General features: G+C 60.2%; 52 protein-coding genes (2 of these 52 cut by a window edge). 31 read left to right on the top strand and 21 right to left on the bottom strand.

The genetic code is table 11. From position 1 onward, the window contains the following. On the top strand, positions 1-1,042 hold the 3' portion of the coding sequence (locus Q1A59_RS00510) for a hypothetical protein (RefSeq protein ID WP_298402157.1). Its footprint begins 944 nt before the window's first position; only the last 1,042 of its 1,986 coding nucleotides appear in the window; its start codon lies beyond the left edge, outside the window; the stop codon is at positions 1,040-1,042. 299 nt (positions 1,043-1,341) lie between these two features. Here Q1A59_RS00510 and Q1A59_RS00505 read toward each other — a convergent pair whose 3' ends face one another. Beyond that, positions 1,342-1,743, bottom strand: coding sequence for a cyclic nucleotide-binding/CBS domain-containing protein (locus tag Q1A59_RS00505; protein ID WP_298402158.1), 402 nt, complete (start codon positions 1,741-1,743; stop codon positions 1,342-1,344). A 212-nt stretch (positions 1,744-1,955) separates the two neighbouring features. Here Q1A59_RS00505 and Q1A59_RS00500 point away from each other — a divergent pair, with 212 nt between their 5' ends. The 6 genes from Q1A59_RS00500 (at position 1,956) to Q1A59_RS00475 (ending at position 8,019) form a co-directional block, all read left to right on the top strand. Then, positions 1,956-2,624: a phosphatidylserine decarboxylase gene (locus tag Q1A59_RS00500; RefSeq protein ID WP_298402159.1), complete on the top strand. Its 669-nt coding sequence runs from the start codon at positions 1,956-1,958 to the stop codon at positions 2,622-2,624. 10 nt (positions 2,625-2,634) lie between these two features. Beyond that, on the top strand, positions 2,635-3,483 hold the full coding sequence (locus tag Q1A59_RS00495) for a RibD family protein (protein WP_299643344.1): 849 nt from the start codon (positions 2,635-2,637) through the stop codon (positions 3,481-3,483). A gap of 35 nt (positions 3,484-3,518) precedes the next feature. Next, the gene (locus tag Q1A59_RS00490; RefSeq protein ID WP_298402163.1) at positions 3,519-4,130 is read left to right on the top strand and encodes a sigma-70 family RNA polymerase sigma factor; all 612 of its coding nucleotides are present in this window, start codon (positions 3,519-3,521) and stop codon (positions 4,128-4,130) included. Between the two features lie 29 nt (positions 4,131-4,159). Beyond that, positions 4,160-4,912 carry an anti-sigma factor gene (locus tag Q1A59_RS00485; protein ID WP_298402165.1) on the top strand — a complete coding sequence of 251 codons (753 nt, stop codon included), beginning with the start codon at positions 4,160-4,162 and terminating at the stop codon, positions 4,910-4,912. Between the two features lie 279 nt (positions 4,913-5,191). Next, positions 5,192-6,721, top strand: coding sequence for a PAS domain S-box protein (locus tag Q1A59_RS00480; RefSeq protein WP_298402166.1), 1,530 nt, complete (start codon positions 5,192-5,194; stop codon positions 6,719-6,721). Between the two features lie 107 nt (positions 6,722-6,828). Further along, positions 6,829-8,019 (top strand): M20 family metallopeptidase, encoded by a 1,191-nt coding sequence (locus Q1A59_RS00475; RefSeq protein ID WP_298402167.1) that lies wholly within the window; start codon positions 6,829-6,831, stop codon positions 8,017-8,019. A 104-nt stretch (positions 8,020-8,123) separates the two neighbouring features. On the opposite strand, the gene Q1A59_RS00470 is transcribed toward Q1A59_RS00475, so the two are convergent. Both Q1A59_RS00470 and Q1A59_RS00465 read right to left on the bottom strand, forming a co-directional pair. Beyond that, positions 8,124-9,041 carry an MBL fold metallo-hydrolase gene (locus Q1A59_RS00470; RefSeq protein ID WP_298402169.1) on the bottom strand — a complete coding sequence of 306 codons (918 nt, stop codon included), beginning with the start codon at positions 9,039-9,041 and terminating at the stop codon, positions 8,124-8,126. Positions 9,042-9,442: 401 nt separating this feature from the next. Next, entirely contained in the window at positions 9,443-10,912 is a 1,470-nt protein-coding gene (locus Q1A59_RS00465; protein WP_298402171.1) for an aldehyde dehydrogenase, read from the bottom strand. Positions 10,913-11,156: 244 nt separating this feature from the next. Between Q1A59_RS00465 and Q1A59_RS00460 the strand changes: the two genes are divergently transcribed. Beyond that, positions 11,157-11,357 carry a hypothetical protein gene (locus tag Q1A59_RS00460; RefSeq protein ID WP_298402173.1) on the top strand — a complete coding sequence of 67 codons (201 nt, stop codon included), beginning with the start codon at positions 11,157-11,159 and terminating at the stop codon, positions 11,355-11,357. Here Q1A59_RS00460 and Q1A59_RS00455 read toward each other — a convergent pair. The 7 genes from Q1A59_RS00455 to Q1A59_RS00425 all read right to left on the bottom strand — a co-directional run bounded on the left by Q1A59_RS00455 (position 11,354) and on the right by Q1A59_RS00425 (position 15,999). Continuing rightward, positions 11,354-11,809 carry a SufE family protein gene (locus Q1A59_RS00455; protein WP_298402175.1) on the bottom strand — a complete coding sequence of 152 codons (456 nt, stop codon included), beginning with the start codon at positions 11,807-11,809 and terminating at the stop codon, positions 11,354-11,356. The two genes, Q1A59_RS00460 and Q1A59_RS00455, sit on opposite strands and share 4 nt — an antisense overlap. Positions 11,810-11,962: 153 nt before the next feature. Beyond that, entirely contained in the window at positions 11,963-12,187 is a 225-nt protein-coding gene (locus Q1A59_RS00450) for a hypothetical protein (RefSeq protein WP_298402177.1), read from the bottom strand. 83 nt (positions 12,188-12,270) lie between these two features. After that, positions 12,271-13,077, bottom strand: coding sequence for a hypothetical protein (locus tag Q1A59_RS00445; protein WP_298402179.1), 807 nt, complete (start codon positions 13,075-13,077; stop codon positions 12,271-12,273). A 16-nt stretch (positions 13,078-13,093) separates the two neighbouring features. After that, positions 13,094-14,083: a hypothetical protein gene (locus Q1A59_RS00440; RefSeq protein ID WP_299643336.1), complete on the bottom strand. Its 990-nt coding sequence runs from the start codon at positions 14,081-14,083 to the stop codon at positions 13,094-13,096. A gap of 84 nt (positions 14,084-14,167) precedes the next feature. After that, positions 14,168-14,500, bottom strand: coding sequence for a hypothetical protein (locus Q1A59_RS00435; RefSeq protein ID WP_299643333.1), 333 nt, complete (start codon positions 14,498-14,500; stop codon positions 14,168-14,170). After that, complete coding sequence (locus Q1A59_RS00430) at positions 14,473-15,027, bottom strand: hypothetical protein (protein ID WP_298482630.1); 555 nt, start codon at positions 15,025-15,027, stop codon at positions 14,473-14,475. The genes Q1A59_RS00435 and Q1A59_RS00430 overlap by 28 nt, the downstream gene beginning before the upstream one ends. A 144-nt stretch (positions 15,028-15,171) precedes the next feature. Beyond that, positions 15,172-15,999 (bottom strand): response regulator transcription factor, encoded by an 828-nt coding sequence (locus Q1A59_RS00425; RefSeq protein ID WP_298402187.1) that lies wholly within the window; start codon positions 15,997-15,999, stop codon positions 15,172-15,174. 123 nt (positions 16,000-16,122) lie between these two features. Between Q1A59_RS00425 and Q1A59_RS00420 the strand changes: the two genes are divergently transcribed. The 5 genes from Q1A59_RS00420 (at position 16,123) to Q1A59_RS00400 (ending at position 21,899) form a co-directional block, all read left to right on the top strand. Further along, positions 16,123-17,538 carry a sensor histidine kinase gene (locus tag Q1A59_RS00420; protein ID WP_298402189.1) on the top strand — a complete coding sequence of 472 codons (1,416 nt, stop codon included), beginning with the start codon at positions 16,123-16,125 and terminating at the stop codon, positions 17,536-17,538. A 288-nt stretch (positions 17,539-17,826) separates the two neighbouring features. Continuing rightward, positions 17,827-18,204: a response regulator gene (locus tag Q1A59_RS00415; RefSeq protein ID WP_066783877.1), complete on the top strand. Its 378-nt coding sequence runs from the start codon at positions 17,827-17,829 to the stop codon at positions 18,202-18,204. 75 nt (positions 18,205-18,279) lie between these two features. After that, complete coding sequence (locus tag Q1A59_RS00410) at positions 18,280-18,627, top strand: hypothetical protein (protein ID WP_298402192.1); 348 nt, start codon at positions 18,280-18,282, stop codon at positions 18,625-18,627. Positions 18,628-18,661: 34 nt separating this feature from the next. Beyond that, complete coding sequence (locus tag Q1A59_RS00405) at positions 18,662-20,428, top strand: dynamin family protein (RefSeq protein WP_298402194.1); 1,767 nt, start codon at positions 18,662-18,664, stop codon at positions 20,426-20,428. Between the two features lie 178 nt (positions 20,429-20,606). Beyond that, positions 20,607-21,899, top strand: a complete 1,293-nt coding sequence (locus Q1A59_RS00400) for a glycosyltransferase family 4 protein (RefSeq protein WP_298402196.1) — start codon at positions 20,607-20,609, stop codon at positions 21,897-21,899. A gap of 156 nt (positions 21,900-22,055) precedes the next feature. Here the strand turns inward: Q1A59_RS00400 and Q1A59_RS00395 are convergent, their stop codons facing one another. Further along, complete coding sequence (locus tag Q1A59_RS00395; protein WP_298402198.1) at positions 22,056-22,571, bottom strand: CvpA family protein; 516 nt, start codon at positions 22,569-22,571, stop codon at positions 22,056-22,058. A gap of 301 nt (positions 22,572-22,872) precedes the next feature. Here Q1A59_RS00395 and Q1A59_RS00390 point away from each other — a divergent pair, with 301 nt between their 5' ends. The 8 genes from Q1A59_RS00390 (at position 22,873) to Q1A59_RS00355 (ending at position 32,798) form a co-directional block, all read left to right on the top strand. After that, positions 22,873-24,957: a serine protein kinase gene (locus Q1A59_RS00390; protein WP_366144843.1), complete on the top strand. Its 2,085-nt coding sequence runs from the start codon at positions 22,873-22,875 to the stop codon at positions 24,955-24,957. Between the two features lie 115 nt (positions 24,958-25,072). Further along, entirely contained in the window at positions 25,073-26,182 is a 1,110-nt protein-coding gene (locus Q1A59_RS00385) for a DUF444 family protein (protein WP_366144846.1), read from the top strand. Between the two features lie 24 nt (positions 26,183-26,206). Beyond that, the gene (locus Q1A59_RS00380) at positions 26,207-28,540 is read left to right on the top strand and encodes a SpoVR family protein (protein WP_298402202.1); all 2,334 of its coding nucleotides are present in this window, start codon (positions 26,207-26,209) and stop codon (positions 28,538-28,540) included. After that, on the top strand, positions 28,537-29,400 hold the full coding sequence (prmC, locus tag Q1A59_RS00375; protein WP_299643325.1) for a peptide chain release factor N(5)-glutamine methyltransferase: 864 nt from the start codon (positions 28,537-28,539) through the stop codon (positions 29,398-29,400). Before Q1A59_RS00380 ends, prmC begins: the two co-directional genes overlap by 4 nt. A gap of 57 nt (positions 29,401-29,457) precedes the next feature. Continuing rightward, on the top strand, positions 29,458-30,105 hold the full coding sequence (locus Q1A59_RS00370) for a hypothetical protein (RefSeq protein WP_298402206.1): 648 nt from the start codon (positions 29,458-29,460) through the stop codon (positions 30,103-30,105). Further along, positions 30,102-31,058 carry an alpha/beta fold hydrolase gene (locus Q1A59_RS00365; protein ID WP_299643322.1) on the top strand — a complete coding sequence of 319 codons (957 nt, stop codon included), beginning with the start codon at positions 30,102-30,104 and terminating at the stop codon, positions 31,056-31,058. The genes Q1A59_RS00370 and Q1A59_RS00365 overlap by 4 nt, the downstream gene beginning before the upstream one ends. A gap of 342 nt (positions 31,059-31,400) precedes the next feature. After that, positions 31,401-32,048 (top strand): ABC transporter ATP-binding protein, encoded by a 648-nt coding sequence (locus tag Q1A59_RS00360; protein ID WP_298402210.1) that lies wholly within the window; start codon positions 31,401-31,403, stop codon positions 32,046-32,048. A gap of 9 nt (positions 32,049-32,057) precedes the next feature. Then, positions 32,058-32,798 (top strand): heme exporter protein CcmB, encoded by a 741-nt coding sequence (locus tag Q1A59_RS00355; RefSeq protein ID WP_298402212.1) that lies wholly within the window; start codon positions 32,058-32,060, stop codon positions 32,796-32,798. A 72-nt stretch (positions 32,799-32,870) separates the two neighbouring features. Here the strand turns inward: Q1A59_RS00355 and Q1A59_RS00350 are convergent, their stop codons facing one another. Both Q1A59_RS00350 and Q1A59_RS00345 read right to left on the bottom strand, forming a co-directional pair. After that, complete coding sequence (locus Q1A59_RS00350; protein WP_298402214.1) at positions 32,871-34,565, bottom strand: methylmalonyl-CoA mutase family protein; 1,695 nt, start codon at positions 34,563-34,565, stop codon at positions 32,871-32,873. Between the two features lie 126 nt (positions 34,566-34,691). Continuing rightward, the gene (locus Q1A59_RS00345; RefSeq protein WP_298402216.1) at positions 34,692-35,327 is read right to left on the bottom strand and encodes a ComF family protein; all 636 of its coding nucleotides are present in this window, start codon (positions 35,325-35,327) and stop codon (positions 34,692-34,694) included. Between the two features lie 138 nt (positions 35,328-35,465). Between Q1A59_RS00345 and Q1A59_RS00340 the strand changes: the two genes are divergently transcribed. From Q1A59_RS00340 to Q1A59_RS00325, 4 genes are all read left to right on the top strand, one after another. Further along, positions 35,466-35,663, top strand: coding sequence for a DUF2256 domain-containing protein (locus Q1A59_RS00340; RefSeq protein ID WP_298402218.1), 198 nt, complete (start codon positions 35,466-35,468; stop codon positions 35,661-35,663). Positions 35,664-35,821: 158 nt separating this feature from the next. Further along, the gene (locus Q1A59_RS00335) at positions 35,822-36,682 is read left to right on the top strand and encodes a deoxyribonuclease IV (protein WP_298402220.1); all 861 of its coding nucleotides are present in this window, start codon (positions 35,822-35,824) and stop codon (positions 36,680-36,682) included. Positions 36,683-36,807: 125 nt separating this feature from the next. Beyond that, positions 36,808-37,590: a ComEA family DNA-binding protein gene (locus Q1A59_RS00330; RefSeq protein ID WP_298402222.1), complete on the top strand. Its 783-nt coding sequence runs from the start codon at positions 36,808-36,810 to the stop codon at positions 37,588-37,590. Beyond that, positions 37,583-38,410 carry a carboxylesterase gene (locus Q1A59_RS00325; RefSeq protein ID WP_298402223.1) on the top strand — a complete coding sequence of 276 codons (828 nt, stop codon included), beginning with the start codon at positions 37,583-37,585 and terminating at the stop codon, positions 38,408-38,410. Before Q1A59_RS00330 ends, Q1A59_RS00325 begins: the two co-directional genes overlap by 8 nt. Here the strand turns inward: Q1A59_RS00325 and Q1A59_RS00320 are convergent. The 3 genes from Q1A59_RS00320 to Q1A59_RS00310 are packed head-to-tail and all read right to left on the bottom strand — an operon-like array spanning position 38,394 to position 42,531. Beyond that, positions 38,394-41,384: a SpoIIE family protein phosphatase gene (locus Q1A59_RS00320; protein WP_298402225.1), complete on the bottom strand. Its 2,991-nt coding sequence runs from the start codon at positions 41,382-41,384 to the stop codon at positions 38,394-38,396. The two genes, Q1A59_RS00325 and Q1A59_RS00320, sit on opposite strands and share 17 nt — an antisense overlap. Further along, the gene (locus tag Q1A59_RS00315; protein WP_298402227.1) at positions 41,385-42,215 is read right to left on the bottom strand and encodes an anti-sigma factor antagonist; all 831 of its coding nucleotides are present in this window, start codon (positions 42,213-42,215) and stop codon (positions 41,385-41,387) included. Then, the gene (locus Q1A59_RS00310) at positions 42,181-42,531 is read right to left on the bottom strand and encodes an STAS domain-containing protein (protein WP_298402228.1); all 351 of its coding nucleotides are present in this window, start codon (positions 42,529-42,531) and stop codon (positions 42,181-42,183) included. The genes Q1A59_RS00315 and Q1A59_RS00310 overlap by 35 nt, the downstream gene beginning before the upstream one ends. A gap of 136 nt (positions 42,532-42,667) precedes the next feature. On the opposite strand from Q1A59_RS00310, the gene Q1A59_RS00305 reads away from it, so the two are divergent. Together Q1A59_RS00305 and murA are read left to right on the top strand one after the other, a co-directional pair. Next, positions 42,668-43,729, top strand: coding sequence for a hypothetical protein (locus Q1A59_RS00305; protein ID WP_298402230.1), 1,062 nt, complete (start codon positions 42,668-42,670; stop codon positions 43,727-43,729). A gap of 118 nt (positions 43,730-43,847) precedes the next feature. Beyond that, on the top strand, positions 43,848-45,140 hold the full coding sequence (gene murA / locus Q1A59_RS00300; protein WP_298402232.1) for a UDP-N-acetylglucosamine 1-carboxyvinyltransferase: 1,293 nt from the start codon (positions 43,848-43,850) through the stop codon (positions 45,138-45,140). 224 nt (positions 45,141-45,364) lie between these two features. Here murA and Q1A59_RS00295 read toward each other — a convergent pair whose 3' ends face one another. The 3 genes from Q1A59_RS00295 to Q1A59_RS00285 all read right to left on the bottom strand — a co-directional run bounded on the left by Q1A59_RS00295 (position 45,365) and on the right by Q1A59_RS00285 (position 47,581). Continuing rightward, complete coding sequence (locus tag Q1A59_RS00295) at positions 45,365-46,027, bottom strand: SOS response-associated peptidase (RefSeq protein WP_366144845.1); 663 nt, start codon at positions 46,025-46,027, stop codon at positions 45,365-45,367. A gap of 334 nt (positions 46,028-46,361) precedes the next feature. Next, positions 46,362-46,775: a hypothetical protein gene (locus Q1A59_RS00290; protein ID WP_298402235.1), complete on the bottom strand. Its 414-nt coding sequence runs from the start codon at positions 46,773-46,775 to the stop codon at positions 46,362-46,364. Positions 46,776-46,864: 89 nt separating this feature from the next. Continuing rightward, on the bottom strand, positions 46,865-47,581 hold the full coding sequence (locus Q1A59_RS00285) for a hypothetical protein (protein ID WP_298482624.1): 717 nt from the start codon (positions 47,579-47,581) through the stop codon (positions 46,865-46,867). Positions 47,582-48,229: 648 nt separating this feature from the next. On the opposite strand from Q1A59_RS00285, the gene Q1A59_RS00280 reads away from it, so the two are divergent. Then, complete coding sequence (locus Q1A59_RS00280) at positions 48,230-51,379, top strand: S8 family serine peptidase (protein ID WP_299643312.1); 3,150 nt, start codon at positions 48,230-48,232, stop codon at positions 51,377-51,379. Positions 51,380-51,477: 98 nt separating this feature from the next. Here the strand turns inward: Q1A59_RS00280 and Q1A59_RS00275 are convergent, their stop codons facing one another. Further along, positions 51,478-53,898, bottom strand: a complete 2,421-nt coding sequence (locus Q1A59_RS00275) for a hypothetical protein (protein ID WP_298482620.1) — start codon at positions 53,896-53,898, stop codon at positions 51,478-51,480. Positions 53,899-53,958: 60 nt separating this feature from the next. Here Q1A59_RS00275 and Q1A59_RS00270 point away from each other — a divergent pair, with 60 nt between their 5' ends. From Q1A59_RS00270 to Q1A59_RS00260, 3 genes are read left to right on the top strand one after another with little or no spacing between them, the layout of a single operon-like run. Beyond that, positions 53,959-55,119 carry an aminotransferase class I/II-fold pyridoxal phosphate-dependent enzyme gene (locus Q1A59_RS00270; RefSeq protein ID WP_298407775.1) on the top strand — a complete coding sequence of 387 codons (1,161 nt, stop codon included), beginning with the start codon at positions 53,959-53,961 and terminating at the stop codon, positions 55,117-55,119. Positions 55,120-55,175: 56 nt separating this feature from the next. Then, a complete protein-coding gene (locus Q1A59_RS00265; protein ID WP_298407772.1) occupies positions 55,176-55,493 on the top strand; it encodes a hypothetical protein in 318 nt (105 codons plus the stop codon). After that, positions 55,490-57,565: a hypothetical protein gene (locus tag Q1A59_RS00260; RefSeq protein WP_298407769.1), complete on the top strand. Its 2,076-nt coding sequence runs from the start codon at positions 55,490-55,492 to the stop codon at positions 57,563-57,565. The genes Q1A59_RS00265 and Q1A59_RS00260 overlap by 4 nt, the downstream gene beginning before the upstream one ends. A 46-nt stretch (positions 57,566-57,611) precedes the next feature. Here Q1A59_RS00260 and Q1A59_RS00255 read toward each other — a convergent pair whose 3' ends face one another. Then, positions 57,612-57,671: the 3' portion of a hypothetical protein gene (locus Q1A59_RS00255; protein WP_298407767.1), read on the bottom strand. 840 nt of this gene lie beyond the right edge of the window; the window shows 60 of its 900 coding nt (coding positions 841-900); its start codon lies off the right edge, out of view; its stop codon occupies positions 57,612-57,614.

The following is a 57,671-nucleotide window of genomic DNA, read 5'->3' as shown; positions in this document are numbered from 1 at the left end:
GCGGTTCGGTCTCGGTCACGTCTTTCTCACGGCCGGCCTGCCCGCCGAAGCCGGCGGGGGCTTAGCGCCGTATCCAGCCGGTTTTTACCTCATAGCCCTCCCCTTCCAGATCCTGTTTGGCGACGATTTTGCCACTCGCCGGCTATTAGTGACGATCGTGGCCGCTGCCCTTGATAGTCTCTTTTGTGTAGCAATCTGGTGGTGGGTACGGCAAGCCGAATTCGGGCAGCGGGCCGCACTCTTGAGCGCCGCTTGCTACCTGTTTGCCACCCAAGCGCTCGAAGCATTGGCGATTGGCGAGCTGGCCAACGTGGGCGGGCAAGCCCTGATCGTGCCGGCGTTGCTCGGGCTTAGTCTTGGCACAGCAGCGAACAGAAGCCACTGGCTGGCGCTAAGCGGCTTGGCGCTCGCGATTGCCGCCGGTTTAATGGCCCACTCCGGCGTGACGCTCGGCTTTGGCTTCCTGATCGGCTGGGCATGGTTGTTGGCGTGGCGGCAGTCAGCGGCAATCGTCACGCCGGCCCGCCTCTTCATCGCCGCTGCTGGGGGGGTAGCGTTGGCCCTGATCATAATGTACACCACACCAGTATACCTCGAACTGATCAGCGGGCGGAGGGGGCAAGGGGCGATCGGCGGGCAAACGCCGGTGCAGATCACCACCGAAACCCTCCTTGCCCTTACCGGCTTGCAACCGCCGCAACGGCGTGGATTACCGGTGCCGTTGGGGTTGGCGCTGGCCAATCTGATCGGTCTTTGGATTATCTGGCGCACCCAGCAACCAACGACGACCGCACTTCGCTGGCTGCTCGGCGCGTGGTGGGGCGGCGCGCTCAGCGGCCTTGTCCTGCTCCTCTTCGCCGATCAAGGGTTGCGCTGGATGCTCTTCCTCTACCCGGCACTGTGCATCCCGGCTGGCATTGCACTTGACCGGCTGGCTGCGCGCGCCGCATGGGGGCGTGTTGCTGTCGCCGTGTGGCTGATGGCAATTATCGGGCAGGGAGCACTCCTGTGGGTTAGTCAGATCAGGGATTATCTGCATTGAATTGCGGGTTTGGTGCTGCTTACGAGCCGCGACCGGCGATCAAGCCGTCCGTGCTTCCCTATCCCACGGAGCGCGGGCCGCTGGCCCGCGAAGGGACGTTGCTAAAGGCTGCCTGCGCTCCCCTTACTACCCTTGGAACGGGTCACAGGCGGGCGGGCCACCCGCCCTCTTCTCTCGGAGCGCGGGCCGCTGGCCCGCGAAGGGACGTTGCTGAAGGCTGCTAGCACCCCGCGTCTAGCACGTAAGGGCGGGTTTGAAACCCGCCCTTACGCGCGTTGCAGCGATAGAGCAACCCGCTGTTACTCGTTGGCAATATCGCGCACCACATCGGTCACCGACAACACACCAATCGGGCGCATCCCCTTTTCACCGGGTTCGACCACCACCACCCGATGAATCCGGCGTTCCATCATCAGGCGACTGGCATGCTCTAGCGTGTCTTGCGGTGTAACCGAAACTACATCAGTAATCATAATATGGCCGGCTGTCAAACCACGCCAATGCTTCCAATACTGTTCATACAAACGTGCATTGACCAGATCGGTCCGCGAAACCAGACCAACCATGTATCCCTCATCATCAACGACGACCAAGGCACTAATGTCCTGCTCTGACATCTGACGGGCGACATCTTGGATCGGGGTCTCGCGCCGGCAGGTCAACACACCAACATGCATCACCTCGCCAACCGTCCGCTCCATGGGACCTTCCTTTCACGACACAAAGATTCCGCAACCAATCATGATTGCTATAGTTTAATCAATCTGACACACCGCGTCAATATGGAAAGTGGTCAGTGTAATTTGCATCATATCAACCATAGTCACAACTGAAAAGCATTTGCGCAGGCTGCCCCTTCATGCTAGAATCACACCATCGTGAGTTATGCTTTCACAAGTCGTCGGGTAAATGTATGCCAGAGTCAATGACCAATCAGCGCCAACCTTCCCTGCCCGGCCTTGATGCCGAAGCGACGGCCGTGGTCGGCATCGGCTTGGGCTTGACCGGTCTTGCCCTTGGGCTACGACCACGGTTGGTGCCAGCAACCTTGGCGCTCACGGCCTTGGCAGCGGCACTCTTCCGTAATCCGCGCCGCATTCCGCCCGACGAATCGCGCACCGTCTTTGCGATTGCCGATGGCCGCATCCAAGGTGTGCGCGAAGTCTATGAACATCGCTTCGTTCATAGCGATTGTCTCCGCCTTACCACAGTGATCGGCCCGCTAGATGTACCGATCTGCCGTGCTCCGATCGCCGGCAGGGTCGCGTACATCGAGCAGGTCAGGGGTGATTACCGCCCGTTGCGCGATCCGCAAGCTCCTGAACGCAACCAACGCCTCTACATCGGTATCGAGACCGCTTGGGGGCCAGTGTTACTCTCAATTATTGCCGCGCCACTGGGGCGTTGGTTGCGCTGCGAGACAACCCAAGGCGCAACCCTCGCCGCCGGCACCCGCATCGCCAGTGTCCGGTTTGGCGGGCAAGTTGATCTCTACATCCAGCGTGATATGCTCGAACCGCAGGTGACGCCGGGTGATCGGACACTCGCCGGGCGGAGCCGGCTCGGGGCGGTGGTAGCCTGAGCGCATTTGCATGATCAGTCCTTTTACCCTCTTGTTTGAAGAGGAACCCAACCACGGCCCCGGTTTGCCGCCAGAGCTGCGTGCCATCTACAGCGGCGATTGGCGACTGCCCACAATTCCTGCGCACCGTCCCGCCGTATGGACCAACTTCGTCATCTCGCACGATGGCCGGATCGCGTTCAACCAGCCGGGTTGGAATAGCGGCAATGCGATCAGCCGCAATAGCCGTCACGACCACTGGTTGATGGAATTGGTGCGCGCTCGCGCCGATGCGATCCTCGTCGGGGCCGCCACCCTGCGCGCTGCTCGCCGCCATCGTTGGGAAGCGGGGGAATTGGTTGATTGGCCGGCTTTTGCCGCCTTGCGCGCCAGCGAAGAGCGGCCACTGCTACCGGCGCTGGTGATCCTCTCGGCAACCGGTGTGTTGCCGGCGACGGCTGCGCTTGCCTTGCCACGATCACTCTTTCTCATCACCACTTCCCACGGCGCCGAACGCGCGCTCGCCACCCACCCCCAACTCACGTGTCTAGTTGGCGCTGACAACCACATCGATCTGCCCGCTGCATTCGCAACGCTGCGCCAACGCTACGGCATTCGCACCCTCCTCAGCGAAGGCGGCGGGCGCACCTACGGCACCCTGCTCTTCACCCAACTCATTGACGAAGTCTTTCTGACGCTTAGCCCCATCATCGTAGGCAATCCATCCCCACCAGCGCCACCCCGGCCCGGCTTGGTCGAAGGCGTTGGGTTTGCCCCGCAACATCCGCCGCGGCTACGTCTGATCAGTCTCCGGCGCACCGGCGATATGCTCTTCCAACGCGCGCAATTGCACTTTGCAACGGTTACCGAAACGGTATAATAGAGCGCAGGCTGGCACGGGAGACGAGCGATTGCATGGCAAACGAAGAACAACGCCTAATCAGCGCGGCGCAAGCGGGCGACCTCGATGCATTTAACCAGATTGTGCGGCTGTACGAGACGCGCATCTACAACCTCTGCTATCGCATGTTGGGTGATGCCGATGCAGCCGCCGATGCCACCCAAGACGCTTTTATTGCCGCTTTTCGCAATGTGCGCAGCTTTCGCGGCGGCGTGTTCAAAGCATGGCTATTGCGGATTGCCACGAACGCCTGCTACGACGCACTGCGCGCGCGCAAACGGCGACCAGCAGTTTCGCTTGATAGCACAAATAACGAAGATGACAACACCCGCACCGAGGCGCCCGATCCGGGTGAGAGCCTCGATGATATGGTGGTACGGCAAGAATTGAGCGCTGCCATCCAACAAGGGTTAGCCGAACTCCCAGAAGACCAGCGCATTGTCATTATCCTGAGCGATATTCAGGGGTTAGCCTATGAGGAGATTGCGCAGATTACCGGGGTGCAATTGGGCACGGTGAAATCGCGGTTGAGCCGGGCACGAGCCAAACTGCGCGATATCTTGCGCGCAGGGGAACTCTTGCCAGCAAAATTTCGTCTAGATGATGAGTCAAATACACCAAAGTGACACCCGGCTGATAGCCGAATGAGAAATCGATGACAACGTCGCCAGCCCCTCAATCAGAATTGCCAGAGCGCGATCTTGAATTGCTCTCGGCTTATCTAGATAACGAATTAGCCCCCGCCGACCGCACTGCGCTTGAGCAACGTCTGGCGAGTGAGCCGCGGCTACGCCGCGAACTGGCTGAACTACGCGCGACCCGCGATCTCTTGCGTGAACAGCCATGGGTCACGCCACCTCGGTCATTTACGCTCACCCCAGACATGGCCGGCATGCGACCGCGCCGGTTTGCTTGGCCGAGCTGGTTGCAACCGCTCAGCGGGTTGGCCGCGCTGGCGCTGGTCATGCTCATTGGTTGGCAAGTGCTGCGCCTCAACAGTGGCGCCTCCCCTCCCGACCAACCACAGGTGATGATGGCTCCGGAAACGGCACCGGCTGCAATGGATTCCGCAAGGATCGACCAAACCGAAGCGGCGGCAGCGCCCGCAGCGGCTAGCGCTATGAATGAACGCAACGGGCAAGCTACTGAAGAGACGGCTGCCATCCTAGCTAGCGAGCCCACTACCGAAAAAGAATCGACGGTGATGCAACAGTCCTTGCAGGGAGGCGGCGCAGACGGGATTGCGCCGGGAGCGGGAGGTAACGCTGGCCCGCCGCCAGATGCGCAACGCCAAGCACCGCCCCCAACCCAACCGCCCAGCCCACCATCGCTGCCGGTCGTGATGGTCTTGGCTATTCTGATCCTCATTGCCGCCGGAGTCTGGTTCGTGCGCCGCAAGGCTGAGTAACCGCTTGTCTGGCAACAAGACCTTGGGTTCACCGAGTGCGGCAATCTAGCTGTCGCACTCTATCATTATTTACTGCAGCCTGTAACGTAGCATATCCTGCCCTCATCAAGCTCAACAAACTAGGCGGGATCTCTTTGCCATACCCATCATAATTGCCTCGATCTGCCATCAACTCGCAATGTTTCGATCAGTATTTGCTCAATCATCTATATAGCTATCATGTGTTATACTTAGCAAAACTAGCCACCCTTGCCTCTTTGGGTATTAGGAACCGCTGGTATGATTGCTGACCATCTTGCTATAGCCGACGCACTGCGCGCTTGGTGCCCCCACGTGCCTTCGCCTGACCGCCCCCTCCTTGTCGCGTTAGCTGACGCGCTCAGCACGAACGACCCCTCGCATTTGCTCGCCGTGATTAGAAGTGAAGGCTCAATTGCAACCGGTTTTCAGCGGCTCGACGCCACCCGTCGGCAAGCAACTAAACTACTGAGCGATCAACCCGCCGCTGCTAGTCCCATCGCTGATATGATTGCAGCCGCACAGCAAATTTTGATCGCCGAAGAGGAAGCATTACTACGGCGCGAACACATGCTCAACCAGCGCCTTGAGCAGAGCTTTCGTACCTCGCCATTAGCGACGCTCGAAGCCAACGAATATGGCATCATTACCCGCTGGAACCCGGCTGCCGAGCGTATTTTTGGCTGGAGCGCCGCCGAGGCGATTGGCAAGAATGCGATTGAACTACTCGTGCCCAACCTTGCCCGTGAGCATGTTGAAGGAATTGTGAACGCGCTGCTGAGCGGGCAAGCCGCTAATAGCCGGAACGCCAATATCACCAAAGATGGCCGGATTATCATCTGCCAGTGGTACAACGCCGTCCTCTACCATCCTGATGGCCGGGTCGCCGGTTGGTTGTCGCAAACCGAAGACATTACCGATCAGATCCGTGCTGAAGAGGCATTGCGCGAAAGCCAGCGCCGGCTCGATAGCTTGATCCGCAATTTGCCCGGCATTGCCTATCGAGTGAAAAAAGCAGAGCAGCGCTGGATTGCTGAGTTTCTCAGTGAAGGGACAATCAACGTCACCGGCTATCCGGCAAACGATTTCATTGAGACCGATCAGCAACGACCTCGGCGTCGCTTTCCTGACTTGATAGTTGCCGACGATCGCGAGGCAGTTCGTGAAAGTATCCATTCTGCTTTGGCGCAGCAACGGCAGTATGAAGTAACGTACCGTATTCGTGACGCCAATGGGGACATTCGCTGGTTGTGGGAGCGTGGCTCTGGAGTATTCGACGATCAGGGCCGGTTGTTAGCTATAGAGGGGTTTATCAGTGATGTGACTGCTGAGCAGCAGGCCGCCGAAGAGCGGCAAGTGCTGAACGAGCGGATCATTGCCGCCCAACAAGCCGCCCTGCGCGAATTGAGCACGCCGATCGTGCCGATCAGTCAGGGGGTGATTGCGATGCCGCTGATCGGCAGTATCGACAGTATGCGCGCTCAGCAAATCATTGAGACACTCCTTGAAGGGGTAAATACAACCGGTGCCCACATTGTTATTCTCGATGTCACCGGCGTGCCAGTGGTTGATACCCAAGTCGCCAATGTCCTCCTGCGCTCGGCGCAAGCGGTGCGTTTGCTTGGCGCAGAAGTGTTGCTTACCGGGATCCGCCCTGAAGTCGCGCAGACCATCGTCGGTTTGGGGTTAGATCTCAGCCATATCCGCACCATGGCATCCCTGCAAGACGGTATCGTCTACGCACTGAGCCGGCCAGAAAAAGCCCGTCCGCGCACACAGCGCATCGGGTGACCATTGTTTGGACGACCGGCGGGACGCGCGTTGTTACCGCTGTTGCTATGGATTCGGGAGGATGCACGAGGATCGCTCGTGTTGAGTAATAAACTAAGGAGAGAGCTATGATGCTCGAACGCGCTCGCGCGCTGGCCGCTGAAATTGTCCGTATTCGCCGCGACATTCACGCTCACCCCGAACTCGGTTTTCAAGAGCACCGCACTGCGGCGCTCGTTGCTGACACCTTGCACGAGATCGGCGGCATCAAGGTGACAACCGGCGTAGCCAAGACTGGCGTGGTCGGTGAGCTTGGCGATGGCGACGGGCCAGTGATCGCGATCCGGGCCGATATGGATGCGTTGCCCATTCTCGAAGAAAATCAGGTCGAATATGCCTCGACCAACCCCGGCGTCATGCATGCCTGCGGTCACGATGCCCATACCGCGATGCTGCTCGGCGCCGCCCACCTCTTGCGCGAGCGGTTCGCCGCCGAGAACCTGCGCGGGAAGGTGCGTTTCCTCTTCCAGCCTTCCGAAGAGGGGTGGGATGACGAGGCCAAGAGTGGCGGTCTGCGCATGGTCGAAGAGGGTGCGCTCGATGGGGTTGATGCCGTGATCGCCCTCCACGTCGATTCGACCCTGCCGCTGGGGCAGGTCACGATCCGCGGCGGCTGGACATCAGCCGCGGTGGACGATTTCAAGGGCTACATCCGCGGCACCGGCGGCCACGGCGCCTACCCGCATCTTGGCACCGACCCAGTCTTTATGTTGTCGCATGTGCTTAATGCACTCTTCGGCATCCGCGCCCGTCTGATCAATCCGATGGAACCGGCGATCCTGAGTGTAGGCACGGTGCGCGGCGGTCATGCCTCCAACGTCATCCCCAGCGAGATCTTTGTTCAAGGCACGTTGCGCAGCTTCAGCGAGGAGGTACGGGCCAAACTCGCCCGCGAGGTCGAGCGGGCCTTTGCCGTGGCGGAAGCCTTTGGCGGCAGCGCCGAGGTCAAGATTACTCGTGGCTACCCCGCCGGCTGGAATGACGAACGGGTGGCGGAATGGATGAGCGATGTGGCCGGTGAGTTGCTCGGCCCTGACGCCATTGACCGTTCGCGCACCGGTATGGGAGCCGAGGATTTTGCCTATATGACCAAGAAGGCTCCCGGCGCGATGCTGATGCTCGGCGCTGCCATTGATGATGGTATTATGCGCGCCCACCATACGCCTATCTTCGACATTGACGAGCGCGCGCTGCCGGTGGGCACGGCGATCTTGGCTGAAACGGCCCTGCGCTTCTTGCGCGGCAAGGTGACGTTGTAGAGAGTGGTGGAAATAGGACACGGATTAATACCGAATCAGACGGATTCTGACGGTTGTTCGGATCCGTGCAAATTCGTGTCCTATTATTATTCTTATCCCGCCTCTCATCCCCCTAGCTTCTGCCAGTAACGCGCTAGGCCGCGCCAACTCAGGGTGAGCGGGCCGGTCTGCTGCACGATTGCCGCCTGTTCAGCCGGCGAGAGGGTGGCTGCTTCGTTAGCCAGCGCCGCCTCAAGCACCGCAACACCAGTCGCTTCGTCATGCCCGGCCAGCAGGCTCTGCCGCACGATCTCGGCCCACTGCCGCAACCGCAAGCGGGCATCGGCCAAATGAAACGCCACATCGTCATACGCGCCGAAGTGGGTCAGGCACAACCATTGCGGGTGCAGCCGCTCGATCAGATCGTGGGTACGTCCCCACGCTTCTAGATCGACATCGGGCGGCGGCGTTGCCGGACGGGTCATGCGCACGCCGGGCAAGCGCACGCCGGTATTATCACCCACAAACGCTACCCCATTTGACTCATCAAACCAAACCAGATGGTGCTTGGCATGGCCGGGAGCGTCAAAGGCGCGCAAGGTATGACCATTGAGCCGCAACGTCTCGCCGCCGGTATAGACCCGGATGCGTTCCGGCGCAACCGGCCGCACATCGCCCCACAATGCCCCCATCCGATCACCGTACAGTTGGCCCGCGCTATTGAGCAGACGTGACGGATCGATCAGATGCGGCGCGCCACGCTCGTGAACGTGTACGACCAGATGCGGATTTTCAGCCACCAATAGCCCGGTCGCCCCCGCATGGTCGAGGTGAATGTGCGACAACACCACGGCCCGCAAATCGGCTACGGTGAGACCCTGCGCATCAAGACCAGCCTTCAGCGCCGGCAACGTGCTGGCCGGCCCCGGATCGACCAGCGCTGGCTCATCACCGAGCAGTAGGAAGGTACCGATCACGTGTGGACGACCAAGATGGTAGATATCGATCAGAGCAACATCGGGTGGGGTGGGGTAGACATCCATACGGTTTGGACAACACCTTTCTGGTACAAAATTGGATTTTTTGTATTATATGCACAGCAACGGCGAACGCAAAACCATGGTCAGCGCCACACTGATTTGTGGCGTTACCTTCATGCAGCACGGCATGGCCGGAGCCGCACGGCAACACCTACATTATGCGTTGTTATAGCACGGTGGGAGCCGCACGACCGTGCGACTCCCTGCCGAGGCACGGTATGATGCAAGCCCCACGGCACTACCTACATTATGCGTTGTTGTGGCATGGTGGGAACCGCACAGCCGGCCTAAAGACCCTGCCGGCACGGTTTGGTGCGAACCGCCTAGCGGTACGATACATCATGTACTGTGATGACATAGTTGGAGTCGCACAGCCGTGCGACTCTACGAGTATGGTTGGCGATTTACGATGATTGGCGGCCATACGGATACCACCACGGCTTACGCGCCATGGTGAAATCCCAATGGACGTGCTTGGTCTCCAGAAATTCTTCCAACCCCTCTTCACCCAACTCGCGTGCACCGCCGCTAAACTTCATCCCGCCAAACGGCCCGGCATCGTTGTCGGTCAGGGGATCGTTGACCCAGCAGGTGCCGGCCTTGACCTCTTCGTAATACTGCTTGACCTTGCGCGGATCGTTGGTATAGAGATTGGCCCCTAACCCGTAATCGCAATCATTGACCAGCTCAATCGCCTCGTCAAAGGTGCGGTAGGTCATGATGGGAATCGTCGGGCCAAAGGTCTCTTCACGCATAATGCGGAAGCTGTGATCAACGTTGGTGAGCACGGTCGGTTCGTAGAAGAAGCCGCGACTGAATTGCGGCGGCCGTCTTCCGCCGGTCAAGATGGTCGCGCCGCGCGCCCGTGCCTCTTCGACGTGATCCTCAACCTTGGCGCGGTATTTCTCGCCGATCAGCGGGCCGATGTCGGTGTCAGGATCCATCCCCGGTCCCAACCGCAACGAGCGTACAAACTCCACCAGCCGCTCGGTGAAGGGGCGAGCTATCGACTCATGCACATAGACCCGCTCGGTGCTGGTGCAGACTTGGCCGGCATTAAGCAGCGCCGCCCATGCCACCCCGGGCACCGCCACGTCGAGATCGGCGTCTTCGGCGACGATAAACGCATCTTTGCCGCCCAATTCGAGGTGCGTCTTCTTGACCCGCTCGGCGGCCAGCCGGGCGATCTCGCGCCCGGTGGCAAAACTGCCGGTGAACGCGATCATCTGGGTACGCGGGCTGACCACCAGCTCGCGGCCCACATCACCAAAACCGGTCAGAATGTTGAGCACGCCGGGAGGCAGGTGATCACAGCATAATTCGGCGAAGCGCAACGTCGCCAGCGGCGTCATCTCACTTGGCTTGAGCACGACCGTATTGCCGGCAGCCAGCGCTGGCGCCACCTTCCACGACATCAGCAACAATGGATAGTTCCACGGCACAATCGCCGCCACCACCCCATACGGCTCCTTCAACACCATCGCCAGTTGGGTCGGCTCAACCGACGGAATCACCCGCCCGCGCGTGTTGCGCTGCAACTCGGCGTAATAGTCAAAACAGGCTGCGCACCAGCCAATCTCATCGCGGTTTTCGACCAGCGGCTTGCCACCCTCCAGTGTCAACAACGTCGCCAGCTCTTCGGCATGCACCCGCATCTTGTGAGCAATCTCGTGCAGGGCATGGGCCTTGTCATGCGCCGTCGCGCGCCGCCACTCACGAAACGCCCGTTCAGCAGCAATCATCGCCTGTTCGGCATCAGCAACCGTTGCCCGCGGTACGTACTCGATCACCTCTTCGGTGGCCGGGTTATGCACCGGAAAGACTTCGCCTTGTGCTGCTGCCTGCCATTGACCGTTAATGAGCATTGCTGGCATGAAACCTCCTTGTTTCGCTTGAATAAAGGTGGATGTATCCTGCACTCCAGCGGGTGCAACGGAACACAGAGTGGGCTAGTATGAAATGTTTGCATCCGCTGCAACGACAGGAGCGGCTCTTATTAATTGTTCAGCATGATCACAGCTTTTGTAAAGGAAATGCCATCGTTTGTCAGCTTGACGGAACGGAGTACAACCTCTATAGTAGGATTGTGAGCAATAGCACAAATGGTGGAGACCTCAAATGATTATCCGGCTGTTTGGTTCTGAACCGACTACTGCTCCCCCAACCTGCCAAGGGCGCCGGCGGCGCTGCCGGCTCGTGCATGACTCACCGCACGTCTACCGCCGCGCATTGCTCTACCGGCTTGGCATTGCCGATGGTCGCCGGCCGGCGGTGGTCTTCAACACCATTGCCCAAGCCCTGCGCAACGCCCGCGTTTAAGCCGTCCCTGCCGATTCTTGCTCTAGCAGGCGCAAGGCCTGCCGCTTCATATAGACCAGCAGCGCACCAATCCCGTTCAACCGCTGCGGGCTTAACACCTGATGCAATCCCATCTGCTGGATGAAATCGCTCGACACGGCTAACGCCTGCGCGGGGGTTAGGCCGTTCATCCCCTCGCGCAAGATGGCGGCAAAGCCACGGATCGTCGGTGCTTCCGGCGGCACATCGATATGGTAGACGATCCGCTCACCGTCACGCTGCGCGATTACAAACACCGGCGACATGCACTCATGCACCTGTTCCATCCCGCGGTGATCACGCAATTCGGGCGGCAACGGTGGCAGTTGATCAGAAAATTCCAGCAGAAGTTCTAGTTTCTCTTCACGACTGGCTGCACTGAAATCAGCCGCGATCTCAGCTAGCCGCGGCGGGATGAATGTGTGATCGTTCATACTGCTGATTCCGTGTCAATGAACAACAAAATAGCGTCCTGCATCATACCGCAAGGTAAGGCATACCAACATCTAGCGCCACGATGATACGGTGACAGGTATGCGTGGATTCGGCTTCAACTCCCTACGTTCCTATTCCCCATTCCCACCGTTTCAGCGCCGTTGCAACAGGCCGATCAACGCGCCCAACACCCGCGCGCGATATTCAGTTGCAGTGGCGACATTGGCCTGATGAATCTCGAATAGCCTGCTGTCAACCTCTAGGATGCCACCCGGCCCTTCCCGCATCGGCACAGTCGCTTCGCAATCGCCATCGAGCCGGATGATGGTCTTGGCCGCCGGGAGCGGCGTTTCAGCACTGACGAATGGCCCCACCACGACTTACGACGTCGTGACCTCCATTACAGCCGCATCAGCCACGTAAGCAGCCACTTTTGCCGCTGCGCTGCGGATCGAATTTTCTAGTTCGCTGGCATCACAATGCTCCTTATGCGGTGCGGGAGTGGCGAGACGTTGCGGTGCAGCGTCTCTACAGGCATCATACCATCGATTGGCGCACTTCGGCCAATACTTCTTGCACAAATTGCCAGACTGCCGGCAGCGCCATGACTGCGCCAGCCGGTGACGCAACCATGGTTGCGACGATCGCTGCGCCGCGCCCAACCAACCCGAATCAAGCGCAACAGCCCAGCGCGCGAGCGGAGGGCCAACGCCAGCGTTTGATGGTGAAGCGCTGCTTGGGTGGTATCGATATCGGCTATCAGCAGCGAACGTGAATCGCCGTGCCGGTTGATCCGCATGCACCCAATCAATCGCTCGCTCTGCACTGTTTCGACCGTTGCGTACCCGTCGAGCGCCTCACGGGCCTGCACGCTCAGGGCCACAATCTGCTCTTGCGCCGCTTGCCACTGCGCTTGCAGCGCATCGCTCAAGCCAAAACTTACCCCCTCCGACTGCGCTGCCCACAACCCGTTCAGCAAAGCTTGTTCGGCAGGCGGCAGCGCCGTACTAAAACTGATGGCCCCGCTCGCTACTCGCTGCAAGCGTTGCTCGACCGTAGCCAGCGCCACCTCGTGCGCACCAAGCTGGGCTAGCGCCGCGCGCAAGGCCGCCTGCGCCACCGCCGGCTCGTCCGGCAAGCGCGCCTGCCAGATCATATCGGGTTGCTCGCCACGTGAAAAAGAGCTGCCAACAGCCTGCGCTTGCCACGGCCCCGGCGGCGCAATGGCTGCTGGCAACGGCTCGATAACGGTAAAGACCGCATCCATTTGCCTTGCAATGAGCTTAACAGACCTGCCGCTGCCGCCGCAATCGCCCGCCCATCTCGGCCCGGTTGGCTTGTGCCTGTTGCACCATGCTGACGTGAATCGACCACAAGTGCTCATCAACCCCCTCATCGCCGAGCGGCACCGGCACCTGTGTGTCGCCGTCAAGGCTCATGTGAGTGACGGCACGCAGCGTTGCGCCGCGGAAATCTCCTTGCCGGTAGTTGATCGTCTCCGGCACTTCAGCGACGTAGGTCTCAACCTCCAGATGAGCCGCATCGGTAATCACCTGCTGCAAGGGTGCCGCCAACCGCTCGCCGAATTGCTGCAACGACTCAATCAGTTTCTGCATAGCTTCGGCTAATTTGTTGCCGAATAAGCCAAAGCTGGCTGCGGCATCGGGCAGCGCCATCGGAATGACCGGTGTCTCCGGCGGCAGGCTGCCAGCGGGCACCGGCGCTGCTGCCCGTACATCTGGCGGCGGTATGACCGGCGGCTCGGCCCCAACCGGCGTACTCGCCAAACGTGGCGCCTCGACTACCGGCGCAGTCTCCGCCCGCGGGCACAGCCGCGCCGCTGGATCACCAACAATGATATAACTCCGAGCATCGTTATGTTCAGTCCAGCGCGTCGCCAACTCAACCGGATTAGAAGCTTGGCCCCAGCGCGCATTCTCAACCTCTTCGGTCAGCACTGTCGCCAATTCGGCGTACCGGTCGTTAAAAAACTCCAGCGCATAGCCGATCGGCGTCTCGGCAACGAGCAACCGGCGCAAGGCACTGCTAAAGGTCTCGATCTGCTTGCCACCGCGCGCATCGCTGAACGAGAATGGCCACGCTCGTTCGACGTGGCCGATAAAGGCGAGCGCGCCGCCGCGCGGCAACCCGAGCAAACGGCGGGGCAAACTAGCGACAAACGCATGCGGCGCCATGGCTGAGCGAACGCCGCGCAGATGGGGAAAATCGTCGTCGCGTGGGCATCCGGCTCCAAAACAGGCAAACTGAAACACGAACGCGCCTTGCAACGAGGCATCGCTAGCGATGTCGTCACCGGCGAGGTAAAACTGCAGCGGGATCGCGCGGTTGCGCCATGCCTACGGGCCGGGCCAATCGGCGCACAAGATCGCGCCTTGATGAGGTAACTGGCGCGGGTCAACCGCTTCAAACTCGACGCCGTAGCTAGCGGTGAAGAGCAAGGTAGGCGGTTCGGCGTACAACAAGTGGAGCAGCCGGTCTTTGGTGGCTTCGGCACCGGCAATCAACTCAAACAACCAATCGCCGCATGGTGGATGGTTGGCCAATTCGGCGACCAGCGGTTGCACCAAACCATGCAAACTGCGGCTAGTCGCCATATCGTCAGGATACTGCACGCCGGCGAACACCATGCGCCGCGGCAGAGCTACGCCGTCGCGTTCGGCCTGTACCACGCTGCGGGCATAGGCGGCGTATTCCTCGAGCGTATCGAAGTGAATACGCCCGACCGCATACTGCACATCGAGCTAGTACTGAAAACGGAAAGGAATTGCTTCAGGCGAACGACCAACAACAGATAATAGGGAAACCGATCGGGATCGACCGGCCCGCTCGCCCCACCCTGCCAGCGTAAAAACGCAGCTTTGCCCTCGCCGGGCCGATAGCCTTGCGGACCGAAACACTCGCGGTAGCGCGGGCCAGCTTGCACCTGTCGCCACTGCAACGCCTCGCGCAACGGCGCCGCGTCAATCGTAGCCGGAAAGATCACGCCCCAACCGGCTGCGGCCAGATCGGTGGGATCAACCCCTTCCTTCGCACGAAACGTGCCGCTTGCATCGGCAAGATGCCATTCGCGCAACGCGGCGCGCTGTTCAGGGTCGGGGTCGATCTGATCGGGCGATGGCCGTTCACCGAGGATCAGGCGAGCAAACTCGGCGATTGCGAGTGGCTCGTGGGCGTACTCGCCGCGGCTCGCATTCACGCCATTGAACTAGATCCTCCCATTGGCTATGCTGCTGTTCCTAACCGGCAGTGCCGTTGCAATGCACCGGCGCTCACCTTAGCTGTAGCGAAGGGTGCCAGTCGTTGGCTATTGGTGATGCATCTAACTGCAACGGGCTGACACTTAAATCTGCAAAATATACCCCTTGCCACGCACATTCAACAAATACCGCGGCGCACTCGGTTCAGGTTCGATCTTTTGGCGCAGATGGTGAATATGCGGCTTAATCAGCTCACCCGCCTCAAGATCGGTCGTATCGTAACCCTGCGCGCAGCGCACCAACTGGGTATACGACAGCATCTGCCCGGCATGCTCGGCAAGGCAGAGCAACAGGCGAAACTCGGTCGGCGTCAGGTTGAGGGAACGCCCATTGAGCGTCGCCGTCTGATGCCATGTATCGAGCGTCAGCGGGCCAATTGTCAGCGTGCGTCCAGCCGGTTCGGCTTGCGCTGGCAGCGGCGGGGTCGCTGCCGGCTGGGCTGGTGCCGCTGGCGGCGCTGTAACCGCCACCTTGCCGCCAGTCAGCTCTTGCACTGCCGCGCCGATCGTATCAAGCAGATCGCTCTGGCGGCGACGGGCAGCCCGCTCTTCGAGACCAGCAGCCACGCGCGCCAAGATTTGATTAGGATCACTTGTTTTCAACAGATAATCGAAAATTCCGAACCGGATGCCTTCGATAGCCGAATCAAGCGAACCGTGCCCGGTCAAGACGATAATAATCGCATCATGACCGGCTTCGCGCACTTTGGCCACGACTTCCATTCCCTTCATGCCGGGCATCTGCAAATCGACCAGCATGAGATCAAACGACTCCCGCTCAAATAGCGCCACCGCCTCTTCACCGGAGGCCGCCGTGGTCACTGAATAACCGGCCCGGCTGAGCAAGGCATTCAGAGTCAAGCGGATATTTTGCTCATCATCAACTACCAACACCCGGGGCTGGTTCGTCATAAGAATTTGCGCTCCGTCTCGATTACGACTATAGTTGGGATTATTATTGGCTTATCATAGCATGAGCTGGTAGCATGGTCAACGGTATGCAGAAGAGTATTCCTTAGAGGGGAGCGGACAGGTATGATCGAGCGCGATGATGCGGTCGCATACATTGCCAAATTGGAACGAGACTTGCAGGCGGCGCAGAGCCGGATTGCCGCATTGGAACGAGAAGCGGAGTTGCACGCACGCTACACCCGCGACCTTGACCGACGACTAGCAGCCTTGTTATCAGTTTCGGCGGCGCTTTTGATTAGCCACGACATTGAAGCCATCATCAAGCTCGTCGTCCAACAGGCCGTCGAGCTCTTCCCGGGCACTGCGACCGCTCATATCTACTTGATAGACAATGATCAAGACAGCCGCTTACGTTTACGCGCCTCTGCGCCTGAACGTGCGCCAGCGCCAGCATTCTCGGTCTTGGCTGAAATGGCGGCCAAAGCGCCGCGCGCGCTCTTACTGAGCGGGCCAGAGCTTGAATATATCATCCACCAACAGAATACTGCGCATCCGCTATCGATCGAGGATTGCCTCTGGCCGCAAAGCGTCTTGCTGGCGCCATTGCGCATCGAGCAACAGCGGCTCGGCGCCCTTGTCATCTGCGGCGAGCAGCTCTCGCATCTGTATCACCCGCGCGATCTGCCCTTCGTACAGGCATTGGCTGATCTGACCGTGATCGCGATCGACGAGGTGCAACAGCGCCAACGCGCCGCTGCCTTACAGCGCGATCTGGTACATACCCAATCGCTGCGCGCCGAAGCCGAAGCCCGTCTCAACGCCGCCCAAGCGCAACTTTTGCAAAGCGCTAAGCTCGCCGCCGTCGGCGAATTGTCAGCCTCGGTCGCCCACGAGATTAACAACCCGCTCTATGCCGCGCGGAATAGTCTGTATCTGGTGGAACAAGACCTGCCCCCCGACGCACCGCAACGCACCTTTCTCGCCATTGCCCAACAAGAGTTAGGCCGGATTGCGCGCATCATCACCCGCATGCGCGATTTCTATCGCCCATCACGTGGCGAGTTGACCAGTGCTAATATCAATGCCCTGCTGCGCGAGACGCTCGAATTGGTGACGACCCATCTGCGCCATAATCACGTCACTGTGCATACACGCTTGGCCAACGACCTGCCTCCGATTGTGGCCCACGCCGATCAACTGCGCCAAGTCTTTCTGAACGTGATCTTGAACGCTTGCGATGCGATGCCGAGCGGCGGTGAATTGACCGTTAGCAGCGAGCTAATTGCTGCCCGTGCCGGCGCACCCGCCACGCTCGCTATTTCGATTACCGATACCGGCGTGGGTATTGCCCCAGAACATATTCCCCATTTGTTCGAGCCGTTCTATACCACCAAACCGCACGGCACTGGCCTTGGTCTCGCGATCAGCGCCCACATCGTTACCCAACACGGCGGACGGATTACGGTTGACAGCCAGCCCGGCGTGGGCACAACCTTTACCATTCTGCTGCCGTTGGAACCGCCACTCACGGCAAGCTGATCGGATAGGCTCAGTTGGCATGCGGCAGAGCTGCATGCCAACGTACCGAGGCCGGCACCGGTCAATCAACTGCCCCTACTAGCGATGGCCGATCCAATCTCAGAGGCTTATTCTGCTTATCTAGGGTTAATGAAAAATATCACAAAGTGATAACCGCCTTTGTTATCGCTTCACTACTGCACGTTGTTGCCTCAGGTCTCGCCGATCGTGCAGCAACCGAGTAGCATTAAGGTCAGAGCATGGCCTTCTGCTACCACCAATACACTCCATAATCTGGAAGCTGGTACCATGGCGGCTTATCGCATTCAGATATACGACGACGATCCAACCGCAGCACTCGTCACCCAGCGTGGCTTGCAGGCATTGCTTGGCGATGAGGTGATTGTGCAGGCGACAACCAACGCCAACGAAGCATGGCTCGCATGCGCCAACGGCAACGTTGATCTGCTGATTGTCGATCCTAGCCCGTATGGCGCAGCCGCCGCCTTGATCCGGGCAGTGCGTACCTATCGGCCCTACCTGCCAATCCTTGCGCTCACTGCCTATGACACTCCCGGCTTGCGCGCGCGAATGCAGGCGCTCGGTGTTGAGCTGTACGCAGCCAAACCCATTGAGCTGCGCGAGCTAGCGCCGTTAGTTTCACAGGCGCTACATCAGGTCGTGTGATCCTCAGTCACAACGCTCTTCGCGGGTGCGTCTCTACATGTGTTATCATGCGCCATATCGGGAAAGGAGAAGCTTATGCCTGCCCTCCGCTTCGATTGGCGCTGGATCGCATTGTTTGCTATTATCATTGTGCTTGCTAATACCCGCAGCCTGCCGTGGCCGCTTACGGCGCTGGCGTTAGCTTTGCCCGCTGGCTGGCTGCTCTATCAGGCAGCGCGGACGCTTGGCATCTCATTGCCCGGCGGTCGGACACCCACCCGTGTGACCTATTGGCGTGGCCGCCGGATCGAGACTAGCGGCCCACCTCGCCGCAATGCACTCTGGGATCGGGCTAATCTTGCGCCCGGCTTGTTGTACGGCGTCGTCGGGCTTGCCTTGGCGCTAGCGGCGCTGGCAGTTGTGGCCCGCAACCTCGGCGTCTAAGGCGCGCCGGTTAAATACCCTTGTGAGGAGCAACGTGATTACTCTGCCCTTCGGTCTCTTTCGCCGCCGCCGCTTGACGACCGAACAGCAAGATGCGCTGCTGAATGAACTCGATGCGCTCTTGCAACGGATCGAGGAGGCGCTCGACCGGTTCGGCTCTGATGTTGAGACCTCTGACCGTAATGCGCTTGCCGGCAGTCGCGCCAGCTTGCGCGAGCTGTTTCTGATTGTGGTCGCTGGCGAGTTTAATTCCGGTAAATCGACCTTTCTCAACGCGCTGCTCGGTGCGCAGGTGCTGCCCGAAGGCGTTACCCCTACTACCGATGCGATTACGTTACTCAAGTATGGCGATGAACCGTTCGATGAACTGATCGAACCCGGTTTGCGTCTGCACCATTATCCCGCCGAGATGCTGCGCCAATTGACCGTGGTTGACACCCCCGGCACCAATGCCGTCATCCGCCAACACGAGCGGTTGACCCGTGAATATATCCCGCGCGCCGATCTGGTCATTTTTCTGACATCGGCTGATCGCCCGTTTACCGAGAGCGAACGCGCGTTTCTTGAGTTGATCAAAGAGTGGGGGAAGAAGGTGGTCGTGGTGATCAACAAAGCCGACATCCTCACTCCCGCCGAACAAGACCAAGTGGCCCAGTTTGTCCGTGAGCATGTCAACCGGGTGCTCGAACAATCACCCGAGTTGTTTATGGTCTCGGCTCGCCGCGCTTTGCAGGCCCGCCAACAAGCTGGCGAAACCGCGGTCGAGCAGTGGCAAGCCAGCGGGATGGCGGCCATCGAACATTTCGTGGTTGATACGCTCGATGAAGAGACCCGCTTTCGCCTCAAGGTGCTCTCGCCACTCGGCGTAGCCCGTCGGATTACGACCAAGTATCTCGAAGCCACCGAAGCGCGCCTCGTCACCCTGCGTGATGATATTCAGGCAATTGACCAGATCGACCGCCAACTAGCTCTCTTTGGCGATGAATTGAAACAAGACGCCGAGTATCATCTCACCGAGATCGATCGCGTGCTGACCACAATTCAAGAGCGTGGCGATCGTTTCTGCGACGAGACGATCCGGCTCAGCCGCATCCGCGAACTCATCGACGGCAACCGGTTGCGCACCGCGTTCGAGCAAGAAGTGATCGGCGATGCCTACCAACAACTCGACCAGCGCATCCAACAACTGATCGACTGGTTGATGGAAAAGAATCTGCGCTTGCAACAGAGCGTTGATGAGTTTATCCAACAGCGCGCGCAGGCTCATCGCGATCGGATGCTCGGCAGCGTCGGCGGCAGTTTTGCCTACAACCGGCAAGCCCTGCTTGAGAGCATCGGCCAAGCGGCGCAGACGGCGATGGCCGGCTATAACCGGCAGGCCGAAGCGCACCAACTTGCCACTGAAGTGCAGTCTTCGGTCGCGGCGACTGCGATCACCGGTGTAGGTGCGTTGGGGTTGGGCGCAACCCTTGTCGCCCTCTTCCATACCGTCTTGCTCGATATGACCGGCATTCTGGCGGCGCTGACCGTTGCCGGACTGGGGTTGGCGATCTTGCCGGCCAAACGTCGCCAAGCCAAAGAGACGATCCGCAAGAAGATCGACGAGGTGCGCAACCAGTTGCGCACCGAGCTGCGCGAGCAGATCGAGCGCGAGAGCGAGCGCACTATCTTGCAGATTCGCGAGCGCAATGCGCCGTTTATCCGCTTTGTGCGCGCTCAGCAAGAGCAGTTGATCGAGCTGCAACGCGCGTTTTCCGATCTTGCCGTCGCAGTTGAGAAGTTGAGCAAGCAGGCGGGCTAGGTGGAGCCGTGTTGCGCTTGTCCCCCCGATAAGCTTTCCTGTTCGCGACGAGCGATGGACTGCCAGAGAGCGCGGGCCTCTGGCGAACCCCTAGATCGTTGTCATCGGGTGCGGTGCGAAACAACCCCAACGAGTGCGGGAAGCAGTCGCTCACGAATAGATGCTGAAGTGTACTAGAATGCGCATTCTCATGCCATCCGATGTCTTCCCGCCCGACGGGCGCGGCGGCGCGGCGTGGAGCACGCACGCCCTTGCCACCGGATTGCACGCTCGTGGTCATCAAGTGCAGCTCATCGTGCCCTGCCGCCACCCTTGCCGGCGGCCATTGGTCGATTGGGTTGATGGCTTGCCCGTCCGGCGCGTGCCATACTACGCGCCGTCGCTGCCCTTTGTACAAAACTACTTTCGCCACGAACGGTTCTGGCCGCGGCTGGCGCAAGCCATCATCGCCACTGGCCACGAGATCGGTGGGGTTGAGGTCATCCATGCCCAGCACACCCAAGCCGCCGCCGCCGCTGTCCTCGCCCGCACCACGCTCAAGGCGCCGGTGGTGGTAACGGTGCGCGATCATTGGCCGTGGGACTATTTCGCCACCGGATTGCACGGCAACCGCATTCCGCATCCGGGTGGCTCGTGGGCGGCGCTCGCCACCGATCTGGTCGCCCGCCTCGGCCCGCTGCGCGGTACGCTGGCCATGCTCGCCATACCTTATATGCAATCGCATGTCGCGGCGCGCACAGCCCTGCTTGCACAGGCAGATGCAGTGATCGCGCCGAGCCATTACATCGCCCGCCGGCTGGCCAGCATGGTTGACCCAGCCCACATCCACGTGCTGCCCAACATGGTTGACATCACCGCCAGTGATGCAATCGCCGCTCCTGCGCCCCAGATCACGTGGGAGGGGGCGCTGGTGCTGTTTGCCGGCAAGTTGGAAGCCAACAAAGGCGCTGGCTTGCTGATCGAGCTGATTGCGGCGCTGACCGCCCGCCGGGCCGAGTTGCCGCCGCTGACCCTGTTGATCGCCGGGGATGGCGCGCTGCGTCCAGCGATTGATGCGGCGCTGAAAGCCAGCGGCCTGCCCGGACGGGTGCTGGCATGGGTTGAACACGACGAACTGCTCCGGCTCACGGCCCGTTGTGATCTGCTGATCTTCCCCTCGAACTGGGGCGAGCCGTTGGCGCGGGCATTGATCGAAGCGGCGGCGCTGGGCGCGCCGATTGTGGCGATGCCGACCGGTGGCACGCCAGATATCATCACGCATGGCGAAACCGGCATCCTCGCTCCGACCCTGCCGGCAATGGTGGAATGGATCGTCCGCTTGCTCAACGACCCCGTCACCCGCCAGCGGATCGGCGCTGCCGCCCGCGCCGCCGCCCGCGAACGATTCGCTGCCGATCGCCTGCTGCCGCGCTACGAGGCGTTGTACGCTAAGCTCGCGCAAAGACGCAGCGGAGTCGATACAAAGCGATGAAGATGTGAGAATATGTAGACATAGCGTGAGCGGCCTGATAAGAATGACTCATGGCCCGCTGCACTCTACGTACACAACATCTCTTTGCGCCTTTGCGGGGATCTCCTTTGCGTCTTTATCTCCTCTGCGTCTTGACGTTCGTCATGTTGCCCTTCTTTAGGGCAAGATGCCAAACTCGTTGAAGGTACGCACCGCCGCCGCAAACAGCTCCGGCAGCAACAGCGTCAGCGGCTCCCCTAGCCGCAACAGCCAACCTGCTAGCAGTGAACTGCGCAACCACCCGCTCCACGGATCAACCGGAAACACCACCAACACGATTAACACTGCCGTTACCGTGATCACCCCCTGCACCAACCCCAGCACCGCCCCCAACAAATGGTCGAGCCAGCCGAGAAACATCAAACCGGCCATCGAATGCAAGAGCGACGCAATCAGGCTGGCAACGTTGCTGACCAGCAACAACACCGCAATAAAGCCTAACGCCTGCGCCAGATTCGGATCGGTAATGACCGAGCCCAGCCACACCGCCACCTCCGTCCCATATTGGCCGGCCAGCATAAACCCGACCACGACCCCCACCACGGCCAGCACCTGCCGGATCAGACCCCAATACAGACCTAGAATCGTAAATAATCCTAGCGCCACAAAAATCGCAATATCAACATTCGTCATTGATGCGCCTCCTTGAACAAATGATCAACACGACATAAAGTCCTTGACGGACAATAGACACCTTGCTATAATACCTTCACCTGAAAGATTCCTCGTTCCGCTTCCCAGAGCACGCAAAGCTGTCACATACGGCGCGCGAGCTCACTGGCATGCGGCATCACCGCCGCGTTTCTGCCAGTTCGCACCCTGCACGTTGGCATCCCGGTTGTGGCCTTGCATCACCACGCAGATGATGGTTGTCCGCGACCCATCAAACGCTCCGCCGGAACGCCGGCGGGGACATTCCTCAGCAGGAGGACGTATGAACATGACCCTATCCGGTTTCGAGCTGATGAAGATGATTGGCGAGCAGCAGGATCGCCGCCAATTTCAGCAGCTCAACTGGCGCGGTACCTTTGCCGAGTATCTCGACATTGTCGCCCGCAAGCCGCAAGTTGCTCGCAACGCCTTTCAACGGGTCTACGACATGATTATGTCGTATGGCACCGAAGAGTTTATTGACGCCAAGAAGCGGCTCATCCGCTACAAATTCTTCTCTGACGAGTCGTTTGACGGCGATGATGCCGTTTTCGGGCTTGAGATTCCGCTCATGCGGTTGGTTAACTTCTTCAAAGGCGCTGCCCGCGGCTACGGCACCGAAAAGCGCGTCTTGCTCTTGCACGGCCCAGTTGGCTCATCGAAGTCAACCATCGTGCGCCGGCTTAAGCGTGGTCTTGAGCACTATTCACGCACCGAAGATGGCGCATTATACACCTACGACTGGTACCCCGGCGTGATCGAAAACCATGACACGTTCGATTGGCGACAGGTACCCGAATCGGAATGGGAAAAGTGCCCGATGCACGAAGAGCCGCTACACCTGATCCCGCGCGATCTACGCGCCAGCTTTATCGAGCGGCTGAACGAGAATCTCGACCCTGATCGCCAGATCCGGATCGAAGGCGACCTTTGCCCGGTCTGCCGCTTCCACTTCCGCGAGCTGATGCAGCGCTACGACGGCGATTGGCTCAAGGTCATGAACCATGTGCGCGTCCGCCGGCTGGTCTTTAGCGAGCAGGATCGGGTCGGGATCGGCACCTTCCAGCCCAAAGACGAGAAGAACCAAGATAGCACCGAGTTGACCGGCGATATTAATTATCGCAAGATCGCGATTTACGGCTCGGACTCTGACCCGCGCGCCTTTAACTTCGACGGCGAGTTTAATATCGCCAACCGCGGCATCATCGAGTTTGTCGAGATGCTCAAGCTCGATGTCGCCTTCCTCTACGACTTGCTCGGCGCGTCGCAAGAGCATCGTATCAAGTCGAAGAAGTTTGCGCAAACCGACATTGATGAGGTGATCATCGGCCATACTAACGAGCCGGAATACCGCCGCCTCGAGAATAACGAGTTCATGGAGGCGTTGAAAGACCGCACCGTGCGGATCGACATTCCTTACGTCACTCGCTTGCGCGACGAGGTGCGCATCTACGAGCGCGACTTCAATCGCAAGAAGGTGCGCGTCCATATTGCACCGCATACGCTCGAGATGGCGGCGATGTGGGCTGTGCTCACCCGTCTCGAAGAGCCGAAGAAGCCCAATCTGACCCTGTTGCAGAAACTGAAGCTCTACAACGGCAAGACGTTGCCCGGCTTCACCGAGGATAACATCAAGGAGCTGCGTAAAGAGGCGGTGCGCGAGGGGATGGAGGGCATCTCGCCGCGCTACATCCAAGACAAGATCTCGAATGCGCTGGTCAGCAATCAGGAAGAGGGTTATATCAATCCCTTTATGGTGCTGAATGAGCTAGAGAGCGGTCTCAAGAACCATGCACTTATCACCGACGAAGAGCAGCGCAAACGCTACCGCGACCTGCTAGCCGTCGTGCGCGAGGAGTATACCGAGATTGTGAAAAACGAAGTGCAACGCGCAATTTCGGCTGACGAAGAAGCGATTAAGCGCCTGTGCGCCAACTACATCGACAACATCAAAGCCTACACCCAACGCGAGAAGGTGCGTAATCGCTACACCGGCCAGTACGAAGAACCCGATGAGCGCTTGATGCGCAGCATCGAAGAGAAGATCGATATTCCCGAGTCGCGCAAAGATGACTTCCGCCGCGAGATCATGAATTACATCGGCGCGCTGGCAATCGAAGGCAAGACCTTCGATTACCGCACCAACGAGCGGCTGCACAAAGCGCTCGAGCTGAAGCTGTTCGAGGATCAGAAGGACAGCATCAAGCTCACCTCACTCGTCTCGCGGGTGATTGATAAAGATACCCAAGAGAAGATCGATGTGGTCAAGGCGCGCCTGATCCGCGACTTCGGCTACAACGAGCAGTCGGCGACCGATGTGCTCAACTACGTGGCCTCGATCTTCGCCCGCGGCGATACACGCCGGTAAGGGCAAGGCTATACCACGCTGCTAGGGGCAAGGCATGCCTTGTTCCTCGCAGCGACCTATCGTTGCTACGTAGGATGTAGTGCTCTCAACTCATCGCAGGGTGCCGTCTATGTCGATGTCAATGAAACGCGCTGAACGCGACCTGAGCCGCTTTCGCGAGATTGTGCGCGGTCGCATCAAAAAAGACCTGCGCAAGTATATGTCGCAGGGAGAGTTGATCGGGCGGCAGGGCAAACGCTACGTCAGCATTCCCATACCGCAGATCGACATCCCCCAATTCCGCTATGGCGCGAAACAGAGTGGCGGCGTCGGGCAGGGTGATGGCGACGTCGGCGATCCGATCGCGCAAGGTGATGGTCAACAAGGCACGGGGCAGGCCGGCGCTGAACCCGGCCAGCATATCCTCGAAGTTGATATCACCATCGAGGAGCTGGCCCAGATACTCGGCGAAGAGCTGCAACTGCCCAATATTCAGCCTAAAGGCAAGAAGAATCTGATCAGCGAGAAGGATAAATACAGCGGCATTCGCCGCACCGGCCCCAACTCGCTGCGTCACTTTAAACGCACCTATCGCGAGGCGCTCCGCCGCCAAATTGCTGCCGGTGAGTATAACCTCGACGATCCGGTCGTGGTGCCTATTCCCGAGGATATGCGCTATCGCTCGTGGAAAGAGACTTTGATGCCCGAAAGCAACGCCGTCATTATTTATATGATGGACGTGTCGGGGTCGATGGGGGCCGAACAAAAAGAGTTGGTGCGCATGACGGCGTTTTGGATCGAGACGTGGCTGCGCTCGCAGTATAAGTCGATCGAGATTCGCTATATTGTGCATGATGCCGCTGCTAAGGAGGTCGATCAGCAAACCTTCTACCATATTCGTGAAGGCGGCGGCACCAAGATTTCGTCGGCCTATAAGCTCTGTAATCGCTTGATCGACGAGCGATACCCGGCTACTGAATGGAATATCTATCCGTTCCATTTTTCTGATGGCGATAACTGGGGCGGCGGTGATACCCGTGAGTGCGTTGAGCTGCTTAAGCGCGAGCTATTGCCCAAGGTGAATCTGTTCTGCTACGGTCAGGTCCGCTCGCTCTACGGTTCAGGTCGCTTTGCCCACGATCTTGAAGAGTATTTGCGCGGCGACGACCGAGTGGTTATCGCTGAAATTGCCGATCGTGACGATATCTACGACGCGATCCGCGCCTTCCTCGGCAAAGGCCGCTGATCGCTCTATTGCTCTGGTGTGCGTATGAAGAGTACCCGCCTTCCCGCTCATCTCGAACAGGCGCGCCAAGAGATCGAGCAGATTGCCCGTGAATACGGCCTCGATTTCTTCCCCATCATTTACGAAGTGCTCGATTACCGCACGCTCTATGAGACGGCGGCGTTCGGCGGCTTCCCGACCCGCTATCCGCATTGGCGCTTCGGCATGGAGTACGATCAGTTGCTGAAGGGCCATATCTGGGCCGGTAGCACCATTTATGAAATGGTCATTAACAATAATCCTGCGTATGCCTATCTGCTCGAAGGCAACGAAGATGTGACCCAGAAGATGGTGATGGCTCACGTGACCGGCCACGTCGATTTCTTCAAGAACAATATGTGGTTTGCCCACACCAATCGTAAGATGCTTGATACCATGGCAAACCACGCCGCCCGCATCCAGCGTATCATTGACCGGATCGGCTACGATCAGGTGGAAGAGTTTATTGATACCTGCTTATCGCTGGAAAATCTGATCGACTACCATGCGCCCTACATCCGCCGCCCCGAAGCCGTCACGCCGCGCCCGATCGTTAACGACGAAGAGCCGCCGGTGGTCGAGGGCTTGCCGGTCGAGCGCGAGTATATGCGCGATTACATTAACCCGCCAGAGTTTCTGGAACGGCAGCGGCGCAAACTCGAAGAGGAGCGCGCCCGCCAGCGCCGCTTCCCCGAAAATCCGCAGCGCGATGTGCTGCTGTTCTTGATGAATTTTGCTCCGCTCGAGAGCTGGCAGCATACGGTGCTGGAGATTATCCGTGATGAGGCCTATTACTTCGCGCCGCAGGGCATGACCAAGATTCTCAATGAGGGTTGGGCCTGCCTGACCGGCGAGAGTTTGATCATTACTGACCGCGGCCTGATCCCGATACGTGACGTAGTGGAGCAGCGCCACCGCGCCCGCATCAGCGATGGCGAAAGCGCGCAGACGATCTACGACTGGAATGTCTTTACCGCCTACCCAACGGTCACTATCCGCACCCGCGCCGGCTTGACGCTTTCTGGTTCGCACAACCATCGCATTCTGCTCGCCAATGGCGAATGGCGGCGGCTCGATGCGCTGCACATTGGCGATCAGGTGCGGATCGCTGGCGGTACCGAGCTGTGGGCTACCGCGCCGGCCACCCTCCGCCGCCGCTCGCTGCTCAAGCGGGTTGCCGCAATGGCGCGTGTACCGGCAATGGCGCACACCGATGCCTACCCAGCCCGTCGCCACGGCTACCGGTGCGCACCAGCGACCGTGGTTGATGAGCCGTTGGCTGCCCAGCTTGGCGCGCATTGCGCCACTCGCCCCGACCGGCGCGCGCTCGCTGCAATCTGCCGCTCGCCGCGCCCGCAGGTGGTTGCCTTCCTGCGCGCCTTCTGCGCTAACGCCGGCCAATTAGATGGCAAGCAATTGCTGATAACCTGCGCCGATGCTGAACAAGCCGCAACCGGGCAGTTGCTGCTGCTAAACCTTGGCGTGATGGCGCAACGCAACGGCGCGATCCTGCACATTGCGGACGCTGCTGCGCTGGAACAAGCTTTCACCACCCCCGCCGCGCCAACGGCATGGGCCGATGAGGTCGTCGCTATCGAGCACGGCACCGCCGATGTCTACGACATCTCAGTTACCGAAACCCATCGCTACGTTGCCCAAGGGTTCATCAACCACAATAGCTACTGGCACAGCACAATCATGACCCAGCGCGTCGCGTCGGCGGCTGAAATCATCTCGTTCGCCGATCTCCATTCGGGAGTGGTGGCGACCAGCGGTGGGCGACTCAATCCGTACAAATTAGGCTTGGAATTGCTGCGTGATATCGAAGATCGCTGGAATAAGGGCAAGTTTGGGAAAGAGTACGAAGAGTGTGACGATATCCGGCTCAAACGCTCGTGGGATAAGCAGCTCGGCCTTGGCCGCCAAAAGATCTTCGAGGTGCGCCGGCTCTATAACGATGTCACCTTTATCGACGAATTCCTCACGCCGGAATTCGTGATGGAACAGAAGCTCTTCACCTTCCGCTATAATCGAGACACTGACCTCTACGAAATCGCTTCCCGCGAGTTTAAAGAGGTCAAAGAGAAGCTGCTCTTCCGGCTCACCAACTTCGGCCAGCCGGTAATCCTCGTCGAAGACGGCAACTACGGCAATCGCGGCGAACTGTACTTGCGCCACCGCCACGAAGGCGTTGATCTGAAGATAGATTACGCCCGCGAGACGATGCGCAACCTCTTCAAGATTTGGACGCGCCCCGTTCATCTTGAGACGGTCATTGACGAGAAACGTCGCTTGCTGTCGTTCGACGGGCGTGATTTTAGCGAACGGCGATTAGATTGAGCGACACAGTCACGATCCAACACGCGCTACGCACTGCCGCTGAACAGTTGCGGGCCGTCAGCACGACGGCCCGCCTCGATGCTGAGCTGCTCCTTGCTCATACGTTGGGATGGTCGCGAGCGAAAGTGGTCGCCGAGCGCGACTACGCGCTTACCCCTGAACAGCAGGCGACCTTTGCCGCGTTAGTAGCCCGTCGCGCCGTGCACGAACCGGTAGCCTATCTGACCGGCCACCGCGAATTCTTTGGCATTGACCTGCTGGTTGACCGGCGCGTGCTCATTCCCCGTCCTGAAACTGAAGTGTTGGTTGAGATGGTGCTTGCTGAGGCGCGACGGTACGGCAATGCACCGCTGACAATCGCCGATGTTGGCGTCGGCAGCGGCGCGATCGCGATTGCGCTAGCCATGCATCTGCCGCATGCGATCCTCTATGGGGTCGATCTGAGCGCTAGCGCACTAGAGGTCGCTGCCGCCAATATCGCGCGCTACCACCTGCAAGATCGCCTGACGCTGCTCGAAGGTGATCTGCTGGAACCGCTACCCGGCCCGGTTGATCTGATCGTCAGCAATCCCCCCTACACGATTCTCAACGAGATCGAAGAAGGCGTCTACCGCTACGAACCGCACCTCGCCCTCGATGGCGGCCCAGATGGGCTTGACTGCTACCGCCGGTTAATCGCTGCCGCGCCGGCATACCTCAAACCGCAGGGAGCTATACTATTAGAGATCGGCGCATGGCAGTCTGAAGCTGTGGTACGTTTACTTCATCAAGCCATGCCGCAGGCCGAGATCGGCATTCAGCGTGATCTTGCCGGACGAGAGCGAGTGGTATGGGCGCGTAATCGAGATGTCATCCGCTGATCTAGCTCATCATTGCCAGATAACGATATACTACGAGCGGAGATCAGGAGGATTGCTATGACTGCACTCTTTGTCGCGCTCGGTATTGCCATCATCACGCTGCTTTTTATCCTACTCTGGTATGTGCCGCATCTGCTGCAGCAACAGGCGGCGCGGAGCGAACAAGAATCGTCGCAACTGCGCCTCATGCTGCTCGATATGCTCAACGAGCAGGAAGCGGTGATGCAGCGACAATCACAGCTCAGCGCGGCGATGACCAATTTGCAACAACAACTCACCCAACTCACGGCAACCCCGCCACAACGGGCCGGCGGCGAGATAGATATGACGGCGGTGCGCCAGTTGGAAGAGCGGATCACGGCGCTGCAACAGCAAATTCAACGCTGGATTGAAGCGCGTGGCCAGCAGCAACGCCAGCACGAAGTCAATGATAACGAAGCGTGGGCCAACTTGCTCAGCCTCTTGGCTGCCATTCAAGAGCGAATCGCTCACCTTTCAACCGAACGCACGGCGGTTTCCGCCGGCTTGCAAGCACGTGCGTTATTGGAAGAGCTCGAGCAAGAGATGGCGCACCTGCGTAGCATCTCTGAAGATATTGCCACCTTGCAATGGCGGCTGCGCCGGTCGCTGCACGAACGCGAAACGAGCGTCGCCCAGTTGCGCGCCCGCGCAGTGAATTCTTCCTCAACGGCGAGGCCAGCATGAGCATCATCGTCATTGACAATCAGCGGGTGCATTATGAAGTGTTCGGACGCGGGAGGCCAGTCGTCTTCCTCCATGGCTGGCTTGGCAGTTGGCGCTATTGGTACACCTCAATGGAGGTTATTTCGCACCATTTCCGCACCTACTCATTTGACTTTTGGGGTTTCGGCGAGTCGCGCACCAACGAAATGCCGACGATCCAAGGCTATTCCAATCAGGTCATCCGCTTCCTCGATGCAATGGGAATCGAGCGGGCGGCGCTAGTTGGTCACTCCATGGGCGGCATGGTTGCGATGAAGACAGCGATCGAACACCCCGAACGAATCACTCGCGTAGTCACCGTTGGCGCGCCGATCAACGGCGACGCACTCTCGTGGATGCTGAAGCTCGTTGACCGGCCATTCTTCGCCGAGTTCTTCGCCCGCCGACCATGGCTGCGCCGCTCCCTCTTTCGCTTCTTCTTCGGCGACTCGCTCGACCCCGAAGTGGATGAGGTGCTCGAAGACAGCACCAAATCCACTGCCGACACCATCCGCGGCGCGATCCATTCGATGTGGCGAACCGATTTGACCCCGATGCTCGACAAGTTGCGCGTGCCGGCGCTGGTAGTGCATGGCGCGCGCGACGATATTGTCAACCCCAACCAACTCCAACTCTTTACCTATGTGCCAATGGCGCAGGTGGTGCGCATGGAGCAGAGCCGCCACTTCCCGTTTGTAGATGAAGCCGATCGCTTCCATGAGATTTTGTTGAGGTTCTTGCAACAGCCTGATCTGATCACCACCGCGCCCAAACTAGATCCAAAGCAATCAACCAGCGCTACGCTGCCACGGGTCGAACCACCGGCGCCGCCAGTGACTGAACGCAGCAACTCCATCGACGGTAGCGAAGCACCGCCACCACCGCGACCGACGCCACCAGCGCCACATTCTGCCCTGCCACCGGGAAGAATGTAGCAGCGCACAGCTCGCTCTCAGGCCGGCATCTCTCACGCGGGAATGCCGGCTTGTTCGATGTGCTGCGGGGGCCGCGCCGCCCGCTATGTTGTCATCGCGAAGGGGCACAGCCCCCGCAGCCATCACCTCCTGCTGTGGGGGATTATCTCGCAAGAGCAGGAGATGGCTTCGCCGCCTCCAGCAGCTTGCAATGACACACAGTGCTATGCCCCGCACATAGCGCGGCTCGCAATGACAGTGTGGTATGCATCCCCCCCACCTTACACACAGCAACCGGCCAAGAATTGGTATAATCTGCATACGGCGCGGGCCGAGCAGCCACGCAACACGACCGGACACTGTATGCAGCTTCATGTTTCGCAACTCAGCGCAGGGTATGGCGCGCGCACGATTGTGCGCGATATTAGCTTTACCCTTCACCGGGGCGAGGTGTTGGTGGTTAGCGGACCCAACGGCAGCGGCAAAAGCACCGTGTTACGGATATTGGCCGGTTTGCAGGCGCCAACGTCTGGTGTAGCCTACTACGAAGCCGGCGGCACCCGGTTCGATCCGCGTGACGCGCGCCATTTGATCGGGTGGGTCGCACCTGATTTGGCGCTCTACCGTGAATTGAGCGGGATCGAGAATCTGCGCTTTTTTGCCCGCGTGCGCGGATTGGCCATTTCTGACGCTGCGCTGTACGAGCTGCTCACACGGGTTGGCTTGGGCAAACGCGGCGATGACCGGTTGGCGGCGTATTCGTCAGGGATGGCGCAACGCCTACGCTATGCCTTTGCCCTGCTCCACCGCCCGCCGGTGCTCTTGCTTGACGAGCCGACGGTGACGCTCGATGAGCAGGGGGCGGCGGTGGTTGATCAGATCATCGCCGATCAACGTCGGCATGGCCTCACGGTAATCGCGACCAACGACCCGCGCGAGCTGCGCTACGCTGATCTCATCCTACGACTAGGGGGTAGTCAGGGCGAGCGAGGCATACGGCACCCCGATTGAGACATAACCGTGATCGAACAAGAAACCACTCTTACCGACATCCCTGCGCCGCCGCCGAGCGGGATCAGCGCGACGCTCCGCGCCGCGTGGGCGATCTTCCGTAAAGACATCGCCTGCGAACTACGCACGCGCTACGCCATCAACACCCTGCTGCTCTTTGCGGTCAGCGCCGCCACTGCGGTCAGCCTTGGCGTTGGCTTCCTTGGCATGCGACGCACTGAAGAGGCGCTGCTGATTCAATCGGCGCTGCTGTGGATTGCGTTGCTGTTCGCTGCACTCAACGGCCTCTCGCGCAGCTTTGTCTACGAAGAAGAGGCGCGGACGATGGCAGCCTTACGCTTATCGGCTTCACCCACGGCGGTGTTTCTGGGCAAGTTTTGGTTCAACCTGACGCTGGTGATGGTGCTGAGCGCCATCACTACCCTGCTCTTTATCGTCTTGCTACGGGTGAAGGTCGGCAGCCCACTCGCGTTTAGTGTGATGCTGGCCGCCGGCGGGTTGGCCCTCACTTCAGCCACCACGATTATTGCCGCAATCATTGCCCGCGCCAGCTTCAAAGGCGCACTCTTTGCCGTGCTGGCCTTCCCGTTGCTGGTAGCGCCGCTGATTATTGCCATTCAAGGTACGGCGCAGGCGCTTGAAAATGTGGCGGTTGATGTGGTGGTTGGGCCGATCCGCTTTTTACTAGCGTATGTAGTAGTGACGTTCACTGCATCGTTGATGTTGTTTCCGTTTGTCTGGGACTCATAAGGTGAGGAGAAACAGAGCGTGCAACAGTTATCTTGCTGCACGCTCTCCACAGACCGCTCGGCCATCACTGGCTTACACAATCACAGTATCTTGCTGGTAGACGCCGAATACCTCACGCAGCACATCGCACATCTCGCCGAGAGTGCAATATGCTCGCACGCAATTGAGAATGGCTGGCATCATGTTCTCGTTGCCCTGCGCGGCGGCGCGGAGTTCGGCCAACCGACGAGCGACCAACTCTTGATCGCGCTCACGACGGACGCGGTTAAGCCGTTCGAGATGCCGCTTTTCGCCTTCGGGATCCATCTGCAAGATCGGAATCTCCAACGGCTCGTCATCTTGGAAAGCGTTGACGCCAACGATAATCCGCTCGCCGTGGTCGATCTCTTGCTGATACCGGTAGGCGGCATCGGCAATCTCGCGGTGGAAGTAGCCGTTGCGGATGGCGGCAATCACCCCGCCTTGGGCATTGATCGCGTCGAAGATCGCCTGCGCCTCGCGCTCCATACGGTCAGTCAACGCCTCGACGAAATAGCTGCCGCCCAGTGGATCGACGGTGTTGGCTACACCGCTCTCGTAAGCAATAATCTGCTGCGTGCGCAGCGCTATCGTGACCGCCTTTTCCGACGGCAACGCCAGCGCCTCGTCCATTGAATTGGTGTGCAAGCTCTGCGTGCCGCCGAGCACCGCAGCCAGCGCTTGAATCGCGGTGCGGACTATGTTGATTTCGGGTTGCTGCGCAGTGAGCGAACAACCGGCAGTTTGAGTATGGAAGCGCAGCCACCACGAGCGCTCGTTCTTTGCGCCGTACCGTTCGCGCATCGCCCGCGCCCAAATCCGGCGCGCCGCCCGGTATTTGGCAATCTCCTCGAAGAAGTCGTTGTGGGCGTTAAAGAAGAAGCTGATCCGTGGCGCAAACTCATCAATGTCTAGGCCGCGCTCAAGAGCTGCTTCGACGTAAGCAAAGCCATCGGCCAAGGTAAAGGCCAGCTCTTGCACGGCGGTGCTGCCAGCTTCACGGATGTGGTAGCCGCTAACGCTGATCGGGTTCCACTGTGGCACGTGGCGCGAAGCGAACTCAATGGTATCGACCACCAAGCGCATGCTCGGCTCAGGCGGGAAGATATACTCGTTCTGGGCAATATACTCTTTGAGGATGTCGTTCTGGATTGTGCCGCGCAACTGCGTCCACGGAATGCCGCGCTTCTCGGCCACCACCAGATACATCGCCCAAATCATCGCCGCCGGCGAATTGATCGTCATTGAGGTGCTTACCTGATCGAGCGGCAACCCATCGAGCAGAATCTCCATATCGGCCAGCGACGAGACTGCCACGCCACACTTACCGAACTCACCCTCGACCAGCGGGTGATCGGTATCGCGCCCGTACAGGGTGGGCATATCAAACGCGATCGACAACCCAGTCTGGCCTTGTTCGAGCAAAAACTTAAAGCGGGCATTGGTCTCTTCGGCACTGCCAAACCCAGCAAACATGCGCATCGTCCACAATTTGCCGCGGTAGCCGGTGGGATGAATACCGCGGGTGAAGGGATACTGGCCGGGGTAGCTGACGTTGCGCAGAAAATGTTCGGTGGGTGTCATACCATTGCGGGCCAGATCGAGCGGGGTGTAAAGCCGTTCGATCGGCGCGCTGCTGGTGGTCATGAACGGGCCAGTGCGTTCAGGGGCGCGCTTGAGGGCCGGCCAGAGACAGTGCTGTTCCCATTGTTGGTGGGCGGCAGAAAGCTGCTCGATGTCAGACATCATCGTCCCTCCTGACAGACGAATGGTGGATAGCCGCAACTAGATGCACAACAATACCTATTGTACACCTGATCGAGCCGGCCCGGCGAGGCCAGCTCGCGAACGACAGCAGATTATGCGCGGACACCTCTATTGTACACCGGTTTTGGCAATCACCGAGCGGGCGAGGGCAAGCGCCGTCACCGATTGCGCGCCGGCGGCGCGCAAGGCGGCAGCGCCGGCGGCGAGGGTCGCGCCAGTGGTCAGCACATCATCGATTAGGATGAGACGGGGCGGCGGCGGCGCGTGGCCAACCCAGACAAACGCGCCGTTGACATTAGCTGTGCGGTCATGGGCGGCGAGCCGGGCCTGCCGGTTGGTTGCGCGCACCCGAACTAAGCCGTCGATCAGCGGCGGGTTGCCGGGCCGTTGCAAGCGCGCAGCCAGCTCGGCGGCCTGATTAAAGCCGCGTTCGCGCAGCCGATCGGAGTGCAGCGGCACCGCAATCAGGGCATCGGCAGCGAGCGGGCCGGCGACAGCGGCCAGCAGATCACCGAGCACGTGCGCAACCCGCCGGCGACGACCGTACTTGAGCTGGTGAATAGCTGAAACTAAGCCGCCCTCATAGCGAAACGCCACCCACGCCGCGTCAAGGCCGACTGGCGGCGGGAAGGGCGGATAGGGCCGTAACTGCGCCCGGCATACCGCGCAGAAGAGGTCACCGGTCAGCCGCCGGCAACCAGCGCAACGGTCGGGAAAGAGCCAGTTGAGGATTCGTTCAAGCATAGGGTTGACACCGCGATAAATCTGTACGACGATGAACAGAGGCACACATATACACGTGCTCACAGTGCGCAGCGCTGGACGGCCCGCACTATACATGCTCTATATATGAAACCGTTACAGATCGGCAAAGGATTCGCTATGGCCCGCGCCAAACTCACCAACGCGACAGCCAACACTCCCAAACGCAAAGGCCAACTGCCGGCCAAGATCTGCGCCGCGTGCGGGAGACCGTTTGAATGGCGCAAAAAGTGGGCGCGCTGCTGGGAAGAGGTGCGCTACTGCTCGGATCGCTGCCGGCAGAGCGGGCGACGCAACCTTATACACCGCAGAGGGTAAAGTCCCCGCGACCTCCGCAGGCGCTGCGGTATGCCAAATAAACATGCCGAAACCAGTGTCCACAATGGTTCCTACGGTAGGCAAAAACACTGCCGGCAAGCCGTGATATAATTGCAATATCCGGTACTCGCCGGCGGAAATGTATGAGGATGATACCCATGCCGCGATTCGGCGCACACATGTCTATTTCGGGTGGCGTCTCGAAATCATTTGCTCGCGGGGAATCAGTGGGGTTGGAAGCGATGCAAATCTTCGCCAAAAACGAACGGCAGTGGACAGCCAAACCCATCCCAGCGGAAGAAGCGGCAGCATTTCGGGCTGAACAGGAGCGCACCGGCATTCACCCGGTCGTCGTTCATGACTCGTACCTCATCAACCTCGCCGCCCCCGCCGACGAACTGCGCGAAAAGTCGATCGCCGCTTTTGCCGACGAGTTGGAACGCTGCGCGCAGCTCAACATCCCTTACCTCGTCACCCACCCCGGCGCGCATACCGGGATTGGCGAAGAGGCCGGCTTGGCCCGCGTCGCCGATGCGATTAATCGTCTGTTGACGGAAGGGATCGGCGGCACAACGATGATCTTGCTTGAGACGACCGCCGGGCAGGGCACGGCGCTCGGCTATCGCTTCGAGCATTTGGCCCGCCTGTTTGAGTTGATCCCTTACCACGACCGGTTAGGGGTATGCGTTGATACCTGCCACATCTTCGCCGCTGGGTACGACATTCGCGACGAAGCGAGCTATCAAGCCACCTTTGCTGAACTTGACCGGCTGGTTGGGTTGGAACGGGTCAAGTGTTTTCATCTTAACGACTCGCAGAAGGACGTGGGCAGCCGAGTCGATCGCCATGCGCATATCGGCCAAGGCTGCATCGGCGTCGAAGCCTTTCGTATGCTGGTAAACGACCGACGCTTCGCTGGTCTACCGATGATCATTGAGACGCCCAAGGGCGAAGATATGGCCGAAGATCGGATGAATCTCGCCCTGCTGCGGTCGCTCGTACAGATCAGCACAGCATAGTCATAGACACAACTCTAAAGAAAGCTATTTGCGCCCTGTCATAATGAGCACTTCACTAGCTCACACGCAAGCATTGCGACACAGAATGATTGGATCCGCGCATACGAAACGGGGGGCAGACTGCTATGTGGCGTAAGTTGCTGTTGGTCGTTCTCCTTGTCGGGATCGGGTACCTCATTTGGCGACGGATGCAGAGCAGCAGCGAGACGGTAATCACGTTACCGCTTACCCCGCCAGCGAGCCCACCGCCTGCGCCGGTAATGCCCCCATCAGCCGCGTCTCCGGCGCCTAGTGCAGGGCCACGCCCAGTTGCTACCCGTGTGCATCGGGGAGCGCCGCCCAAAACTGCGCCGGCCAGCGCACCTGCGAGCGGCGATACGCCTAGTGCGCCACGCCCGGTTGCTACCCGCGTCCATCGGGGAGCGCCGCCAGAGCGACGCAGTCCCGCAGCCGTTGAACTCACGGCTACTGCACGTAATGGTGCAAGTGAGACGGTCGCACCCCAGCCGGTTGAGGCAGCATCATCCGAACCAGTCGCGGCAACGGACGCCACGCTTGCCATCACTCAAGACGTGACGACTCCGGCGGTGACTGCCCCAGAGCCGGCGCCGGCTACACCCGAAACACCGGTCGCCACCGCGCCAGAGCCGAGCCACGAGGAAGAGTCGGTTGCTGCTGCGCTGGCAACCACCGAGACAACCGGCATCGAGCCGATCGATATCAATCGCGCCGACCGCGAGGCGTTGATCGCGCTGCCCGGCATTGGGTCGGTACTGGCCGACCGGATCATTGCCTACCGCGAAGCGCACGGCCCATTTAAGAGCGTTGATGAACTTATGGCGATCGCCGGCATTGGCGAACGCAATATCAATACCTTCCGCAAACTGGTCTACGTATCGCATGATTGAACCGTACCTGTTGCGGCGCGGCGAGCACGCCTGCCTCCTGATTCACGGCTTCGTCGGCGATCCCGGTGAGATGCGTAGCCTTGCCGAGCATCTCGCCGGCGCCGGTTACACAGTGTTCGGTATGCGCCTGCCCGGCCACACCGGCCAACCCGAAGACCTGATGCCGGTGCGCTGGTCTGACTGGCTGACCGCAGCCAAGTATGCGTTTGATCGCCTGTCAACCAGCTACACCACCGTCTCGGTGATCGGATTTTCACTCGGTGGTGCGCTTGCCGCCCTGCTTGCCGCCGAGCGACCGGTGCATCGGCTGGTGATGTTGGCGACTCCCTACCGGCTGGGGGGTGATTGGCGGGTCAATGTGTTAGGCATTGCCCGCTACGTGACGCCATGGTTCTACTTACTGGCCCAAGCCGATTTCACCAGCCCCGATCTGCGAGCATCGATCTGGCGGCGCCAGCCCGGTCTCGACCTCGATGACCCGGCCATCCAACAAATGTTGCGCCGATCGGTGAAGGTATCGGTCGCTGCTGCTGATGAGCTACGCTTGGCGCTAGCCGCCGCCGGACAAGTATTGCCACGCGTGCGAACGCCGGCGCTGCTGATGCACGGCCAGAGCGACACAACTGCTGATCCGGCGAGCGCAGCGATGATTGCCGCTCGGATCGGCAGTGCCCGTTGCGAACTCGTCTACTGGCCGGCAACCGGCCATCAATTGCTGTTGGAGGGGCCATACCGCGAGGCAATCTTTCGGCGGATTGAGCGATTTTTGGGCCGTCCCGCAGCAACAGAGCGGCGCTCCGTCGCTATGGGGCGCGTTTGATAACGATGAGGGTGATGTCATCGAACGGCGGCTGACCGTGGCTATGGCGGGCAATCGCGGCCAAAATCGCTTGCACGATCGCACCTGCCGGCGCAGCGGCATAGGTCTTGATAACGGCACGCAACCCCTCCACATCAAACGGCACCAGCACCTCGTTTACCGTTTCAGTCACGCCATCGGTATAGCAGACTAACACATCACCCGGCGCGAGCGCGGTTTCAGCTTCGTGCAAGGTCACTTCAGCCAGCACGCCGAGGGCGATTCCGGGAGTGCGCAGCTCTTCGATTGCGCCGGTCGCCGATCGATAAACCAGCGGCGGATTATGGCCAGCGCAGGTATAGCACAGACGACCACTGGCCAGATCAAGCCGGGCATAGAAGAGGGTGACAAACATCCCCGACTCGGAGTCACGGTAGAGCCAGCGATTAGCCCGTTCCATAGCGCGGGCCGGCGGCGATCCATCGAGGGCGGCAGCGCGCACCAACGAACGGGCCATAGTCATAAACATAGCCGCAGGAACACCTTTATCGCTGACATCGGCGATCACAAAGCCCAATTCGCGCGGCGGATCGGCACCAACGGGCAGAGGCCAGAAATCGTAGAAATCGCCGCCGACCAAGCGGGCCGATTGCCACGCCGCGTCGATCTGCCACCCCTGCGCTACCGGTAAACGGGTAGGCAACAACGATTGCTGAATCTCGCGGGCCACGCGCAGCTCTTGTTCGAGCCGGGCTGCTTCGGCAGCTTCGGCGGCGAGCAGCAAGCTTTCCAACGCGCCGGCAATTTGGGCCGCTGCGCCGATGCATAAATTCTGCTGGCGGGCGCTCAGCGAGATAAACGGGTCATTGTAATCGAGTACCAACACCCCTAGTAATGCATTGCGCGCGCTAATCGGTAACCCGACCAACGACCCGCTCTGCGCGACCGCAAGTAAGCCCAGCCACTGATCAAGGTTATCGTGCGCTTGCCAGAGCATTTCAGGGCGCGGTTGATCAGCTTCGGTAGCACGTTCGCGTAAACGCCACAGAAAGGGCGACTGCGCCGGTGTGTCAATGAGCGCCGCGCGGGCAGCCACCGGCAACCCATAGACAGCGCGCACCACAAAATCACCCTGTTCGCGATCCCACAGTGCAACGTAGCAGCGCGGGCAACCCAACAACAACGGCGGCAACCGCACCACCGTCGCCAACAGATCGGGCAGCGTTGTCGCTCGACCAATGTTTTCGGCGATCTGTAACAGTGCATTGAGCGTCCATGCCTCTTCCTGCTGGGCCGTATAGGCATTGGCACTCTCGATCGCAATCGCGATCTGATCCGCCAGCGTGCGCATCACAAACAGATCGTCTTCATCGAAGTCATCCGGCTCATCACTCTGCACATCAAGCACGCCGATCACGGTTGCGCCGACGCGTAACGGCACCGCCAGCTCGGAGCGGGTTTGCAGCGTATCGCGGATCACGCGCCGATCGCTGAGCACATCGCCGGCCAACAGCGGCTCACCGCGCTGCACCGCCTCACCGACCAGCCCCTGCCCAACTCGCAGTGAGAGCGCGCGCAACCGTTCGAGATCGGCGCCATCAGCGGTCGAAGCGCGGAAATAGATCCGGCCATCATCGGGCGAAACGGTAAAGATATGGACTGGATGGTAGCCAAACCGCTCGCGAATAAGCCGCACAATCGAGGGTAACAACAAGTCGAGATTGAGGATCGCGGTAATCTGCTGGCTCACCTCGCGAATCGCCTGCAACTGGTTGGCACGCTGGCGCGCTTCGTGGAAGGCGCGAGCGCGGGCAATCGCCACCGCCGCTTGATCGGCGATCAGGGAAATCAAACGCAAATCGTTGGCATCAAAAGCGGCTGGCTCATAACTCTGCACCGAAATCGAACCGATCACCGTTTCGCCAGCGATCAACGGCACGTAAATCCCAGAGCGAGGCGGACGCTCGCTCTGATAACGGGGGCGGGCCGGCAGTCGATCCATCTCGCGGGTAAAATCCTCGACCAGAATCGCTCTGCCAGTCTCACGGATCCAGCCAATCAGACCACTATTTTCCGACAGATCGACCGTCAAGCGCGGCAACCGCACCCGATCCTGCACTCGCACCATCAGGGTATAGTGATGACCGTTGAACAGGCCGAGATGAAATGACGAGGTATCGACAATCCGGCTCGCCTCGCGGTAGATCAACTCGCAGAGGGCATCAACATCGAGTTCGCTGCGGATAATCGCCCGGCTTACCTCGTTGAGCCGGGCTAATTCGCGCACCGACCGGCGTTGGCGTTGGAGATTGAGTGATGAGCGGCGTAAAATAGCCGCCGATGCGATCAGGGCCAAGCCGGCCAGCGCCAGATGCAGCAAACCGAGATCATGAGCAATCGCCGCGCCAAGCCATGCCAGCGGCAATGGCGCCAGCTCAGCACCGAGAATAGCACGCCACGCCGAACGCCACCACGTCGCCAAGCCACTGCGCCCACCCTGCAACAGTTCGCGCAACACCCGCCCGGACTGCGTCACTACCGGAAACGTGATTAATGTCCAGCCAAATAACGTCTCGGCGGGTAGATTGGTGAACGGTTGGCCGCTGAACAGCGCGGCCAACCAAGCGCCCGCCAGCAAGCCAAGCGCGCGCAGACCACCGCGCAAGACGGGCCGGCCCAGCAACCAAAACAACGTGCGCGGGCGATTGGTCAACAAGAGGATCACCACTCCGGAAAGGACACCCTCGATGGCAGCCAGCCACGCACCAGCCACTGGCCCCAACGCCAAACCGGCGCTGACAATCACCAGTGGGGCAAGGCTATGGACATCGGCGGGAGGAATGCGAAAGGCGAGCAGATCAACTGCAAAGGCGATGATGGCAAACAGCGCAACCAGCGCCGGCGCGACGGGTGCGACCGGAAGCATGAGCAACCAGCCCAACGCCACCACACCGACGAGCAGACCATACCACGTCAGCAGGTGTTCACGCGCCACTCAACGCCTCTGCGAAAACGCTGCCCGAGCTTCCGACACCGACGGATGGATATTAAACACCTGCGTAAAACCAGTGACCGCAAACACCTCTTGCACCTGCGGTTGCAGCGACGCCAGCCGCAACTCGCCGCCGAGAGTCATCAACTCTTTGCGGATAAGGAGAAGCGCGCGCAAGCCACTGCTCGACAAGAACGGGACATTGCTTAGATCAAGCACCATCTGGCGTGCGCCTTTAGCAATCTGCTCGTTGGCCAACTTCACCAAACGTGGCGCAGTGAGCGCATCAATTCGATCAGCAATGGGGATGACCACCACTTCATCAGGCAGATCAGGCTGATCGTGCGGCAAATATTTGACCATTGTTAACAGATTGCCGCCTTGAGGCGAAAACTCAAACCGAACTTCATCCATTAGGCGAGTGATGAGATAGATCCCCAAACCACCGACCTGCCGTTCTTCTAGCGGCGAGGTAATATCGGGCTCCGGCACTGCCGCCGGATCGAACTGACGACCATGATCGCGCACGGTAATGATAAAACGATGATCGCGGCACTGCCAGCTTAAGGTTAAATCGCCGGGTTGGTCAGGGTCGTAGGCATGCTGGATGACGTTGGTCACGGCTTCATCAACGGCAAGTTGCACCTGCCACGTCGCCCGCTCATCGAGACCGCAACGTTCGGCAGCGGCAGTGATAAACGCACTAATCTTGGCAAGCGCATCGAGATCGGCGGTAAGGGTGATACTATCCATGGCGATCGCAGAGCCGGACACTGGCGCGCCCGGCGTGGTGGTGGGGTTAGAATGATCCGACGGCTTCGACGGTATCGCCATAGATCTCGAACAATGAGCTAAAGCCGGTGAGATCGAACACCTCTTTGATCCGGGGCGGCAGATTGGCGATCCGCACATCGCCACCCTCAAGATCGGTTAGCTTCCACTCGCGCGCCTTCTTGCGCGCTTCGATCAACACCCGCAAACCGGGGCTGCTGATATACTCGAGCCGGCTGAGATCCAACACAATGCGATAACGACCGTCGGCAAAGATCGACTCAATCAATTGCTTGAGTTGCGGCGCTGTGGCAGCGTCAACGCGCCCGACGACCTCAATGAGATCAACCCGGTTGAGCCGGCGGTGATTCAGTTCCATCCCGTCCCTCCTCTTACAGGCGCTGGTGGCGCGTTACGCATGACTGCACGGTATTATAACACACTGTTGCCGGTTGAACAGAATGTGCTGCCGCCCATGCTATAATGACGTTGCGAGCGCCCATCGAGGAGCGGATATGGCACAATGGAACGATCTCAGCGTTGCCTTCAATACCTTGCGCGAAATTGATGTCGCCGCCATCCGCGCCGAAGCCGAACGCCCGCTGGCGATCGTTTGCGTAGGATCGCCGCGGGTCTGCCAAACGATCGCTACCCGGCTCGAAAGCGGCCCGCAGCGGTATGGCGTGACCGGGCCGTCACCGATTCAGCTCGCTAGCCTGACGACAATTATTCCCGACGAACTGCGCGGCGTCGATCTAATTGTGCTTGGGCTTGACCGAAACACGCGCCTCTCGGCACGTGAATTAGCAACCATCGACCGGTTGGCGGCGCTGGCTTTGCCCACCGTGGTGGTGGTGTGGGGGACGGCCTTGCCCGCCGATGCCGGACCGCTCCACCCGCGGGTGGCCCATGCCCGACTGTTGGTCGTGCCCGATCCTGATGCGCCTGATGTCAATGCACAATTGGCTGAAGCGGTGCTTGACCGGCTGCCCGGCGAGTTGCATCTGGCGGCGGCGCGCCGATTGCCCGGTCTGCGCGCTGCGGTGGCTCGCCAACTGATCAACAGCGTCTCATTTACCAATGCGACGTATGTGTTAGCCACTGCACTGCCGTCGCAAATCCCGATCTTTAATGTCCCCTTTGCCGCCGCTGATATTCTGGTGCTGACTAAAAATCAAGCGATTCTGGTTTATCGCCTCAGCCTCGCTTACGGCGCGCCACCTGACATCCGCGAACGCTTGCGCGAAGTGTTGCCGGTCATTGGCGGTGCGTTTATCTGGCGGCAACTGGCCCGTGCACTGGTAGGATTGATCCCGATCTGGGGGGTGGCGCCCAAGGTGGCGATTGCCTATGCCGGCACGTATACCACCGGTATGGCGGCATGGCGTTGGTTTGCCGAAGGCGAGATCGTTGATCAAGCGCGCCTGCAGGAGCTAGGACGCGAAGCGTTAGCCTTAGGCCGCGCGCGAGCCGCCGAGCTGATCGCAGCCGCGCAGGCTAGGAGTGCCCAACAGATGAGCCGTTGGCAACGGTTTTGGCAAGGTGTGCAAGCGAAATTCCGGCGCACTCGCCCATAGTTCCCTCAGGATACCGTGCGGAACCCTAGCTGCCACAGAGGAATGCCTGAAGAAACGGCCCACTGGGCCGTTTTATTGATGAGGGATCATCTGACTCAACCCGCGAGGAAAGAACACTATGGATCATTTCGTCATCGAAGGCGGCCACCGGTTATCGGGTTCGATCCGGCCCGCCGGCAACAAGAATGCAGCCCTGCCCTTACTCGCTGCCAGCCTCTTGACCGATGAACCTGTCACGCTGCGCAATATTCCCGACATTGGCGATGTACGTACCAAGCTGGCGCTCTTATCTCACCTCGGCGTGCAGATTGAGCGGCTAGAACCGAATGTAGTGCGTCTGCACGCCGCGCGATTAGCGCCGGTTGAACCCGATACCGCTTTGGCGCGCCGCATCCGCACCTCGCCGCTCTTGGCCGGCCCGCTGCTCACCCGGCGCGGGTATGTCACCCTGCCGCGACCCGGTGGCGACGCGATTGGACGGCGACGGCTCGATACCCATCTGCTGGCGTTGCAAGCCTTGGGAGTACAAATTGAAGTCACCCCGGCCAGCTATATTCTTACCACTGACGGATTGCGCGGCGCTGATATTTTCCTCGACGAAATGAGCGTCACCGGTACTGAACAGGCGATTATCGCGGCGGTGACGGCCGAAGGCCATACCACGATCGGCAATGCCGCCTCGGAGCCGCATGTGCAAGATTTGTGCCACTTGCTCAACCGCATGGGGGCGCGGATCAGCGGTATCGGCACCAACTTGCTCGAAATCGAGGGTGTGAGCCGGCTGCATGGCACTGACTACACTATCGGCCCCGATTTTATGGAAGTTGGTTCACTGATTGGCTTGGCGGCAGTCACACGTAGCGAACTGCGAATTGTCGGCGCGCGCCCACGCGAGCATCGTATGACCAAGATTATGTTTGGACGGCTTGGAGTGACGTGGTATGAGGAGGGTGACGACATCATTGTGCCGCCGGATCAAGAACTGGTGGTGCGTCACGATCTGCACGGCGCTATCCCCAAGATCGACTCGGCACCGTGGCCCGGTTTTAACCCTGATCTGATCAGCACGGCGATTGTGATCGCCACCCAAGCCCGCGGCACCGTGCTCATCCACGAGAAGATGTTCGAGAGCCGGCTGTTCTTTGTTGACCGACTGATCGGCATGGGAGCACGCATTGTACTCTGCGACCCGCATCGGGCAGTAGTCGTCGGGCCATCACAACTCTACGGTGAACCCGATGGCCTGCCAAGCCCCGACATTCGCGCCGGCATGGCGCTGGTCACGGCGGCACTATGCGCCAAAGGGCGCAGCGTGATCTACAACATCGGCCAAATCGACCGCGGCTACGAACGGATCGACGAGCGGCTCGCCGCACTCGGCGCCCGCATCGAACGGGTGCGGGGGGGATGATAGTGGCGGCGGCCCCACCCCTAGCGGGATTGCGATACGATCATCCTACGGGGTTTGAAGATCAGAGCGAACATTTGATCGAGTATAACCGTTGATCGCTATATAATGCTTCAAAGCTTAGCTCCTAGCCCCGCTCCCATTGGCGCGGGAGCGGGGCTAGGAGTGAGGGCGAAACGGCTGATCGCAAAGTCATCAACGCTCATACGTTCTGTCTACTCTTGAACCTACGGGGTGTATGGCTGAATCAAGCCCTCGCCATCGTTGCGCACCTGATTGACCGCCTTGCTCACCGGATAGACGCGCAACGCTACTGGCGGCGGGGCAAGGCAAAGATGGTGGAGACGGGCCGCGTCGGCAGTGGGGTCAAGCCACAGCGCATCGAGATCTGGCGGCAGGATCACCGGCATCCGATCGTGGATCGGGGCAACGATCTCGTTGGCAGCAGTTGTCAGAATGGTATAGCTTTCGACGATTGCGCCATTAGGCGCGCGCCACTGCTCCCATAGACCGGCGAAGGCCATCAGATCGCCATCAACCGGCGTGAAATAAAACGGCTGCTTGCCGGCAACAGTGGGCTGCCATTCGTAAAAGCCGGAAGCTGGAACAAGGCAACGCTGGCGGCGAAACGCAGTGCGGAAGGCCGGCTTTTCGAGCACCGTCTCGCTGCGGGCATTGATCAGGCGCGCGCCGATAGCGGCATCGTTCGCCCACGACGGGATCAAACCCCAGCGCAGCAACGCCAATTCGCGCGTGCCATTGCTTGCGCGCACGACCGGAGCCGGCTGGGTAGGCGCAATATTATAGCGTGGCTGGAGTTCGAGCGGCGCTACGCCAAACCGGGCAGCGAGCTGAGCAGGTGAAACAGCTAAGGTATAACGACCACACATGGCATTGAGTGATGATTCGTAGAGATGCTTCACCGCCGCAAGCAAAGCAGACGCGAAGCAACAGAAGCGCCACCGGATACTAGCGGGAAGCACCGGCATCGGTGGCCTTTAACCACCGGCCCCGTTCCCTGCGGAGGTTTAAGAATTGACAGCGCGCTTGCAGCACAGCCGCTACCACCGTGTCCTAACCCTTAACGCACCGCTTTTCTCGCCCACATTACGGGGAAGGGGCAGGGATAGTCTCTATCATAACCACCCGCACAGGTTCTGAACGCCGTTGAAGCGCGGGCCAGAGAGGTGCGATGATCGCGAGCACCAACTCATCACAACCGCCTTAGAAATCATCTTTGTCTGGATCGAGGCGGGTCGTCTCGCCGGTCGCCGGTTCACCGCCAGCAGGCGACTGCATCCGTTTGATAAACTCAGCCAACTGATCGTTGAGTTGGGCGATCCCCTGCACCAAGGTTTGTTGGAGATCGTGCGCCGCTTGCGACTGCTGGAACTGGTGCAACGTCTGCTGGCCACGTTCAGCCAACTCTTGCACACGAGGATTATCGGCGATTGCCTTAACTGCCACCTGCACCTGTTCACCGATCGTACGCAGACCACTGAGCAATTCCTGCTGCAACTGGCGAGCGCGTTCACTTTCAAGCGCGGTACGGAGCGCTGCCTCGATCTGCTGGCCCAATTCGCGCAACTCGGCGCCCAAATCAGGGGTCTGATCGGGTTTCTGGTCGGGCTGACTCATCGTCTTCCTCCTTAATTACGTGATTACCGGCAGACATCAGCGATACGACGAAGATCTCCATGAAAACGTTGCCCCGGCCCGTAACAACCTTACCGTCGCCGGCGCAACAACAGCCAGAGACTAGCAACCACCGCCAGTGCACCAAGGGCAGGCCGGGCGCCACGAGCCGGGCCTTGGGCTACCAGCGCCGCCACCTCAGCAACACCTGACGGGCGGACAGGAATGCTCTGGGCCGGCAGCGCAATCTGGCCGGTCACATAGTTCCGGCGGCGCGCCACGGCGTAGAGGTGCGCCAGCGGCGGCGCCGGCTCGCCATCACCCGGCAAGAGATCGGCCAAATCGGCGCGGAAGAGGGCCAGCGGTAATAGGGGATCATCCTGATCACTGGCCAACACCCGGCGCAACAACGCGGTATGCGCTCGGTAGAGCGGATGGGCCGGCGCCGGTGTGCGCCGGCCTACCAACACATCCTGACCATTGTATGCAGCTAGTAACCGTTCAATCGCCAAAGCTGACGGCGGCGCCGCAGCGTCGATCGCGAGCACGAGATCACCGCTGATCAACCCGCACGCATCGCGGAGCAGGTACGACGGGCGGCGCGGCTGAACGTGATAGGTAGCATGCACTGGCGGGCGAGCCGCAGCAATACGCGCAGCAACCGCTGCCGCAGCGGGCCCGGCGGCGATTATCATCTCGTGATCAGTGCTGTAGCGCGCTGCCGCCACAGTGACAGCCGATACCGCCTGTTCGAGCCGGGCGCCATCGTTCGCATAGATGACGACTGACAAGGTATCGATACCAGACACGGGGAACCTCCGCAACGAAATCATGTTGGTAGCAGTATAGCACAAAGCTTGGACCATAACCGGCGCAGGGCAACTGGTTTACAGCCAGTGGTTTGGCGTTCGCCGACCACATCATTGCTGGCCGGTACAATTAGCGAGATGAACAAGCTGTCATTTAGGCCGCCGATAAATGAACGATTTGTAAACAGGTTGCCACGCAATTCCGCTTGACAGATATGTTTAGTGGGCTTAATCTTTTCTTTGCCAATGACCTAATCTACCTCAGCCCATCAAGCCAGCATCGTCGTTGCTGAGTTTGGCCGCGAGCAATGTGTGCTCTTGCTGGTTGGTATGCGCCATTCCTGCCTCAGCTCCGCCTGCGCCCCACCCGGATTAAGCCAGTTGCCTTTTTGAACACTGTACGGTTACACGAGATTAAGCGCCCAGACGCTGAGTGACATCCTTGATCCACTGCGGCTATAGACCAAGCGCACTAGCGAAAGGATTGTTGTCAGCGCCTTGCTGCATATCTGACTAGCAGCACTCGTGTCACTTGCCAGTGCAGCGGTTGAGAAAGGAGGGATGCGTTTGTAGCGATTTCAATGACGAAATGGCCGCACAAACCCCTTTTCGGTCGCGATGTTGTTCTGTTTAGGAGCTGAGGAGTTTATGAAACTCATGACCAAACGCCATCTCTTTGCAATCGCCATCAGCGTAGCGTTGACGATTGCGCTGATTGCGCCATCAGCGGCGCAGCCGCCCCGCCCAATCCCTAATCTTGATGCATTTCGGCTAGAAGAACCGCTTACCATTGATCGCTCACCCATCCCGCTCTCTCCCAGCCTCATTAACGCCACCGGACGCCAAGAGGTTGTCATTCGTCTCAGTGAAAATCCTACCGCGCGCGTGCCGCAGGGCGCTGCGCAGGCCGCCCAACTCAATCGCATTAACCAGCAACACGAGCGCGTGCTGGCCCGTTTGCGCGCAATTGATCCGACGCTGACCGAGCTGGCCCGGCTGCGGGTGGCACTCAATGCAGTGGTTGTCGAGGTCGATGGCGCGACGCTGCCGGCCTTGGCTCGCGATGTCGAAGTGGTGCGGATCAATCCGGTCGTGAACTACGAGCGTGATACCCAACCACCGATGGAGACGGTACCCTACATTGGCGCGAATCCAGCGGTACAAGCTGCCGGCTACCGCGGCAAAGATGTGCGCGTAGCCGTACTCGATAGCGGCATCGATTACACCCATGCTGCCTTTGGCGGCCCCGGTACCCTCGAAGCGTATCAGGCCGCCTATGGCACGAGTCCATCCGATTCGCGGAACACAACGCTTGATGGTTTGTTCCCGACCGATCGGGTAAAGGGCGGCTACGACTTTGTCGGCGAGGTGTGGCCGAATGGCCCGCTCATGCCCGATCCCGATCCGATTGACTGCGGTGTGGTTGGCCTGAGCAGTGGCACCTGCGCCGGTGGTCACGGCACTCATGTCGCTGACATCATCGGTGGCGAGCAGGGAGTAGCGCCAGAAGTCGATCTGTTTGCGGTGAAAGTCTGCTCGGCGGTGTCGCCGTCGTGCAGCGGCGTCGCCATTCTGCAAGGGTTGGATTGGGTGGCTGACCCGAACGGTGATGGTGTCACCGATGACCGCATGCACATCGTGAATATGTCGCTGGGTGTATCGTATGGTCAGAACTATGACGACGACGCGGCAATTGCGGTTGACAACCTAGAGCCACTCGGCATTTTGGTGGTGGCTTCAGCCGGCAACAGCGCCGACCGGCCCTATATCACTGGCACGCCGGCTGGCGCGCGCACGGCCCTCTCGGTGGCGCAAACGGCAGTACCGAGCGATGCGTCGTATCCGATTACTGTGCTTAGCACCACCGTCTTCGGCGTCGCCCAGCCGTGGGCGCCGATCCCGAACACGGTGGTCAGCGGCACCTTGGTCTACTTCCCGGCGCCGGGCAATAACCTTGGTTGTACACCCTACCCGCCCGGTTCACTAACCGGTCAAATTCTGCTGGTTGACCGTGGCACTTGCGCGATCAGCATCAAAGGCACGAACGGCGCCGCCGCTGGCGCCGCCGCAGTGATCGTGGCTAACAACGTTGCCGGCGTAGTGCCGCCTACCTTCGGCTTCGGCGGCGGCAACCCCACCGTGCCGGTGCTGTCGATTACGCAGGCCGCCGGCAATGCGTTGAAGGCCCGGGTGGGCAACCCAGTTACGATTGATTTCGCTAACCCGGCCAGCAACGCTGGCAGCGTCGTCGGCACGTCATCCCGCGGGCCAACCGCCGGCCAGCAGATGACCTACGGTAACCAAATCATGTATGCCCAGATCATCAAGCCGGAAATCGGCGCTCCCGGCGCATCGATTTCGGCCGTGGCCGGCAGCGGCACTGGTGTTGAGCCATTTGGCGGTACCTCAGGCGCAGCTCCAATGGTCTCTGGTGCAGCGGCACTGCTCTACAATGCGGTTGACTGGAGCCTCTCGCCATGGGAGTTGAAGGCACGGCTGATTAACACGGCCGAGACGAACATCTTCAACGGCCCACCAGCCTTTGTTGGCCCAGCGCTAGCGCCGATCACCCGCATCGGCGGTGGCGAGGTGCGCGTGGATCGGGCGATTGCAGCCCAAGCTAGCGCATGGGAGCTAGGGAATGGCACTGCGACGATCTCGTTTGGCTTGGTCGAAGCCACCCGCAACCCGACTAGGCTCCGCCGCACGATCGTGGTGCGCAACTACGGCAACACGCCACTTACCTACACCATCACGCCAACCTTCCGCTTCGCTAACGATGCAGCTAGCGGCGCGGTGACGCCGAGTACCTCGGTGAGCACCATTACGGTGCCGCCGCGCAGCCGCCGCACCTTCACCCTCACGCTGAACATTGACCCAACCAAACTACCGGCGTGGACGCTGAATTCGGGCAGCAATGGCGGCAATGGCGCAGCGCTGACCGCTGTCGAGTACGATGGCTATCTGGTGCTCGATGCCCCCGGCACGGCCAACGACTTGACCATGCCGTGGCACGTGCTGCCGCGTGCTTCAGGGAATGTCCGCGCCCCGGCTTCCGTCCGCGTCCATACCACTCCGGTTGCTGCCACCCTAACGAATACCGGCGCTAACCCGGTATCGGTTGAGCCATTCACCTTAATCGGTAGCAATGATACCGTCACTGCCTCGCTAGGCGCTGGCGTGCAGATGCCGCCGATGGATCTGCGCTACGTCGGCGTGCGCGCCTTCGACATCCCCGGTGTCTGCCCGGGGAATAGCCCCGTCATCCAGTTTGCCATTACTACCCACCAGACCATCACCCACTCCAACTATCCGGTGGAGATTGACCTGCTGTTCGACACCAACCGCGACGGTACACCAGACTACGTTGGCTACACGGCGGAAGTGGGAAGCTTTGCCAGTGATGGCCGCAACGCCTTCTTTGTTGGCCCGCTCAGTGGCCCTTACAGTGCCTTCTTCTTCACCAACCACGCCACCAACAGCACCAACACCGTGGTCACGTTGTGCGGTAGCCAAATCGGTGTCACGGCGCTCGGCCAGCAGATCAACGTCGCTGCTTACACCTACGACAACTACTTCACTGGCCTTGAGCTGAGCAAAATTGAGGGCATGAGCACGGTGCTCGGCGCGCCGCGCTTCGACATCGACATAGGCAGCGGGGTGGTGCCGGCCAACGGTACGCTCAACACCACCGTCTACCGCTTCAACGCCCCGGCTGATGTAACCGACTCCGGCATCCTGTTGCAGTACTCCTTCGCGCCGGGTGGTCGCGAAGCCAGCGCGATTATTGTTCGGTAATCGGTAACGAAACGATGGCAACAACCACGGCACATGCGTGCCGTGGTTGTTTGTTGCATCAGAGCACCTCTGAATCAATGACAATAAGTGTTCACCCTTCACGGCCAACGATAACGCACCCCCGGCGGCAAGCGCAATGTCTCGTCGCCGAGTCGACCAAGGCCAAAGGTCACGCCATCGGCACTGCGCTCCAGCCGGGCGTACTCCGTCCATTGCACAATCCAGCCGTTCCGTTGCATATCGCCGCTGAGCGGTTGGCCAAGGTTGGCCAGCAGCTCTTCCGGCACGGCGTAGCCGGGGCAGAGGCGATCAGCCGGCGTCCCATCACTACACTGCGCATGTCGTATCGTTTCGGCGAGGTAGAGTTCTCTGCCCAAGGCACGCTGTTGCACCATGCCATCGCGCCATTCGAGACATACCCGCTCGAAGCATTGCAACCATCCCCACCCAAACGGCACCGCCGGCGTGAGCGGCCAGCCGGCCCGTTCGACTGCGCCGAGTTCGGCCCATGCCTGCATAAAGCGTGCCGGCACGAAGTAGCCGGTTTCGGTGAAGAAGGCGCCGCCTTGCGCTTCAACGGCCAGCGTAGCCACTGGCTGCGGCGCAATTAGGTCATTTCCTGCTTGATCGCGCAACCCGACCGCAAGTTGATAGGCGCCGGGCAGCAGTTCGAGCGGCAACGCGATCGGCTGCATGTGCTCGATGGCAGCGGTGGTTGGCCAACGCGCCGGCGGCAGTGCCCCGTAGAGCAAGGGCAACTCGCTGTGCGCGGCAACGCGGTCGCCGGCAACGAGCACTCGCACCACGACGATCAACCCGTCGGCTGGATGTGGCGCAATCCGCTGCCACTGCAAGCTGAGCGTCACTAGTTGGCCGGGTTCGTAGGCTGCGCCGAGCGGCGGGGCTAGTTGCACGCTGGCCAGTTGCACCCCGCCTGCCACCACCGGTTGCAATGGCGGCTGGGCCGGCCCGGTGGCAACTGGACGGTAGCGGTCGATCACGCCGAGTGATCCGTCTTGAGCGTAGCGGTGGCGAATGATCGCAATCATCTCTGGGGTCAGCCAGTTACCAAGGTAATCGAGCAAGAGCAGCGGCAACTCACCGTTGGCCAGCTCGTACAGAATGGCAGTCTGGTCGGCCAAGCCTTGATCGAGCAACTGGCGAAACTCGAACACCGGCATGCGGGCGGTAACACCGGCACCGCTGGCAAGACCGGGCAAATCGGTGAAGATGATATTGCCAGCAGCCCGAGCTTCATCGGCCAACGCGGCATCGGTACGGGTCAACGCTGCTAGCACTGCTGCTTCACGCTGCGCATCAGCCCATACCCCATACTGCCCTAGCACAAAGCGCGGCGGGCTTGATTCAATCAATCCAGCCGGGCGTAACCGGTTGGCATCCCACAGTGGCGGGTAGTAGAGCAGGCTTGCGATCAGCAGCACACCCAACCCGACCAACGCCGCCTCGCCAGTCCGGCGCAGTCGGGGATCACCGGCCAGCGCACGCCATCCTATCCCAGTCAACCAAATCAACCCGGCGTACCATTCAAAAAAATAGTTGGCATACGCGCCGACCTTGCCCACACCGATCGCGCCGAGCGTGCCGGCTAGCAGATAGGCGAGAGCCGGGATCAGGGTTGCGCGTTGCCCAGTGTGCCACGCCACCGCCACGCCGATCAAGGCCGTGAGCAGCAACGGCCAGCGTAAGGCCACTTGCTGCCGCCAAAAATCAGTCGCCAGCGCCAACTCCCAGCGATTGGCGTTAGCCGCCACTACGTGCAACAAAAACCGTCCCGCCGTCGCCCATACCAAGCCGGCCACGATCCCGCCGCCAACCAGAGCTCCAGTAATGAGAAAAGACTGCAAGGCGTGGCGGGCATGCGATTCGGGGTGGGAATGGAGCCAGATCCATCCGGCGAGCAGGTAGACGCCGGCAGCCAGCGGCCCCGCGATCAGCGATGGCTTAGTCAAGAGACAGCCAACCGCCAAGACACCGGCCAGTGCGCCGCGCCAGATCGGCGGCAGCCGCTGGTGGCCAGCCACCCACACCGCCCATAACCCCAGCGCTACCCCAACCAGATCAACCCGCATCAGCGGCATCCACTCGCGCACGACCGGAATGGCAAGCCAGAGCAACGCCAACCATGCTCCGCGCCGCCCGATCAGCGCCGCCAACGCTGCCATACTTGCCAGCGCGCCAAACAACGCCACCAGCCTCCCCGCCGTCAACGGCACGCCGGTGAGCGATGACATACCGGCACTGAGCAACACGTACAGCGGCGGATAATTGACAATCAAAAATGGTTCCTGCGCTGGATCGGCATACAAATGCCAGATCGGTTCACCGCCGGCCAAGCGGCTCACCTGCGCCAACAACGGACCTTCGCCGTAATCGAGCGGGAAAGGGAACGCGAGCAACAACCGAACGTGCTCAGCAGCATACCAAAGGTAGAGCGCCAGCAAACCAGCCAGCGCGCCGATCGTCACCCAATGCAACCAACGAAATACAGAACGTCTCATGGTAAGATAGAACTCGCTGAGCAATGGCGCTCAGCCACGATACCACGAAGGAGAGCCTCTATGATCAGCCAGCGCATTGCGCGGCGCATTCGCGCCGTTCCACCATCGGGCATTCGCCGCTTCTTCGACATCGCCGCCACCATGCCCGACGTTATCTCACTCGGTGTCGGCGAGCCTGATTTTATCACGCCGGAGCACATTCGCGCCGCAGGCCAAGCCTCAATCGACCGCACCACCGCCTACACCTCTAACTCTGGCCTGCTCGAACTGCGCATCGCGCTCGCCGAGCACCTCAACCGCCGTTACGGCGTGCAGTACGACCCCGAAACCGAGCTGCTGATCACCGTTGGTGTCAGCGAAGCGATGCTTGGCGCAGCGCTGGCCCTGCTCGATTCCGGCGACGAAGTGTTGATGCCAGAACCGTGCTTTGTCGCTTACCCAGCGTGTGTCACCTTCGCCGATGCGCGCGTCGTCTACGTGCCGACCAGCGTCGCCGACGACTTTCAAGTGACCGGTGCGGCGCTAGAGGCAGCGGTCACGCCGCGCACCAAAGCGATCTTGATTGGCTATCCCAACAACCCGACTGGCGCCGTACTCAGCCGCGAACGGTTGTTGGAAGTGGCGGCAGTGGCTGAACGCCACGACCTGATCGTCATCTCAGACGAGATCTACGACCGGCTGGTCTACGGCGTCGAGCACACTTGCTTCGCGGCGCTGCCCGGCATGCGCGAACGCACTGTACTCCTTGGCGGCTTCTCGAAGGCTTACGCGATGACCGGTTGGCGCCTAGGTTGGCTGGCCGCCCCCGCCGAAATCACTGCCGCCGTGCGCAAATTCCACCAGTACGCGATTATGTCGGCTCCAACGATGAGCCAGTACGCCGGTCTTGAAGCCATCTTGCACGGTGAAGAGGCAGTGCAGGAGATGGTGCGCGAGTACGACCGCCGTCGCAAGGTGATCGTGTCTGGTCTCAACAGCATCGGCCTACCCACCTTCGAGCCGCAAGGCGCTTTCTACGCCTTCCCGCAGATCAGCCATCTCGGTCTCAGCAGTGAAGCCTTTTGCGAGCAGTTGCTGCACAGCGAACAGGTAGCCGTCGTGCCGGGTGACGCCTTCGGCCCAAGTGGCGCCGGCTACGTGCGTGCGTGTTACGCCACCGCGATGAACAAGATCGAAGAGGCATTAGAACGGATCGAGCGATTTGTCCGCCGGATTAGGTAGGGACATAGCGGCGCTACGTCCCTACTGGCGGAGTGAAACCCACAGCGAGGTACATTATGCCATCGCGCAACAACGAGACCGCCACCGAACTCCGTTGCTCGCTCACCGGACGGCCACTCACGCCGGAAGAGGCCTACTGGGCGCCGCCGCTGATCACCGCCCGCGAGTTGGTGACGACCTTTGTCAAGACCCTGTTCACCAACCCAATGGCGCTAGGAGCTATCTTGCTCAGCGAGTTGCCCGATGTACCCTACGCTCCAGAAGCGCGCCCGTTGCTAGCCCGTCGCCGCTCGGTCGAACAGGCCAAGCTACTGGCGCTGTTGCTGGTGATTGCGATCGTGGTCATCGGGCTGATCTTCTGGCTGGTGCGGTGAACGAAGACGACGTTCGCTCAGCGCCAACGCTATCTGATCCCGCCGATCAGCAATCGCTCGCCACGCTCAGCGGTGGCCGGCGCTGGTTGCTGAGTGGATTGCTGCTGGCAGTGATAGTGGCTTTGCTCCCTGCCGGACGGGTGCTGTTAGCGACCGGCTTGTGGCTGATCGCGCCGGGGTACCTGCTCGAACGCAGCTTGCCCGGCCCGCGCCCGCCGTGGCTGTTGCGGGTCGCGCTTTGGACGGGTATCAGCCTGAGCATCGTGCCGATTGTGTACCTGTGGGTCACGGCGGTGGGCGGGTCATTGCCGGTCTTCGCCCTCACTACTAGCGCCATCCTGTTGACACTGGCGGCAATTGGGGCAGCGTGGTGCGACCTTGCCGGCGTGCAGGGACGGCCATCCGCCGCGACGTGGCTGCTGGCGGTTGTGCTGGCAATCGGCGCGTGGCTACGCGCCGAACAGATCGCCGATCTCGCCCTGCCGGCATGGGTCGATTCGGTGCATCACGCGCTGATGGTACGGGTCGCGGCTGAAACCGGGCGCGCACCGTGGACGCTTACCCCCTATCTGCCGGTAATCGAAATGCCTTACCACTGGGGCTACCACGTGGTGATCGCGGCGGCTTGGTGCCTGAGCAGCGGTGCATTGCCTGACGTGATGCTCTGGAGCGGGCAATTGCTCAACTGGTGGCAGAACGTGGCCGCCGCAGCGCTGGCGCTGCTCTGGTGGCGACGGCCTAGCGCAGCGGTCGTGGCTGCCGCCGTTGTTGGCTGCATCTCGTGGATGCCGGCTTATTACGTGTCGTGGGGCCGGTACACTCAACTGACCGGCCTGTTGCTGCTTGTGGCGTTGGCCATTGCGTGGCATCAGTGGCTTGCTAGGACACACCGCCGCGAACGCGCCGGCTGGCTGGCGCTGGCGGCACTGATCGCCGCCGGTCTTAGCCTCGTTCACATGCGCATCTTTGTCTTTGGCAGCGCATTGCTCGCGGCCCAGAGCGTCGTATGGAGCTTGCGCCAATCGCGGCGCACCATCGTCACACGCGCAGCGCAAGCATTTTTGGCCGGAATAGTTGCAGTCGCCTTAGCTGCGCCATGGTGGTGGCTGCTGCTACGCCGGGTGCTCGTGCCGGCAGTGACTGGCACTCAAAGCCTCACCACCGGCGGTTCGTATGCCCAGCTCAGCTACGACCTGATGTGGATCGGCCCAAACGAATGGTTAGTGGCGCTAGCTTTGATCGGCGGTGCCCTCGGCGTGGCCCGCCGGCAAGCCGCCGCAGCGGTGCTGATGCTCTGGGTGGGTGGGTTGGCAGTGCTGACCAATCCGTGGCTGATCAGCTATCTGGCGCCGCCGGCAGGTCTTGCCGTCCTCCTCTACAGCCTCACGCAGCGCAAGTGGCTGTGGAGCGGCGTTGGCTTGCTCTTGCTAGCGATAAACCCGGCAACGGTGCGCTTGCCTTTCCTCTGGCTATTACCGGTGGACATCGCCGTGATCAGTCTCTTTCTCCCCCTCAGCAGCCTCATAGGCGGCGGGGTTGTATTGATCTGGCCGGCCCAGCGCCGTTTTTGGCAGATCACTGGCGTGGCGGCATTGCTCGGCTTCACGCTCTGGGGGGCATACCAGCAACGTGCGATTGTCAACCCGGTGACAGTTTTGGCGACGGCTGCTGACCGGAGGGCGATCGCGTGGGTGGCCGATCACACTCCGCCTACGGCTCGCTTCTTGATCAACGCCGCGCCGTGGCTGCCGGGAGTCGCCCGCGGCAACGACGGCGGCTGGTGGATCATGCCACTCACCGGGAGGTGGACCAGCACGCCGCCGGCGCTGTTTGTGTATGGTGATGTGACGTCGGTACAGGCCACACGCCAACGCAGCCAGCAGATCATCGACGTCGGGAACGGGAAAGAGATCGATCTCGATCGCTTGATTGCCGCCGAGCAGATCGACTACATCTACACCTCACCGAACGGGCCGCTGCGGCCTGAACTCTTTACGCACCGGCCCGGCTACGAGGTAGCGTTTGCCGAAGGGGGAGTGGTGATCTATCGGGTTGCATCTGATCGGAGGTGATAGGGCGGAGCGCGCGCTTTGTCTGCTGAAGTTTCCTATTACGTTCCTACGGCAACGCCACGCTCCACCAATCGCGCCAAGCGAAGAATGCTGTCAGATAGACCAC

The organism is uncultured Chloroflexus sp. (assembly GCF_937951745.1).
Lineage (GTDB): Bacteria > Chloroflexota > Chloroflexia > Chloroflexales > Chloroflexaceae > Chloroflexus.
Note: the sequence above shows the minus strand (reverse complement) of the source record. Positions and strands in the feature narration are given on the sequence as shown.

What these genes read in the sequence shown, in the direction of transcription:
- Q1A59_RS00505 (WP_298402158.1), bottom strand. Translation starts at nt 1,743, where the DNA reads ATGGAGCGGACGGTTGGCGAGGTGATGCATGTTGGTGTGTTGACCTGC.
- Q1A59_RS00500 (WP_298402159.1), top strand. Translation starts at nt 1,956, where the DNA reads ATGCCAGAGTCAATGACCAATCAGCGCCAACCTTCCCTGCCCGGCCTT.
- Q1A59_RS00495 (WP_299643344.1), top strand. Translation starts at nt 2,635, where the DNA reads ATGATCAGTCCTTTTACCCTCTTGTTTGAAGAGGAACCCAACCACGGC.
- Q1A59_RS00490 (WP_298402163.1), top strand. Translation starts at nt 3,519, where the DNA reads ATGGCAAACGAAGAACAACGCCTAATCAGCGCGGCGCAAGCGGGCGAC.
- Q1A59_RS00485 (WP_298402165.1), top strand. Translation starts at nt 4,160, where the DNA reads ATGACAACGTCGCCAGCCCCTCAATCAGAATTGCCAGAGCGCGATCTT.
- Q1A59_RS00480 (WP_298402166.1), top strand. Translation starts at nt 5,192, where the DNA reads ATGATTGCTGACCATCTTGCTATAGCCGACGCACTGCGCGCTTGGTGC.
- Q1A59_RS00475 (WP_298402167.1), top strand. Translation starts at nt 6,829, where the DNA reads ATGATGCTCGAACGCGCTCGCGCGCTGGCCGCTGAAATTGTCCGTATT.
- Q1A59_RS00470 (WP_298402169.1), bottom strand. Translation starts at nt 9,041, where the DNA reads ATGGATGTCTACCCCACCCCACCCGATGTTGCTCTGATCGATATCTAC.
- Q1A59_RS00465 (WP_298402171.1), bottom strand. Translation starts at nt 10,912, where the DNA reads ATGCCAGCAATGCTCATTAACGGTCAATGGCAGGCAGCAGCACAAGGC.
- Q1A59_RS00460 (WP_298402173.1), top strand. Translation starts at nt 11,157, where the DNA reads ATGATTATCCGGCTGTTTGGTTCTGAACCGACTACTGCTCCCCCAACC.
- Q1A59_RS00455 (WP_298402175.1), bottom strand. Translation starts at nt 11,809, where the DNA reads ATGAACGATCACACATTCATCCCGCCGCGGCTAGCTGAGATCGCGGCT.
- Q1A59_RS00445 (WP_298402179.1), bottom strand. Translation starts at nt 13,077, where the DNA reads ATGGATGCGGTCTTTACCGTTATCGAGCCGTTGCCAGCAGCCATTGCG.
- Q1A59_RS00425 (WP_298402187.1), bottom strand. Translation starts at nt 15,999, where the DNA reads ATGACGAACCAGCCCCGGGTGTTGGTAGTTGATGATGAGCAAAATATC.
- Q1A59_RS00420 (WP_298402189.1), top strand. Translation starts at nt 16,123, where the DNA reads ATGATCGAGCGCGATGATGCGGTCGCATACATTGCCAAATTGGAACGA.
- Q1A59_RS00415 (WP_066783877.1), top strand. Translation starts at nt 17,827, where the DNA reads ATGGCGGCTTATCGCATTCAGATATACGACGACGATCCAACCGCAGCA.
- Q1A59_RS00410 (WP_298402192.1), top strand. Translation starts at nt 18,280, where the DNA reads ATGCCTGCCCTCCGCTTCGATTGGCGCTGGATCGCATTGTTTGCTATT.
- Q1A59_RS00400 (WP_298402196.1), top strand. Translation starts at nt 20,607, where the DNA reads ATGCGCATTCTCATGCCATCCGATGTCTTCCCGCCCGACGGGCGCGGC.
- Q1A59_RS00395 (WP_298402198.1), bottom strand. Translation starts at nt 22,571, where the DNA reads ATGACGAATGTTGATATTGCGATTTTTGTGGCGCTAGGATTATTTACG.
- Q1A59_RS00390 (WP_366144843.1), top strand. Translation starts at nt 22,873, where the DNA reads ATGAACATGACCCTATCCGGTTTCGAGCTGATGAAGATGATTGGCGAG.
- Q1A59_RS00385 (WP_366144846.1), top strand. Translation starts at nt 25,073, where the DNA reads ATGTCAATGAAACGCGCTGAACGCGACCTGAGCCGCTTTCGCGAGATT.
- Q1A59_RS00380 (WP_298402202.1), top strand. Translation starts at nt 26,207, where the DNA reads ATGAAGAGTACCCGCCTTCCCGCTCATCTCGAACAGGCGCGCCAAGAG.
- Q1A59_RS00370 (WP_298402206.1), top strand. Translation starts at nt 29,458, where the DNA reads ATGACTGCACTCTTTGTCGCGCTCGGTATTGCCATCATCACGCTGCTT.
- Q1A59_RS00365 (WP_299643322.1), top strand. Translation starts at nt 30,102, where the DNA reads ATGAGCATCATCGTCATTGACAATCAGCGGGTGCATTATGAAGTGTTC.
- Q1A59_RS00360 (WP_298402210.1), top strand. Translation starts at nt 31,401, where the DNA reads ATGCAGCTTCATGTTTCGCAACTCAGCGCAGGGTATGGCGCGCGCACG.
- Q1A59_RS00350 (WP_298402214.1), bottom strand. Translation starts at nt 34,565, where the DNA reads ATGATGTCTGACATCGAGCAGCTTTCTGCCGCCCACCAACAATGGGAA.
- Q1A59_RS00345 (WP_298402216.1), bottom strand. Translation starts at nt 35,327, where the DNA reads ATGCTTGAACGAATCCTCAACTGGCTCTTTCCCGACCGTTGCGCTGGT.
- Q1A59_RS00340 (WP_298402218.1), top strand. Translation starts at nt 35,466, where the DNA reads ATGGCCCGCGCCAAACTCACCAACGCGACAGCCAACACTCCCAAACGC.
- Q1A59_RS00335 (WP_298402220.1), top strand. Translation starts at nt 35,822, where the DNA reads ATGCCGCGATTCGGCGCACACATGTCTATTTCGGGTGGCGTCTCGAAA.
- Q1A59_RS00330 (WP_298402222.1), top strand. Translation starts at nt 36,808, where the DNA reads ATGTGGCGTAAGTTGCTGTTGGTCGTTCTCCTTGTCGGGATCGGGTAC.
- Q1A59_RS00325 (WP_298402223.1), top strand. Translation starts at nt 37,583, where the DNA reads ATGATTGAACCGTACCTGTTGCGGCGCGGCGAGCACGCCTGCCTCCTG.
- Q1A59_RS00315 (WP_298402227.1), bottom strand. Translation starts at nt 42,215, where the DNA reads ATGGCGATACCGTCGAAGCCGTCGGATCATTCTAACCCCACCACCACG.
- Q1A59_RS00310 (WP_298402228.1), bottom strand. Translation starts at nt 42,531, where the DNA reads ATGGAACTGAATCACCGCCGGCTCAACCGGGTTGATCTCATTGAGGTC.
- Q1A59_RS00305 (WP_298402230.1), top strand. Translation starts at nt 42,668, where the DNA reads ATGGCACAATGGAACGATCTCAGCGTTGCCTTCAATACCTTGCGCGAA.
- murA (WP_298402232.1), top strand. Translation starts at nt 43,848, where the DNA reads ATGGATCATTTCGTCATCGAAGGCGGCCACCGGTTATCGGGTTCGATC.
- Q1A59_RS00295 (WP_366144845.1), bottom strand. Translation starts at nt 46,027, where the DNA reads ATGTGTGGTCGTTATACCTTAGCTGTTTCACCTGCTCAGCTCGCTGCC.
- Q1A59_RS00290 (WP_298402235.1), bottom strand. Translation starts at nt 46,775, where the DNA reads ATGAGTCAGCCCGACCAGAAACCCGATCAGACCCCTGATTTGGGCGCC.
- Q1A59_RS00280 (WP_299643312.1), top strand. Translation starts at nt 48,230, where the DNA reads ATGAAACTCATGACCAAACGCCATCTCTTTGCAATCGCCATCAGCGTA.
- Q1A59_RS00275 (WP_298482620.1), bottom strand. Translation starts at nt 53,898, where the DNA reads ATGAGACGTTCTGTATTTCGTTGGTTGCATTGGGTGACGATCGGCGCG.
- Q1A59_RS00270 (WP_298407775.1), top strand. Translation starts at nt 53,959, where the DNA reads ATGATCAGCCAGCGCATTGCGCGGCGCATTCGCGCCGTTCCACCATCG.
- Q1A59_RS00265 (WP_298407772.1), top strand. Translation starts at nt 55,176, where the DNA reads ATGCCATCGCGCAACAACGAGACCGCCACCGAACTCCGTTGCTCGCTC.